The organism is Pseudomonas sp. FSL W5-0299, from assembly GCF_005930655.1.
Lineage (GTDB): Bacteria > Pseudomonadota > Gammaproteobacteria > Pseudomonadales > Pseudomonadaceae > Aquipseudomonas > Aquipseudomonas mandelii.
Map to the genome: position 1 here is coordinate 1 of NZ_RXHX01000014.1, position 56,428 is coordinate 56,428.

Annotated in this window: 54 protein-coding genes and 2 pseudogenes (1 of these 56 cut by a window edge); 25 read left to right on the top strand and 31 right to left on the bottom strand. The window is 60.3% G+C overall.

The genetic code is table 11. The features are described 5' to 3' along the window. Positions 1-100 precede the first annotated feature (100 nt). Positions 101-1,204, bottom strand: a complete 1,104-nt coding sequence (mnmH, locus tag FHL16_RS17960) for a tRNA 2-selenouridine(34) synthase MnmH (RefSeq protein WP_077748858.1) — start codon at positions 1,202-1,204, stop codon at positions 101-103. Further along, entirely contained in the window at positions 1,204-2,238 is a 1,035-nt protein-coding gene (selD, locus tag FHL16_RS17965) for a selenide, water dikinase SelD (protein WP_010458591.1), read from the bottom strand. The genes mnmH and selD overlap by 1 nt, the downstream gene beginning before the upstream one ends. Before the next feature lie 273 nt (positions 2,239-2,511). Here selD and FHL16_RS17970 point away from each other — a divergent pair, with 273 nt between their 5' ends. Both FHL16_RS17970 and FHL16_RS17975 read left to right on the top strand, forming a co-directional pair. After that, positions 2,512-3,468: a nucleoside-specific channel-forming protein Tsx gene (locus tag FHL16_RS17970; protein ID WP_077748859.1), complete on the top strand. Its 957-nt coding sequence runs from the start codon at positions 2,512-2,514 to the stop codon at positions 3,466-3,468. 24 nt (positions 3,469-3,492) lie between these two features. Beyond that, positions 3,493-4,515 (top strand): purine-nucleoside phosphorylase, encoded by a 1,023-nt coding sequence (locus tag FHL16_RS17975; protein WP_077748860.1) that lies wholly within the window; start codon positions 3,493-3,495, stop codon positions 4,513-4,515. Positions 4,516-4,635: 120 nt separating this feature from the next. Here the strand turns inward: FHL16_RS17975 and FHL16_RS17985 are convergent, their stop codons facing one another. The 3 genes from FHL16_RS17985 to FHL16_RS18000 all read right to left on the bottom strand — a co-directional run bounded on the left by FHL16_RS17985 (position 4,636) and on the right by FHL16_RS18000 (position 6,828). Next, on the bottom strand, positions 4,636-5,592 hold the full coding sequence (locus FHL16_RS17985) for a quinone oxidoreductase family protein (RefSeq protein ID WP_077748861.1): 957 nt from the start codon (positions 5,590-5,592) through the stop codon (positions 4,636-4,638). A 30-nt stretch (positions 5,593-5,622) separates the two neighbouring features. Beyond that, positions 5,623-5,796, bottom strand: a complete 174-nt coding sequence (locus FHL16_RS17990) for a DUF1427 family protein (protein WP_010458583.1) — start codon at positions 5,794-5,796, stop codon at positions 5,623-5,625. Between the two features lie 246 nt (positions 5,797-6,042). Further along, entirely contained in the window at positions 6,043-6,828 is a 786-nt protein-coding gene (locus FHL16_RS18000) for an AraC family transcriptional regulator (RefSeq protein WP_077748862.1), read from the bottom strand. A 145-nt stretch (positions 6,829-6,973) separates the two neighbouring features. Between FHL16_RS18000 and FHL16_RS18005 the strand changes: the two genes are divergently transcribed. Further along, on the top strand, positions 6,974-7,201 hold the full coding sequence (locus FHL16_RS18005) for a DUF6555 family protein (RefSeq protein ID WP_010458578.1): 228 nt from the start codon (positions 6,974-6,976) through the stop codon (positions 7,199-7,201). Positions 7,202-7,268: 67 nt separating this feature from the next. Here FHL16_RS18005 and FHL16_RS18010 read toward each other — a convergent pair whose 3' ends face one another. The 3 genes from FHL16_RS18010 to FHL16_RS18020 form a co-directional block, all read right to left on the bottom strand. Then, positions 7,269-7,436 (bottom strand): metallothionein, encoded by a 168-nt coding sequence (locus FHL16_RS18010; protein ID WP_010458576.1) that lies wholly within the window; start codon positions 7,434-7,436, stop codon positions 7,269-7,271. Positions 7,437-7,520: 84 nt separating this feature from the next. Beyond that, the gene (locus FHL16_RS18015) at positions 7,521-7,976 is read right to left on the bottom strand and encodes a DMT family transporter (RefSeq protein WP_010458574.1); all 456 of its coding nucleotides are present in this window, start codon (positions 7,974-7,976) and stop codon (positions 7,521-7,523) included. Beyond that, complete coding sequence (locus FHL16_RS18020; protein ID WP_077748863.1) at positions 7,976-8,461, bottom strand: DMT family transporter; 486 nt, start codon at positions 8,459-8,461, stop codon at positions 7,976-7,978. Before FHL16_RS18020 ends, FHL16_RS18015 begins: the two co-directional genes overlap by 1 nt. Positions 8,462-8,686: 225 nt before the next feature. On the opposite strand from FHL16_RS18020, the gene FHL16_RS18030 reads away from it, so the two are divergent. Continuing rightward, complete coding sequence (locus FHL16_RS18030) at positions 8,687-9,622, top strand: LysR family transcriptional regulator (RefSeq protein WP_077748864.1); 936 nt, start codon at positions 8,687-8,689, stop codon at positions 9,620-9,622. A 105-nt stretch (positions 9,623-9,727) separates the two neighbouring features. Here the strand turns inward: FHL16_RS18030 and FHL16_RS35035 are convergent, their stop codons facing one another. The 3 genes and pseudogenes from FHL16_RS35035 to FHL16_RS18045 all read right to left on the bottom strand — a co-directional run bounded on the left by FHL16_RS35035 (position 9,728) and on the right by FHL16_RS18045 (position 12,844). Next, the gene (locus tag FHL16_RS35035; RefSeq protein WP_371860812.1) at positions 9,728-10,549 is read right to left on the bottom strand and encodes a methyl-accepting chemotaxis protein; all 822 of its coding nucleotides are present in this window, start codon (positions 10,547-10,549) and stop codon (positions 9,728-9,730) included. A gap of 84 nt (positions 10,550-10,633) precedes the next feature. Further along, positions 10,634-11,410, bottom strand: a pseudogene (locus tag FHL16_RS35040) (cache domain-containing protein); the annotation flags it as partial. 117 nt (positions 11,411-11,527) lie between these two features. Continuing rightward, positions 11,528-12,844 carry a Na+/H+ antiporter family protein gene (locus tag FHL16_RS18045; RefSeq protein ID WP_162179694.1) on the bottom strand — a complete coding sequence of 439 codons (1,317 nt, stop codon included), beginning with the start codon at positions 12,842-12,844 and terminating at the stop codon, positions 11,528-11,530. A gap of 1,549 nt (positions 12,845-14,393) precedes the next feature. On the opposite strand from FHL16_RS18045, the pseudogene FHL16_RS35045 reads away from it, so the two are divergent. Further along, positions 14,394-14,540: pseudogene (locus FHL16_RS35045) on the top strand (HAMP domain-containing protein); the annotation flags it as partial. 102 nt (positions 14,541-14,642) lie between these two features. Beyond that, positions 14,643-15,398, top strand: a complete 756-nt coding sequence (locus FHL16_RS35050) for a methyl-accepting chemotaxis protein (protein ID WP_370654464.1) — start codon at positions 14,643-14,645, stop codon at positions 15,396-15,398. A 127-nt stretch (positions 15,399-15,525) separates the two neighbouring features. On the opposite strand, the gene FHL16_RS18055 is transcribed toward FHL16_RS35050, so the two are convergent. Genes FHL16_RS18055 through FHL16_RS18070 form a run of 4 tightly spaced genes read right to left on the bottom strand, consistent with a single transcriptional unit; the run spans position 15,526 to position 18,121 of the window. Beyond that, positions 15,526-16,839: a sensor histidine kinase gene (locus FHL16_RS18055; protein WP_010458560.1), complete on the bottom strand. Its 1,314-nt coding sequence runs from the start codon at positions 16,837-16,839 to the stop codon at positions 15,526-15,528. Then, complete coding sequence (locus FHL16_RS18060) at positions 16,836-17,504, bottom strand: response regulator transcription factor (protein ID WP_010458558.1); 669 nt, start codon at positions 17,502-17,504, stop codon at positions 16,836-16,838. Before FHL16_RS18060 ends, FHL16_RS18055 begins: the two co-directional genes overlap by 4 nt. 3 nt (positions 17,505-17,507) lie before the next feature. Beyond that, positions 17,508-17,813 carry a PepSY domain-containing protein gene (locus FHL16_RS18065; RefSeq protein ID WP_010458557.1) on the bottom strand — a complete coding sequence of 102 codons (306 nt, stop codon included), beginning with the start codon at positions 17,811-17,813 and terminating at the stop codon, positions 17,508-17,510. Continuing rightward, positions 17,813-18,121: a PepSY domain-containing protein gene (locus tag FHL16_RS18070; protein WP_010458554.1), complete on the bottom strand. Its 309-nt coding sequence runs from the start codon at positions 18,119-18,121 to the stop codon at positions 17,813-17,815. The genes FHL16_RS18065 and FHL16_RS18070 overlap by 1 nt, the downstream gene beginning before the upstream one ends. 209 nt (positions 18,122-18,330) lie before the next feature. Here FHL16_RS18070 and FHL16_RS18075 point away from each other — a divergent pair, with 209 nt between their 5' ends. The 5 genes from FHL16_RS18075 to codA all read left to right on the top strand — a co-directional run bounded on the left by FHL16_RS18075 (position 18,331) and on the right by codA (position 23,665). Next, positions 18,331-19,410, top strand: coding sequence for a hypothetical protein (locus FHL16_RS18075; protein WP_010458552.1), 1,080 nt, complete (start codon positions 18,331-18,333; stop codon positions 19,408-19,410). A gap of 84 nt (positions 19,411-19,494) precedes the next feature. Further along, positions 19,495-19,851 carry a 6-carboxytetrahydropterin synthase QueD gene (gene queD, locus FHL16_RS18080; RefSeq protein ID WP_008152165.1) on the top strand — a complete coding sequence of 119 codons (357 nt, stop codon included), beginning with the start codon at positions 19,495-19,497 and terminating at the stop codon, positions 19,849-19,851. Positions 19,852-20,067: 216 nt separating this feature from the next. Next, positions 20,068-20,901 carry an alpha/beta fold hydrolase gene (locus FHL16_RS18085; RefSeq protein WP_077748866.1) on the top strand — a complete coding sequence of 278 codons (834 nt, stop codon included), beginning with the start codon at positions 20,068-20,070 and terminating at the stop codon, positions 20,899-20,901. 234 nt (positions 20,902-21,135) lie between these two features. Next, positions 21,136-22,407, top strand: coding sequence for a cytosine permease (gene codB, locus FHL16_RS18090; protein ID WP_010458543.1), 1,272 nt, complete (start codon positions 21,136-21,138; stop codon positions 22,405-22,407). A gap of 13 nt (positions 22,408-22,420) precedes the next feature. Then, positions 22,421-23,665, top strand: coding sequence for a cytosine deaminase (gene codA / locus FHL16_RS18095; RefSeq protein WP_010458540.1), 1,245 nt, complete (start codon positions 22,421-22,423; stop codon positions 23,663-23,665). 110 nt (positions 23,666-23,775) lie between these two features. Here the strand turns inward: codA and FHL16_RS18100 are convergent, their stop codons facing one another. Next, complete coding sequence (locus tag FHL16_RS18100) at positions 23,776-24,768, bottom strand: diaminopimelate epimerase (protein ID WP_077748867.1); 993 nt, start codon at positions 24,766-24,768, stop codon at positions 23,776-23,778. 46 nt (positions 24,769-24,814) lie between these two features. Next, positions 24,815-25,594, bottom strand: a complete 780-nt coding sequence (locus FHL16_RS18105) for an AraC family transcriptional regulator (RefSeq protein WP_077748868.1) — start codon at positions 25,592-25,594, stop codon at positions 24,815-24,817. Positions 25,595-25,685: 91 nt separating this feature from the next. Here FHL16_RS18105 and FHL16_RS18110 point away from each other — a divergent pair, with 91 nt between their 5' ends. The 4 genes from FHL16_RS18110 (at position 25,686) to FHL16_RS18125 (ending at position 28,663) form a co-directional block, all read left to right on the top strand. Next, positions 25,686-25,964: a hypothetical protein gene (locus tag FHL16_RS18110; RefSeq protein ID WP_077748869.1), complete on the top strand. Its 279-nt coding sequence runs from the start codon at positions 25,686-25,688 to the stop codon at positions 25,962-25,964. A 112-nt stretch (positions 25,965-26,076) separates the two neighbouring features. Further along, on the top strand, positions 26,077-26,586 hold the full coding sequence (locus FHL16_RS18115; protein WP_158080548.1) for a carbohydrate-binding module family 20 domain-containing protein: 510 nt from the start codon (positions 26,077-26,079) through the stop codon (positions 26,584-26,586). Positions 26,587-26,619: 33 nt separating this feature from the next. Then, positions 26,620-27,276, top strand: a complete 657-nt coding sequence (locus FHL16_RS18120) for a carboxymuconolactone decarboxylase family protein (protein WP_077748871.1) — start codon at positions 26,620-26,622, stop codon at positions 27,274-27,276. Positions 27,277-27,511: 235 nt separating this feature from the next. Further along, positions 27,512-28,663 (top strand): MFS transporter, encoded by a 1,152-nt coding sequence (locus tag FHL16_RS18125; protein ID WP_010458527.1) that lies wholly within the window; start codon positions 27,512-27,514, stop codon positions 28,661-28,663. Between the two features lie 85 nt (positions 28,664-28,748). Here FHL16_RS18125 and FHL16_RS18130 read toward each other — a convergent pair whose 3' ends face one another. The 4 genes from FHL16_RS18130 to srmL form a co-directional block, all read right to left on the bottom strand. Continuing rightward, on the bottom strand, positions 28,749-31,172 hold the full coding sequence (locus FHL16_RS18130; RefSeq protein WP_077748925.1) for a TonB-dependent siderophore receptor: 2,424 nt from the start codon (positions 31,170-31,172) through the stop codon (positions 28,749-28,751). A gap of 108 nt (positions 31,173-31,280) precedes the next feature. Then, positions 31,281-32,255, bottom strand: a complete 975-nt coding sequence (locus FHL16_RS18135) for a FecR family protein (RefSeq protein ID WP_077748872.1) — start codon at positions 32,253-32,255, stop codon at positions 31,281-31,283. Between the two features lie 40 nt (positions 32,256-32,295). Further along, positions 32,296-32,796, bottom strand: a complete 501-nt coding sequence (locus FHL16_RS18140) for a sigma-70 family RNA polymerase sigma factor (protein ID WP_010458519.1) — start codon at positions 32,794-32,796, stop codon at positions 32,296-32,298. Positions 32,797-33,038: 242 nt separating this feature from the next. Further along, positions 33,039-34,187 (bottom strand): PheS-related mystery ligase SrmL, encoded by a 1,149-nt coding sequence (gene srmL, locus FHL16_RS18145; protein WP_077748873.1) that lies wholly within the window; start codon positions 34,185-34,187, stop codon positions 33,039-33,041. A gap of 455 nt (positions 34,188-34,642) precedes the next feature. Between srmL and FHL16_RS18150 the strand changes: the two genes are divergently transcribed. Continuing rightward, positions 34,643-35,566, top strand: coding sequence for a hypothetical protein (locus FHL16_RS18150; RefSeq protein ID WP_077748874.1), 924 nt, complete (start codon positions 34,643-34,645; stop codon positions 35,564-35,566). A gap of 192 nt (positions 35,567-35,758) precedes the next feature. Here the strand turns inward: FHL16_RS18150 and FHL16_RS18155 are convergent, their stop codons facing one another. Then, positions 35,759-36,121: a DUF6124 family protein gene (locus FHL16_RS18155; RefSeq protein WP_077748875.1), complete on the bottom strand. Its 363-nt coding sequence runs from the start codon at positions 36,119-36,121 to the stop codon at positions 35,759-35,761. 413 nt (positions 36,122-36,534) lie between these two features. After that, positions 36,535-37,095 (bottom strand): hypothetical protein, encoded by a 561-nt coding sequence (locus FHL16_RS18160; protein WP_077748876.1) that lies wholly within the window; start codon positions 37,093-37,095, stop codon positions 36,535-36,537. 179 nt (positions 37,096-37,274) lie between these two features. On the opposite strand from FHL16_RS18160, the gene FHL16_RS18165 reads away from it, so the two are divergent. Beyond that, the gene (locus FHL16_RS18165; protein ID WP_077748877.1) at positions 37,275-37,487 is read left to right on the top strand and encodes a hypothetical protein; all 213 of its coding nucleotides are present in this window, start codon (positions 37,275-37,277) and stop codon (positions 37,485-37,487) included. A gap of 73 nt (positions 37,488-37,560) precedes the next feature. On the opposite strand, the gene FHL16_RS18170 is transcribed toward FHL16_RS18165, so the two are convergent. Genes FHL16_RS18170 through FHL16_RS18180 form a run of 3 tightly spaced genes read right to left on the bottom strand, consistent with a single transcriptional unit; the run spans position 37,561 to position 41,004 of the window. After that, entirely contained in the window at positions 37,561-38,397 is an 837-nt protein-coding gene (locus FHL16_RS18170) for a helix-turn-helix transcriptional regulator (protein WP_010458507.1), read from the bottom strand. Positions 38,398-38,450: 53 nt separating this feature from the next. Next, positions 38,451-39,869, bottom strand: a complete 1,419-nt coding sequence (locus tag FHL16_RS18175) for an aminotransferase (RefSeq protein WP_077748878.1) — start codon at positions 39,867-39,869, stop codon at positions 38,451-38,453. A 31-nt stretch (positions 39,870-39,900) separates the two neighbouring features. Then, entirely contained in the window at positions 39,901-41,004 is a 1,104-nt protein-coding gene (locus FHL16_RS18180) for a polyamine ABC transporter substrate-binding protein (RefSeq protein WP_010458502.1), read from the bottom strand. 228 nt (positions 41,005-41,232) lie between these two features. Between FHL16_RS18180 and FHL16_RS18185 the strand changes: the two genes are divergently transcribed. After that, a complete protein-coding gene (locus tag FHL16_RS18185; protein ID WP_010458500.1) occupies positions 41,233-42,015 on the top strand; it encodes an enoyl-CoA hydratase in 783 nt (260 codons plus the stop codon). Continuing rightward, the gene (locus FHL16_RS18190) at positions 42,012-43,193 is read left to right on the top strand and encodes an acetyl-CoA C-acyltransferase family protein (protein ID WP_077748879.1); all 1,182 of its coding nucleotides are present in this window, start codon (positions 42,012-42,014) and stop codon (positions 43,191-43,193) included. Before FHL16_RS18185 ends, FHL16_RS18190 begins: the two co-directional genes overlap by 4 nt. Positions 43,194-43,389: 196 nt before the next feature. On the opposite strand, the gene FHL16_RS18195 is transcribed toward FHL16_RS18190, so the two are convergent. The 4 genes from FHL16_RS18195 to FHL16_RS18210 form a co-directional block, all read right to left on the bottom strand. Then, positions 43,390-44,058 carry a GntR family transcriptional regulator gene (locus FHL16_RS18195; protein ID WP_010458497.1) on the bottom strand — a complete coding sequence of 223 codons (669 nt, stop codon included), beginning with the start codon at positions 44,056-44,058 and terminating at the stop codon, positions 43,390-43,392. A 170-nt stretch (positions 44,059-44,228) separates the two neighbouring features. Continuing rightward, positions 44,229-45,521, bottom strand: a complete 1,293-nt coding sequence (locus FHL16_RS18200) for an aspartate aminotransferase family protein (RefSeq protein WP_077748880.1) — start codon at positions 45,519-45,521, stop codon at positions 44,229-44,231. Next, a complete protein-coding gene (locus FHL16_RS18205) occupies positions 45,511-46,509 on the bottom strand; it encodes a transketolase family protein (protein WP_010458493.1) in 999 nt (332 codons plus the stop codon). Before FHL16_RS18205 ends, FHL16_RS18200 begins: the two co-directional genes overlap by 11 nt. Further along, positions 46,506-47,393, bottom strand: coding sequence for a transketolase (locus FHL16_RS18210; RefSeq protein WP_010458491.1), 888 nt, complete (start codon positions 47,391-47,393; stop codon positions 46,506-46,508). Before FHL16_RS18210 ends, FHL16_RS18205 begins: the two co-directional genes overlap by 4 nt. Before the next feature lie 184 nt (positions 47,394-47,577). Here FHL16_RS18210 and FHL16_RS18215 point away from each other — a divergent pair, with 184 nt between their 5' ends. The 6 genes from FHL16_RS18215 to FHL16_RS18240 all read left to right on the top strand — a co-directional run bounded on the left by FHL16_RS18215 (position 47,578) and on the right by FHL16_RS18240 (position 54,224). Continuing rightward, the gene (locus FHL16_RS18215) at positions 47,578-48,975 is read left to right on the top strand and encodes an aminotransferase (protein ID WP_186353614.1); all 1,398 of its coding nucleotides are present in this window, start codon (positions 47,578-47,580) and stop codon (positions 48,973-48,975) included. Continuing rightward, positions 48,972-50,078 carry an ABC transporter ATP-binding protein gene (locus FHL16_RS18220; protein ID WP_077748881.1) on the top strand — a complete coding sequence of 369 codons (1,107 nt, stop codon included), beginning with the start codon at positions 48,972-48,974 and terminating at the stop codon, positions 50,076-50,078. The genes FHL16_RS18215 and FHL16_RS18220 overlap by 4 nt, the downstream gene beginning before the upstream one ends. A gap of 170 nt (positions 50,079-50,248) precedes the next feature. Next, positions 50,249-51,289 carry an ABC transporter substrate-binding protein gene (locus tag FHL16_RS18225; protein ID WP_010458487.1) on the top strand — a complete coding sequence of 347 codons (1,041 nt, stop codon included), beginning with the start codon at positions 50,249-50,251 and terminating at the stop codon, positions 51,287-51,289. Positions 51,290-51,361: 72 nt separating this feature from the next. After that, positions 51,362-52,627 carry an ABC transporter permease gene (locus FHL16_RS18230; RefSeq protein ID WP_077748927.1) on the top strand — a complete coding sequence of 422 codons (1,266 nt, stop codon included), beginning with the start codon at positions 51,362-51,364 and terminating at the stop codon, positions 52,625-52,627. Positions 52,628-52,637: 10 nt separating this feature from the next. Beyond that, on the top strand, positions 52,638-53,459 hold the full coding sequence (locus FHL16_RS18235) for an ABC transporter permease (RefSeq protein WP_010458485.1): 822 nt from the start codon (positions 52,638-52,640) through the stop codon (positions 53,457-53,459). 3 nt (positions 53,460-53,462) lie between these two features. Then, positions 53,463-54,224 carry an SDR family NAD(P)-dependent oxidoreductase gene (locus tag FHL16_RS18240; protein ID WP_077748882.1) on the top strand — a complete coding sequence of 254 codons (762 nt, stop codon included), beginning with the start codon at positions 53,463-53,465 and terminating at the stop codon, positions 54,222-54,224. Between the two features lie 49 nt (positions 54,225-54,273). On the opposite strand, the gene FHL16_RS18245 is transcribed toward FHL16_RS18240, so the two are convergent. Beyond that, on the bottom strand, positions 54,274-56,428 hold the 3' end of the coding sequence (locus tag FHL16_RS18245; protein ID WP_077748883.1) for a hemagglutinin repeat-containing protein. The gene runs 2,357 nt beyond the window's last position; only the last 2,155 of its 4,512 coding nucleotides appear in the window; the start codon falls outside the window, past its right edge; the stop codon is at positions 54,274-54,276.

The following is a 56,428-nucleotide window of genomic DNA, read 5'->3' on the forward strand; positions in this document are numbered from 1 at the left end:
AACCCATCACTGTCGGTTGATCTCCCTCATTGGATCTCCGGCGCGACACAGATCCAGTGTAGGAGCGAGCCTGCTCGCGATGGGGCCGGCAAAAACAACCTCACCCTCGCTGATTGATGCGCTCTAGCAAGTATTCGAGAACCGCTTCCCGCTCCCCGGCAAACTCAATCCGCGCGCCCTTCTTCTCCCGCTGAAAGGCATACATCGGATCGTAATACTCACGCAGCAACCCTTCGATCCAGCCCCGGTGCAAATCCACCGCCCCGCTGTTCGCCTGCTCCGCCAACGCGTCTTCCATCAAGATCAACATCCGCCGGTGCCGTTCACCGCCCAGGCGCTTCTGCACATTGTTCAAGCTTTCCAGCAGACGCTCGGAAAACAGCGCAAAGCCTTCATCGCCATGCACGCTGATGAACTCGGCACACAAGTCCACGACGTAATCGCGCAAGATCCGTTCGACCCGCCCTTCCTGGCTGTCCTCCAGCCAGACCATCGGGTACTGCTGCATGCCCTGAAACAGCGGCAAGGGCAACGCGCAGCTGCCAATCGCCCGGCTTTCGTCTTCCAGCACAAACTGCTCGATGCCGTGAGCGCGCTTCTTCAGCACGTCTACCGCCAGGCGGTTTTCAAAGTCGATATTGGACGGTTGGACGGTGGCGCGTTTGCCGAAGCTGGAACCGCGATGATTGGCGTGGCCTTCGAGGTCCAGGCCGTTGCGTAGCTGCGTGAGCACCTCGGTCTTGCCGGTGCCGGTCATGCCGCCCAGCAATACGAAATCGCACTGGGCAACGGCCTGATCGACCGTGTCCAGCAAGAAGCTGCGCATGGCCTTGTAGCCGCCACCGACGCGCGGATAGTCGATGCCGGCCTCGTCCTTGAGCCACTGCTGGACGATCTGCGAACGCAAGCCGCCGCGAAAACAATACAAATAGCCCTCGGGGTGCGCCCGGGCAAAATCGGCCCAGGCCTGGATGCGTTCGGCCTTGATCTCGCCGGACACCAATTGATGCCCCAGGGTGATCGCCGCTTGCTGGCCGTGTTGCTTGTAGCAGGTGCCGATCCGCTGCCGCTCGTGGTCGTTCATCAGCGGCAGATTGACCACCCCGGGGAACGCGCCCTTGTGGAATTCGATCGGCGCGCGGGCATCCAGCATCGGCCGGTCGTTGAGAAAGATGTCGCGGTAGTCGGTGAAGTCGATTGACATCAAAACACCTCGACCGCGTGGGTCTGTCGCTCGACCAGCTCACCGATTGGCTCAAGGGCCAGGCCCAATTCGCTGGCCACTTTGAGGAATTGCTCGTTGCCTTCGGGCGTGACCGCCACCAGCAGGCCGCCGCTGGTCTGCGGATCGCACAGCACCCGCTTATGCAATTCCTGCACGCGCCCGACCTTGCTCGCGTAACTGTCGAAATTACGCAGGGTGCCGCCCGGCACGCAGCCCTGGTCGAGGTAATACTCGACACCCGGCAGACGCGGCACACGGTTGTATTCGATGCGTGCGGTGACGTTGCTGCCGTCGGCCATTTCCACCAGATGCCCCAACAAGCCGAAACCGGTGACGTCGGTCATCGCCGTCACGCCGTCGAGCTTGCCGAAACGGCTGCCGGGTTTGTTCAGGGTGCACATCCAGTCGCGAGCCAGGCCAATGTCGGCCGTGCGCAGCTTGCCCTTCTTCTCGGCGGTGGTGAGGATGCCGATGCCCAGCGGTTTGGTGAGGTAAAGCAGGCAACCGGCGGTGGCGGTGTCGTTGCGCTTCATGTGGCGCTTTTCAACCAGCCCGGTCACCGCCAAGCCGAAGATCGGCTCCGGGGCGTCGATGGAATGCCCACCGGCCAACGGAATGCCCGCCTCGTCACACACCGAACGTCCACCGCGAATCACTTCCCGGGCAATCTCCGGCGCCAATACATTCACCGGCCAGCCAAGGATCGCAATCGCCATCAGCGGATCACCGCCCATGGCGTAGATATCGCTGATGGCGTTGGTGGCGGCAATGCGGCCGAAATCGAACGGGTCGTCGACGATCGGCATAAAGAAGTCGGTGGTCGAGACCACGCCGCGTTCTTCGTCGATCGCGTACACCGCCGCGTCATCGCGCGAGGCATTGCCGACCCAAAGCCTGGGATCCAGGTTCTGCGCGCCACTGCCGGCCAGAATCACCTCAAGCACTTGCGGCGAAATTTTGCAGCCACAGCCGGCGCCGTGGCTGTATTGGGTCAGACGAATCGGCTCGCTCATGGGAATACCTCGTGAAGACAATGGGGGCGAGTCTACCACTGGCGGTCAATCCAAGGCGCAACACCACCGGCCTTGTAGCAGCTACAGAAGTGTCAGTTCGCGTAACTGACCAACCCGACAATAAAAAGCCTTATTTCGTCGATTTTTCATGGAATTGAAATAATTGGCATCTGTTATGCAAACGTTTGCGAGTCGCTGATATAGACGTTTTCGCGACATAACCGCGCAAGCCCGAAGAATCGGGCTTTTGATCCGCACGAAAAGGGACTTTTAATGCACCGCACGTCCAGCCGCGTGACTTGCTCGCGCACTCTTGCTGTTTCCTTGCTGCTGGCCAGCGTTACAGGACTACTCAGCAGCACCGTTTTGGCGCAATCCGCGCCCGCCGAAGAATCCGCCCAGGGCGAAACCCTGAGTCCCGAAGCCAGCCCGCCGAAAAAAGGCGTTTACCTGTCGGACTGGTTCAACCAGGACCTGACCGTCATCGGCAGCAAAGACATCAGTTTCGGCCCGCAACCGGCCGACGATATTTACCTGGAGTACGAGTACTTCGGGCGCAAAGGGCCGTTCGAGTTGTACGGCTACATCGACATCCCGAAGATCTTCGACATCGGCAACAGTCATGACAAAGGCGTGTGGGACCACGGTTCGCCGGTGTTCATGGAGCACGAACCGCGCATTTCCATCGACCACCTTGCCGGCCGCAGCCTGGCCATCGGGCCGTTCAAAGAATGGTACGTGGCGTTCGACTGGATCTACGACCACGGCAGCAACAGCGCCAACCGCGCCAATACGCTTTACAGCGGCCTGGGCACCGACATCGACACCCACTCGCGAGTCAACTTGTCGGCGAACTTCTACGGGCGTTATCAGTGGGAAAACTACGGCGCCAGCAACGAGTATTCGTGGGACGGCTACCGTGCCCAGCTAAAATACATCGTGCCGATCAGCAGCTTCAGCAACGGCGCGTCACTGACGTACATCGGCTTCACCAACTTCGATTTCGGCTCCGACCTGCACAAGGACAACCCGGCCCGCACCGCCAACGCCACCGTCGCCACCAACGTCTTGCTGTACTCGTTCACACACTTGCGCTTCACCCTGGTCGGCCGTTACTTCCACAACGGCGGTAACTGGGAGGATGGCAGCGAGTTGAATTTCGGCGACGGCGACTTCCGCGCTCGCTCCAATGGCTGGGCTTACTACGCCGGCATCGGTTATCAGTTCTGAGGCTTGATTGAACCTGGAGGTTTTATGAATGCAATGACGCGTATGTCCCTGGCCTGTGCCGCCCTGCTCTCTTCCACTGCCTGGGCAAGCGAAGCACCGATCCAGCCGAAAGTGATGCTGATCACCATGTTCGCCCCCGAGGCGCAAAACTGGATCGATCGTCTGGAGCTCAAGCAGGAAGTTCGAGTGCCGGGCCTGTCCGCCGAGTACCCGACCATTCGCTGCAACACGCAGCAGGTGTGCCTGATGGTCACCGGCATGGGCCAGACCAACGCCGCAGCTTCGACACTGGCCCTGGCCCTGTCGCCGAAATTCGACCTGCGTAAAAGCTACTTCCTGATCGCCGGCATTGCCGGCATCAGCCCGAAACACGGGACCATTGGCACCACCGCGTGGGCCCATTACCTGGTGGAGTTCGGCACCCAGTGGGAACTGGATTCGCGAGACGCGCCAAAAGACTGGCCGACCGGATACATCGGCATCAACACCCAAGGCCCGAACCAAAAACCGCCGCTGGACTACAAGACCGAAGTGTTCGAGCTCAATCCGAAGTTGCAGGCCAAGGCCTTCGCCCTGACGCACAACGTCAAGTTGAGCGAGAGCAAGGAATCGGCGGCATGGCGCCTGAAATACCCGTCGGCCCCAGCCAATCAGCCACCGACGGTGACAAAGTGCGACACGCTGGCCGGCAACACCTGGTTTTCCGGGACGCGCTTGAGTGAACGTGCCGAGGTCTGGACCAAGCTGTTGACCGACGACAAAGGCGAGTACTGCACGACGCAACAGGAAGATAACTCCACCTACGAAGCGCTGCTGCGGGCGAGTCGCGAGGGCCTGGTGGACGTGCAACGCCTGGCGGTGGTGCGCGCGGGCTCCGACTTTGATCGACCGGCCCCGGGCCAGAGCGAGGTGGACAACCTGCTCAAGTATGCGGATCAGGGCGGGTTTGTGCCGGCACTGGAGAACCTGTACCGGACGGGGAATCCGTTGGTGCTGGAGATCTTGAACAATTGGTCGGCGTGGGAGAATGGTGTTCCCGAGGCTTGATCTGACAATGCAAAACCCTGTGGGAGCGAGCCTGCTCGCGATGACGGTGTATCAGGCAACACAAATGTCGACTGACACTCCGTCATCGCGAGCAGGCTCACTCCCACATTTTGATCGGCGTTACGGCAACAAAATCACCTTGTCCCCAGCACCTTGGTTCACTTCTTCATACCGCTCCAGCCCTTCGGCCAGCGGCGATTCAAACAACCCTTCCGGCAACGGCAACAACCCCTGATCAAAGAACTTGCCGAACTGATCGAGCATCGCCGCACACGCCTGCACGCCATACAACAACGAATTGATCCCCACCACCGAACCGCCCTTGCGATACAACGCCAGCGCCGGCAGTTGCACCATGCCGTCTACCGGCGCCGCGATGATCGCGATGCGGCCGAACGCCGCGAGCGCCGGGACCGAGGCCGGTAGCCAGAAGCCGGTGGTGTCGAAAATCACGTCGGCGCCGCCGGTATACACGGCCTGCACCTGCGCGCCCAGCTCCTCCGGTTTATCCAGTTGCAGCGTCTGGTACCCCTGCGCCTGCAGATCCTTGACCTGCTCGGGTCGCCGCGCCGCCGCCAGGACTTGAGCACCACGCACCTTGGCCAACGCCAGAGCGGCACTGCCGACCGCTCCGCCGCCGATCACCAACAGCCGCGTTGCAGCAGTCACCAGACTGCGTTCCAGCGCATCCCACGCCGTGGTGTAGGGCACGCCGAGGCTGGCGGCCTGGGCGAAGCTCAGATGGGTGGGTTTGAGCGCCACGCCATTGGCCGGCAGTTTGACGAATTGCGCATGGGAGCCATCGGCAAAAAAACCCAGTTCACGACCGGTGCCCCAGACTTCCTGACCGATCAGTGCCCGCGGCCCTTCAACCACCACACCGGCGAAATCCCGACCGGGAATCCGTGGCAAGGTGGTGTAGGGAAACCGTCCCAACACATTCTTCACATCGCTGGGGTTGAGGCCGGCCGCCTTGATCTGCACCAGCACTTCATCGGCGCCGGGAACGGGGGTCGGGACATCGACATAACGCAAGGCCGAGAGGTCGCCGGTCTGGTCGAATTGCAGTGCTTTCATGGGAGTGTCCATCGCATAAAGAAAGGGGTTTCAGGAGACCCAGCCCGCCACCAGTTGCCGGCCCATGGGCCACAACTTTTCGCCGGCGAGCATGCCCAGCAGGCCCACCAGGGCAATGGCCGGTGGGGCGGGCGAACGAAAGTCCAGTGCGCCGTAGAGCAGGCCGACGCCCAGACCAATGACCAGCGAGATGAGGTAGCTCATGGCAGACTCCGTGGGCAAACAAGGTATGCCTGAAGTCTAAAGAGCGGTGGCGGCGGGCATCGGCCAAGTGCTTCTGAATATCGGCCAAAGCGCGGCGGGTGCACTGCCAATTGTGTAGCGGCGGAGCCCTGTAGGCGTGAGCCTGTTCGCGATAGCGGAGTGTCAGTCGACATCTGTGCTACCTGATACACCGCTATCGCGAGCAGGCTCACGCCTACAAGGTTTTCCCTCAGCTACAGGGGTGCGTCATGGCTGGACGGGGTGTTGGCTCGCCGCAAACTGCGAAGGCGCGACACCCAGTTCCCGGCGGAACATGTCGCTGAAGCTGCTCGGCGAATAGCCCAGTTCGCGGGCAATCGTGCTGACCGGCACGCCTTGAATCAACTCCGCCGCCGCGGTCGCCAATTGCACCTGCCGCCGCCATTCGGCGAAGCCCATGCCCAGGCCTTCCTTGAACAGCCGTGCCAGGGTGCGCACGCTGGCACCGGCATTTTCCGCGTGCTGCTCGAAGGGAATGGCCAGCGAGGGCGCGGCCATGACCGCCTGACACAGGTTCATCAGGCGTCGGTCGGAATCATCCGGCAACGGGATTTTCAACAGCGAACGCCTGGCTCGTCTAAGCTCCAGCAACGCCAGGCCGACCAGCGCCTCGTAGTACTCGGGCGCGCCATCATCGCCCTGCTCCACCAGCCCGACGATCAGCTCACGCAGCAGCCCGCCGACTTCGATCACCTGAACACTGTCATCCAACGTGACCGCCAATGAGGGCCGAAGGTAGATGTTGCGCATCTGCAGGTCCGAGACCACGCGGATGCCATGCGGCACGCCCGGCGGCAGCCATACCGCCCGTTGCGGCGGCACCACCAACGCCTCTTGGGGCGTTTCCACCCACATGACCCCGCTCATGGCGTACAGCAATTGGCCCCATTCATGCTCGTGGGGCTCGATGTACAAGCCACGCGAGTAAGTGCGTGCCAGCGGTTGCACGGGCACATCGGTGTCACTCAGGTCTGGCGGGGCGGCAAGGGCCATGGGCAATGATCATTGGGGTTTTCAGGTCTTGCATGGTAACGGACCACTCACCTTGTCGCCACCGGCGGCAGCCGTCTGACAATCCGAATGAATTTTCCTTAACCCCAACGATCCTTGTATTACCACAGGGAGGAATACGGGCTTTATGAACAACGCAAAACTTTTCGTCATTGAATACACCCTTCATGGCGCGCCAAAGTCTTTCATTATCCGCCTGGACAAAATGGACAACGCGGAGGCTTGGCACTGGGCCAGTTGTGACGCAGGGGTTGGACGAATACCCCGCTTTGGCCGAGAGAAGGTGCAAAAAACCAGCAAGCCGCTGGCGGAGAAATTCGGCATCGAAAATGTGACGTGGCGCCCGGCGGGCTGAGCATTACAGGGGGTAGTCATCCGACATTGAAAGTGGAGCCCGAGAGGCTCCACTTCATGTTGATGAGCTATTTGGCGTGTGCGCACTTGCAACCCTTGCTCGCACACTCCTCGCCATGTTCGTGGTGCTTGGCGCACGCTTCACAGCAGTAGTGTTTGCCGTGACGCGCTATCGGGTGCTCGCCCAGTTTGCAGGAGCATTTGGGGCAGTCGCAGGTACTTTCACTGTCGATCATGAGTCTGACTCCTTGGGTGTGGTCGTCGCGTGCGGCAAATGCGCACTTCACTCATCAGTGTAGGAGCTACAAAATGGCGCGCAGTTACTCGCTTCGGGTGCTGCTGCGATACATGAACAGCAACGCCAGCGCCAGGCACACCATCGCCAGCAACCGACTGCTCGACAACTCGATCGCCGGGTTACCCAGCCAGCCGAAGTTATCGATCAACATCCCCATGCCCAACTGCCCGACGATCACCGCCACGGTTGCCACCGCCGTGCCGACCCGCGGCACCGCGCCGACCATGACCATCATGTAGACGACGCCGAACAAGGCACCGCTGAGTTGCCATTTCGGCACGTCCAGCAGGCTCACGGCATGGGCCGGTTCAAAAAACAGGATCAGCAACCCGGTGACCACCGCGCCCACTGCGAAGGTCAGCAGACTACTGCGCAACACGCCGACGGTTTCCCCCAGACGCCCGTTGATCGCCGCCTGGATACTCAACACTGCGCCGGCGGCCACCACCACGGCCAACAAAATAATCAGATTCATCATCAACCCCGAGCAATCAGAACAAGTGCCGCGACAATCAGCAGCAACGCTAGCCAACGCTCACCGTTGACCTTTTTGCGGGTGGCGCCGAACCATCCGAAGTGGTCGATCAACACGCTTTTGCCGACCTGCCCGGAGAGGATCGCGATCATCGTCATCGCGATCCCGATGTGCGGCGTGGCCAGGGTCAGCACCACCACGTAGATCGGCCCGAGGAAGCCGCCGATCAACTGCCAGCGCGGCAAGGTGTTCAACGCCGGACCTTGTTGCTTGCCGCTGAATAACAACAGCAGAAACAGAATCGCCGAGCCGACGCCGAAGATGCTCAACGTCGCCCATAAATGCCCGACCTGAACCCCGAGCGGTCCGAGCAGACCGGCCTCTACGGAAAGGCCCATGCCGGCGAGGATCACCAGAGGCAGCAGCAACAGCCGCAGCCCTGGTTTGGCCGCTGGCACTGAAGCGATGTCGATTGAAGAAGATGGCATAAGGAAAACCTGCTCGTCAGATGAATACGGCCCCGGTAGGAGCGAAGCTTGCTCGCGAAGGCGTCATATCAGTCGACATTTCCGGCGTCTGACACGCCGCCTTCGCGAGCAACCTTCGCTCCTGCCAAGGGGCTGTTGTGGCAGGCATTATCGGCTGGCGATCCTTTGCGATAAATGGGAGCATCCCGACAACACTTTTGCGCAACTCGCACAGCAGGATCGACCATGCATGGCCTCAACGAGCTCGGATTCAAGGCACTTCGGCTGTTTGTCGCGGTGCTCGACCATGGCAGCTTCTCCGAAGTCGCCCGCCGCGAGGGCCTGGCACCCTCGTCGATTTCCCGGCAGATCCAGTTGATGGAACAAGCCTTGAACCAGCAATTGCTCTACCGCCACACGCGCGCCGTCACGCCCACCGAAGCCGGCCGCATGCTCGGTCATCACGCGCGGCTGGTGCTGGTGCAACTGGAGGAAGCCGAACAGGCCTTGCAGGAGCAGCAAAGCGAACCCAGCGGGCTGGTGCGGATCAATGCGCCGGTGGTCTTCGGGCAACGGCATCTGACGCCGTGGCTGGGGCTGTTGTGCGAGCGCTATCCGAAACTGCAACTGGATATCCAGCAAACCGACAGCTACGTCGACCCGTTGCAGGAAGGCGCCGATTTGCTGTTTCGCATTGGCCCGCTGCACGATTCGAGCATGCAGGCGCGGATTCTGGCGCCCCATCGCTTTCAAGTTGCCGCCAGCCCGGCCTACCTCAAACGCCATGGCACGCCGCACCATCCCGAAGAATTGGCGGCGCATCAGTGCCTGGCCTACAAGGGCGTGGCCGGGCAGCAACGCTGGTTTTTCCGCAAGGACGCGCAGGACTGGACGCCCTACTCCGTCAAAGGCCCGATCACCGGCAACCACGCCGACACGCTCACGCAAGCCGCCGAACAAGGCCTGGGGTTGGTGATGTTTCCGTCGTGGCTGATCGGCGAGGCGGTGCGCAACGGCACGCTGGTGCCGGTGCTGGGGGAATATCAGGTGTCCAACAGCCTCGAACCGCAGCAGATTGCGGTGCTGTGGCCAGGTAGCCGACGGTTGTCGGTGAAGGTGCGCACGGTGATTGATTTCTTCGTGGAGTGCTTCGGAACGGTGCCCTACTGGGACAGACCCTGACACCAAACAAACCCTGTGGGAGCGAGCCGGCTCGCGATGGGGCCGGCACATCCAACATTAATATTGGCTGACAGACCGCTATCGCGAGCAGGCTCGCGTCGCTTGTCAGATCCGGAACTGGCCGACCAGTTTGCCCAAGCGCTGGCCGAGGTCGGCGAGGCTGCGTGAGGTCTGGGCACCGAGTTGGGTTTCGTCGGCGACGCTGTCCACCGCCACGGCGATCTGATGCACGCTGCGGTTGATCTCTTCGGCCACGGCGGTCTGCTCTTCAGCCGCGCTGGCGATTTGCGCGTTCATCGAATTGATAGTGCCGATCAGCTGGGCCATGGTGTCCAGCGATGCGCCGGCTTCATTGGCCTGGGCCGAGGTGCCATCGCCCGCTTCGCTGGAACGACGCATCGCTTCCACCGCCGATTGGGTTCCGGCCTGCAAGCGGTCGATCATGCCCTGGATTTCCTGGGTGCTGATCTGCGTGCGGCTGGCCAGCGCCCGCACTTCGTCGGCCACCACCGCAAAACCACGACCGGCTTCACCGGCACGCGCGGCTTCAATGGCAGCGTTCAGTGCCAGCAAGTTGGTCTGTTCGGCAATCGAACGAATCACCCCCAGCACGCTGACAATCGACGAAACGTCTTTTTGCAGGCTGTCGAGGGACACGCCACTGCTGCGGATGTCGTTCACCAACGCATGAATCTTGACGATGCTGCCGGCCACCACACGCTTGGCGGCCTGGCCTTCTTCGTCGGTTTGTTGGGCCGCTACCGCCGCGTTTTGTGCGCTTTTCGCCACTTCCTGAGCCGCCGCCGACATTTCGTTGATCGCCGTGGCGACCTGATCGGTCTCGTGGCGCTGACGCTCCATAGCCTGATCCGAGCGCTGGGCCTGGTCGGAGACCTGATTCACCAGGCCGGTCAGTTGCGACGTCATTTCGGTGATCTGACGCACCAGGCCGTGGATCTTGTCGACAAAGCGATTGAACGAGCCGGCCAGTTCGCCGAGTTCGTCCTGGCTGGTGATGGTCAGACGACGGGTCAGGTCGCCCTCGCCCGCCGCGATGTCATCGAGGTTGGCTTTCATCAGGTTCAGCGGACGCAGAATGGTATTGGCCAGCAGCATCCCGGCTGCCGCGATCACCAGCAGCATCACCACGGCGATACCGACGATGGTCAGCACCACGCCTTCCATCCGCTCCTGCACCTTGGCCTGGACCAGCGCGACTTGCGCCTCGATACCATCAAGGTTCACCGACGTACCGACCGCCATGTCCCACTTCGGCAGGTATTCGGTGTAGCCCAGTTTCGGCACCAGCACTTGAGTGTTGCCGGGCAGTGGCGAGCTGTATTGCAGGTAGTGGGTGCCGTCTTTGGCGACTTTGACCAGGTCGCGGTTGACGTAGACGCCGTTCGGGTCGCGGTTGTCCTTGAAGCTCTGGCCCACGCCTTCCGGGCTGTTGGCCTTGAACAGGCGCACGGTGTTGGAGTCGTAGCCGAAGAAGTAGCCGTCCTTGCCGTAGGTGATGCTCGACAACAGCTTGATCACCTGCGCCCGCGCCGCGTCATCGCCAGGGGTGGCCGCGTCGTAAAGCGGTTTGATCGTGGTCATGGCCACGGCCACGTAACTTTGCAGGGTGGCCTTGGCATCGCTGAGCAGTCGCTGGCGGGTTTCCTCGACTTCCTTGCTGGCCTGCTCCTGCAGAATGAACAGCGTGGTCAGGCTGATGACTAGCGCAAAGAGCAACACCGGGAGGACAGCAAGGGACAGGACTTTAGCCTTCAGGCTCATGCGCATGACGGTTCACTCTTTTGATTTTGTTGGCGTGGTTAAGGCTTTAACGGCACGCCAACGAAAAACTGTAGGAGCCAGCGGCATCGGATCGCCGAACCGCTGGCTCCTACGGAAGTGAAATCAGAGGACCATCGCGGCCACCCAGCCGAACGCCAGCAGCGGCAGGTTGTAATGCAGGAAGGTCGGGACCACGGTGTCCCAGATGTGGTGATGCTGGCCATCAATGTTCAGACCGGAGGTCGGGCCCAGCGTCGAGTCCGAGGCCGGCGAACCGGCGTCACCCAACGCGCCGGCCGTGCCGACGATGCACACGATCGCGATCGGGCTGAAACCCAGCTGCACGCACAACGGCACGAAAATCGCCGCCAGGATCGGCACGGTGGAAAACGACGAGCCGATGCCCATGGTCACCAGCAGGCCGACCAGCAACATCAACAGCGCGCCGACGCCTTTGCTGTGCCCGATCCACGACGCCGACGTTTGCACCAGCGTCTGCACCTGACCGGTGGCTTTCATCACTTCGGCGAAACCCGAGGCGGCGATCATGATGAAACCGATCATCGCCATCATTTTCATGCCTTCGGTGAACAGGTCGTCAGTGTCGCGCCACTTCACAATGCCCGACACCGAAAAGATCAGGAAACCCGCCAGCGCACCAATGATCATCGAGTCCAGCAACAGCTGAATGATGAACGCCGCCGCGATGGCCACACCGGCGACGATCAGGCTCAGCGGGTTGTACTCCACCGCGACTTGCTCGACTTTCTCTATCTTTTCCAGGTCGTAGACGCGCTTCTTGCGATAGCTGATAAACGCCACCGCGAGGCCGACAACCATGCCCAACGCCGGAATGCCCATGGCATGGGTGACGTTGATGCCGCTGATATCGACGCCGCTGCGCGCAACGTTGGCCAGCAGGATTTCATTCAGAAAGATGTTGCCGAAGCCCACCGGCAGGAACATGTACGGCGTGATCAGGCCGAAGGTCATGACGCAGGCGATCAAGCGGCGATCCAGTTGCAACTTGGTCAGCACATATAGAAGCGGCGGCACCAGCAGCGGAATAAAGGCGATATGTATCGGCAGAATGTTCTGCGAAGCGATGGCCACCACCCACAGCAAGCCGATCAGCAGCCACTTGACCTGGCCGCCACCGCTGGCGTGTTGGCGATCCACCATCAGCAGGGCCTTGTCCGCCAGGGCATGGGCCAGGCCGGACTTGGCAATCGCCACAGCGAACGCACCGAGCAAGGCGTAGGACAACGCCACCGTCGCCCCGCCGCCGAGGCCACTATTAAAGGCTTTCAGGGTGGCATCGATGCCCAGGCCACCGGTCAGCCCCCCCACCAGGGCGCCGACAATCAGCGCGATCACTACGTGCACGCGGGACAGGCTAAGGACCAGCATGACGCCGACCGCGGCAATTACAGCATTAATCATCGTTACCTCAGGGCAAGCGAAATGAGCTCAGCCGGCAGTCTGCGAAGCGCCGCCAGCAGATCAAGGAATGGGTTTTATTAGAGGGCGCGCACTGTGCCGCAGAGTCGGCCCGGTGTCAAAGCGCATGGGCCGACCTGTATGTAACGGGCCACGAAATACCTGTGGCGAGGGAGCTTGCTCCCGTTCGACTGCGCAGCAGGCGTAAAACCTGCCGATGCGTAGTGGCTGACGGAATGCCAGGGGTCGCTTCGCAACCCAACGGGAGCAAGCTCCCTCGCCACAGGTAAGCGTTCTCGCCACAAAATCAGCGGCGAGCCTTATTCGGATGCCGGCATAAAGAAAGGTGAATCGTGGCCGTTACAGTGCAAAGTCTCAGATAAATATCGAATAAGGACGTCTCTCCATGTCGCTCAGACAACTTTCCATCCAATGGAAAATCACCCTGCTGGCCGGGCTTTGCCTGGCCGGCATCGTGACCCTGCTGGTGGGTCTTTCGCTGTATCGCATGGAGCACAGCTCCGAGATGGTGAAAGCCTCGAGCATGGAGATGCTCACCGAAGCCGCTCAGGCCCGGATCGAATCCCAGGGGGAAAACCAGGCGCTGGTGATTCGTCAGCAGTTCATGGACGCCTATCAATACGGCCACGGCTTTTCGCGCCAGGTGCTGTTCCTGCGCGACCAGGCGGAAAAGCGTTTTCTGGACGCCTTCGACCTGCGTGAAGACCTGACCCGCCAGGTCAAGTCGGCGCTGCAAGCCAACCCGGATTTGCTCGGCCTGTCCCTGGTGTTCGAAGCCAACGCGCTGGACGGCAAGGACGATCTGTTCTCTGGCCAGGCTGAACTGGGCAGCAACGACAAGGGCCGTTTTGCCCTGTATTGGTCGCAACCTGTGCCTGGCAAAGTGACCTCCATGGCGCTGCCGGAAAGCGACATGGCCGACACCAAGGCCGGTCCCAGCGGCGAGCCGGCCAACGCCTGGTTCACCTGCCCGCGCACAACGCTCAAGCCGTGCGTGATCGAACCGTATTTCTATGTGATCGACGGCCAGCAGGTGCTGATGACCAGCATCGTGTTCCCGCTGATGATCAACGGCAAAGTCATCGCTTCGCTGTCGGTGGACATCAACCTCAACAGCTTGCAGGCCATGAGTCAGGGCGCGAGCAAAAAGCTCTACGACGGCCAGACCCGCGTTAGCATCATCAGCCCGGTCGGCTTACTCGCCGGTTACAGCGCGGACGCCAGCAAACTCAGCCAGCGCCTGGACACCGTGGACACGTCCGACGGCACCGAGCTGATTCGCATGCTCGCGGCCAGCAGCACCACCGAAAGCCTGCACAGCAACCAGCAACTGAAAGTGCTGTCGCCGTTCCAGCCGATTCCCGGCGGGAAATCCTGGGGCGTGTTGCTCGACGTGCCGGAAAAAGTCCTGGTCGGCCCCGCCGAAACCCTGAAAAACCAACTCGATGACAGCAACCGCAGCGGCACCCTGATTGAGCTCGGCCTCGGTGTACTGGCCGCGCTGATTGGCTTGCTGCTGGTGTGGCTGATGGCGCGCAGCGTGACCAGACCGATCCTCGGCGTGGCGCACATGCTCGAAGACATCGCCAGCGGCGAAGGCGACCTGACCCGACGCCTGGCTTACGACAAGCAGGACGAACTGGGCCAGTTGGCTGGCTGGTTCAACCGCTTCCTCGACAAGCTGCAACCGATCATCGCCGAAGTGAAACGCTCGGTGCAGGACGCCCGCAGCACCGCGGATCAATCCTCCGCCATCGCCACGCAGACCAGCGCCGGCATGGAGCAGCAATACCGTCAGGTCGATCAGGTCGCCACCGCCTCCCACGAAATGAGCGCCACCGCCCAGGACGTCGCCCGCAGTGCCGCGCAAGCCGCCCAGGCCGCGAAGGATGCCGACCAAGCGACTCGCCGGGGCCTGACCGTCATCGACCAGACCACCACCAGCATCGGCAACCTCGCCGCCGACATGAGCGCGGCCATGGTGCAAGTGGAAGGCCTGGCGGCCAACAGCGAGAAAATCGGTTCGGTGCTGGAAGTGATTCGCGCCATTGCCGAACAGACCAATCTGCTGGCCCTCAACGCCGCGATCGAAGCGGCCCGCGCCGGTGAGGCCGGACGAGGTTTTGCGGTGGTCGCCGATGAAGTGCGCAACCTGGCGCGACGCACCCAGGAGTCGGTTGAAGAAACCCGCGTCGTGATCGAGCAATTGCAGTGCGGCACGCAGGACGTGGTTGGCTCGATGAACAACAGCCATCGCCAGGCGCAAGGCAGCGTCGAGCAGGTGGGCCAAGCGGTGACAGCGCTGCGCCAGATCGGCGAGGCGGTGACGGTGATCAGCGACATGAACCTGCAGATTGCGTCTGCGGCCGAAGAGCAGAGCGCGGTGGCCGAGGAGATCAACAGCAACGTGGCGACGATTCGCGATGTGACGGAGTCGCTGTCGGGACAGGCGAATGAATCGGCGCGGGTGAGTCAGTCACTCAATAGCCTGGCAAATCAGCAGCAGAGTCTGATGGATCAGTTTCGCGTTTAACGCCGTTATCGCGTCCACTGAAGATCAAAATATGGGAGCGAGCCTGCTCGCGATAGCGGTTTGTCAGCCAACAGAGATGTCGACTGACAAACCGCTATCGCGAGCAGGCTCGCTCCTACAGGGATACTCAGCGTTTGGGGAGTATGATCAGCACTTTCAGGCCGCCCCACTCGCTTTCCTCCAACCGCATCACCGCGCCCCACGTGTCGACGATGTCGCGCACAATCCCAAGCCCCAACCCATGCCCATCCGTCTGTTCATCCAGCCGTGTCCCCCGGTTCAGCACCTGATCGCGCTGCGCCTCGGGAATCCCCGGCCCATCATCTTCCACGCTTAATTCAAACCCTTGCGCCGTCTCGACCACGCTCAACCGAACCTCGGCATCCGCCCATTTGCAGGCGTTATCCAAGAGATTGCCTAGCAGTTCGAGCAAATCCTCGCGATCCCACGGCAGCTGCAAACCGGTTGGTGCGCGGTAGCTCAGGTTCAGGTGTTCGCCGTGAATCATGTTCAACGTCGCCAACAACCCCGGCAGTTCCCCATCGCAATCAAACAGCGCACCCGGCAGCGCATCGCCGGACAAGCGGGCGCGATTGAGTTCGCGACTGAGCCGCTGCTGGACCTGTTCCAGTTGAGCCTTGAGGAGTTTGCGCAGTTCGGGATAAGCGTCGAGCTTCTCGCTGGAAGCTACGCTCAGCAACACCGCCAACGGCGTTTTCAACGCATGCCCAAGGTTGCCCAGGGCATTGCGTGAACGTTTAAGGCTGTCTTCGGTGTGGGCCAGCAAATGGTTGATCTGCGCCACCAGCGGCTCCAGTTCCACCGGCACCTGGTCATCAAGTTGCGAGCGCTGGCCCTGCTGCAACTGGGCGATTTGCTCTCGGGCCTTTTCCAGTGGGCGCAAGGCGCGGCGCACGGTGATCCGTTGCAGCAGCAAAATCAGCAGCAACCCCGCCAGCCCGAGGCCCAGACCGACTTGTTGCATGCGCCGAAAACTCTCGCGCACGGGCGTGTAGTCCTGCGCCACACTGATCGAAATCGATTGCCCGAGCCGACGATAGTCCGAACGCAGCACCAGCAATTGCTGACCTTCCGGCCCCAGTTGCAGGTTGCTGTGCAGGCCGGGATGGTCGAGTGGCGGCAGTTCCTGATCCCACAACGAGCGGGAACGCCAATGCTTGTCGGCGAAATCGATACGGAAGTAGTGCCCGGAAAACGGCCGTTGATAGGCCGGCGACAGGTGCCGCTCATCCAGTTGCAACCCCGCCGGCCCGCGCACCAGCGCCACCAGCAGGTTTTCACTGTCGTTGCGCAAACCGTCTTCGAGGTAGCGCTGCAGCCCCTTTTCGAACAACCACAGGCTGGTTTGCGCCAGCACCAGGCCGACGACCACCATCACGCTGATCAGCCCCAGACTCAAGCGGCGCTGAATCGACCTCACTGGGCTTGTCCGCCGAACAGGTAACCCTGGCCGCGACGGGTTTCGATCACACTTTTCCCAAGCTTGCGCCGCAGGTGGTTGACGTGGACTTCGAGCACGTTGGAATCGCGCTCGGTTTCACCGTCGTAGAGGTGTTCGGCGAGGTGGCTTTTGGAAAGGATCTGCTCGGGGTGCAGCATGAAATAGCGCAGCAGGCGAAACTCGGAGGCCGTCAGCTGGATATCGGCACCGTCACGCGTGACGCACTGACGACCTTCATCCAGGTGCAGCCCCGCCGATTTGAGCGTCGGCTGGTTGGCCTGACCGTGGGAGCGCCGCAATAACGCCTGGACCCGCAGGTGCAGCTCTTCGGGGTGGAACGGTTTGGTCAGGTAATCGTCGGCACCGGCCTTGAGGCCTTCGATGCGCTCGGCCCAGGAACCGCGTGCCGTGAGGATCAGCACCGGCGTGACCAGACCACCGGCCCGCCATTGCGCCAGCACCTCAAGCCCCGGCAAACCCGGCAGGCCCAGGTCGAGGATGATCAGGTCATACGGCTCGCTGCTGCCCTGATACACCGCGTCTCGGCCATCGGCCAGCCAGTCCACGGCATACCCCTGCCGGTTGAGGCCGGCCATCAATTCGTCGGCCAGCGGCACGTGGTCTTCCACCAGAAGCAAACGCATCGATCAATCTTCCTTGTCTTTCAGTAACTGGCCAGTGGTGGCGTCGAGGTCCAGTTCACGAACCACCCCTTCGGTGGTCAGCAACTCGACTTCGTAAATGTAGACGTCGTGTTTTTCTTCAAGCTCGGCTTCCAGCAGTTTGGAGCCGGGGTAGCGGTCCAACGCCTGTTTTAACAATTGCTCAAGCGGCAGGATCACGCCTTGCTGGCGCAAGCGCAGGGCTTCGTCCTGATCGAGGTCGCGGGCCATGACGACCGAGCAGAACGCCAGCAGCACCAACGCCATGCGTGAAAATGAACACACCTTCATTACGTATCCTGATGATCCTTGAGAACCTGGCCGCTGACAGCGTCTAATTCCAGATCCCACTCAATGCCCTGTGGGTCGCGCAGCTCAACCTGGTAGATGTACTTGCCGTACTCTTCTTCCAGCTCGGTTTCGGTGATTTTGGCACCGGGATGTTTGGCCAGAGCGGTGGCGTTGAGCTTCTCGAAAGACACAATGGTACCAGCGTCGCGCAATCGCAGGGCTTCATCGGGGCCTAAATCACGGGCGTGGGCGAGGCTGGCGGTCAGGGTAAGGATGGACGCGGTGAACAGGGCAGTCAGGGTTTTCATGGGTGTCTCCGTATTTTTTATGTGTTGCCTACGAGGAGCACCTTAGCGGGCTGAACTTAACTGAAACTGAATTGCCATCATTGGAGCAACCCATAAATCCTGGGCGAACACCGACCCTGTGGGCGCGAGCAGGCTCACGCCCACAGTGTGGATTGGTGGCGTTGCCTGAGCTGTTTATAATCCCCCGCTTGCCCGACATCGAGACCGGTATGACCGCCATCCACATCAAGTTCCCTTCCCTGACCCTCAAGGCCGGCCCGCGGGCCTTGGCACGCATCCGTGAAAACGGTTTGAGCGCCGCCGATGTCGGCACGTTGCCGGGGGCCGCCGGGGGGCCGAAAGCGTTGGGGATTCAAGGTCTGGACCTGGCGTTGTTTGGCGAATGGCTGCCGGCCGCACCGCGCGAGCGTGCGTTGATCGGAGCGTCGGTGGGCTCCTGGCGCTTCGCCAGCGCCTGTCTGCCGGACGCCGCCGAAGGCATCCGGCGCCTCGGTCACCTCTACACCGAGCAGAACTTCGACAAGGGCGTGACCATGGCGCAGATCAGCCAGAGCTCCCGGCGCATGCTCGATGAACTGCTCGACGGTCGCGATGCGTCGATTCTGGACAACGCCCACTACCGCCTGAACATCATGGTGGTCAAAAGCCACGGCTTGCTCGCGGACGATCATCGCGGCCGTCTCGGGCTGGGCCTGTCGTCGGTGATCGCCGACAACCTGCGGGGGCGCGCACGGCTGTCGCGGCATTTCGAACGGCTGATCATCCACGACCCGCGCCTGGCGCCGCCGGTCCATGCACTCAACGATTTCCCGTCACGCTTCGTCGCGCTGAATGCCGGTAACCTGCGTCAGGCGCTGCTTGCGTCGGGCTCGATCCCGATGGTGATGGAAGGCGTGCGTGACCTGCCGGGCGCAGGCGCGGGGACGTTTCGCGATGGCGGCCTGCTCGACTATCACCTCGACCTGCCCTACAGCGGCAACGACATCGTGCTCTATCCGCATTTCACCGACCGGGTCATTCCCGGCTGGTTCGACAAGACCCTGCCGTGGCGCCGAGCCTGCCCGGCGCGGTTGCAGGATGTCCTGCTGCTGGCGCCATCGAAGGACTACCTGGCGCGCCTGCCCTACGGCAAACTGCCGGACCGCAACGACTTCAAGCGCTTCATGGGCGATGCCCCGAGCCGGCAGAAATACTGGCGTGCGACGATGGACGAAAGCCGTCGCCTGGGTGACGAGTTTCTCGAACTGGCCGCCAATGGTCGCCTCGGCGAGCGCTTGCTGACCCTTTAGTCAGTGTTTTGCCTGGCGCTCTGGTAAACTCGCCGCCTGCCCACATCGCCGCGGCGATCGCCACCTGACAGAGCTGAAATCACTGTGGAAATCTTCAAAGAGTTTACGTTCGAATCCGCCCACCGCCTGCCTCACGTACCGGAAGGCCACAAATGCGGCCGTTTGCACGGTCACTCGTTCAAAGTGGCGATCCACTTGAGCGGCGACCTCGATCCGCACACCGGCTGGATCCGCGACTTCTCGGAAATCAAGGCGATTTTCAAGCCGTTGTACGAGCGCCTCGACCACAACTACCTGAACGATATTCCCGGCCTGGAAAACCCGACCAGCGAAGTGCTGGCCAAGTTCATCTGGAAGGAACTCAAGCCCCTGCTGCCGGAACTCAGCGCGATCCGTATCCACGAGACGTGCACCAGCGGCTGCATCTATCACGGCGAGTAACCCGCTCTAAAAGACAACACAATTCCCCTGTGGGAGCGAGCCTGCTCGCGATAGCGCCCTGTCAGTCACATTGATGCCATGTGTGCCGACGCTATCGCGAGCAGGCTCGCTCCCACAAGGAGCAATGCGTTTCGTCAGTGATACAAAAAACAGCCTTCATTGGCTGTTTTTTTATGCCTATGCTTTTTGGCTCGAACATGCCAAGAGGACATCCCCATGAGGACTGACTGGCCGCTGGCTCAGACCTATCGCTTCAACGGGCATTCCGTTCGCTACGCCGTACGCGGCGACGGCCCGCCACTGGTGTTTGTGCACGGCACGCCCTTTTCGTCTTACGTGTGGCACCGCATCGCTCCACATTTCATCACCACCCACCGGGTGCATTACTTCGACCTGCTGGGTTATGGGCAATCCGAGAAAATCACCGGCGACGTATCGCTGGGGGTGCAGAACGACCTGTTGGCGAGCTTGCTCGATCACTGGGGCCTGGCGCGGCCGGACGTGGTCGCCCACGACTTTGGCGGTGCCACCGCGCTGCGCGCGCACCTGCTCAACGGCAAGGATTACCGCAGCCTGACATTGATTGATCCGGTGGCGTTGACGCCCTGGGGTTCGCCGTTCGTGCAGCATGTACGCCAGCATGAAGCGGCGTTCAGCGGACTGCCCGATTACATTCAACAGGCGATTGTGCCGGCATATATTCGCGGGGCGATCAAGCGCGACATCCCCGATGAAGAGCTCGACCCGTATGTACAACCGTGGCTGGGCGATCCCGGGCAAGCGGCGTTCTATCGGCAGATTGCGCAGATGGACGAGCGTTACACCCGCGAGGCGGAGGTGTTGTACCCAACGGTGCGTTGCCCGGTGCAGATTCTGTGGGGCGAGGAGGATCAGTGGATTCCCATCGAGCGTGGACGGGCACTGCATCAGATGATCGCCGGGTCGCAATTTCATCCGGTTCCCAATGCCGGGCACCTGGTTCAGGAGGATGCGCCCGAGGCCATCGTCGCGGCTTTACTGCGGTTCCTGCCCTTAATCCAGCCCTCCTGAAGAAACCGAATCCCTGCTCGCGAATGCGGTGTATCAGTCGACATCTACATTGCCTGACACACCGCATTCGCGAGCAGGCTCGCTCCCACATGGGCTCTATATTCCTTCAGGTGCACCGCATTTGTGCCCCTCCCGCGCCAAACTCTCCGCCTCGACTATAAGTAACTGCATATCCAGCCATTGGCACGACCACTGCAACCCCTCCCGCGTCACCCATTCAGCAAGGAACGCCACATGACGCAAAAAGATCCGGGCAACGATTACCCTCTCAGCGAAGTACCGATGCATGCCCGCAAAGGCCTCGCCTCCACCGCCATGGTGCTGCTGGGATTCACCTTCTTCACCGCCACCATGTTCGCCGGCGGCAAGCTCGGCGTGGCGTTCAGTTTTGGCGAGATGATGGCGGTGATTATCGTCGGCAATCTGCTGCTGGGCATCTACGCCGCAAGCCTGGGTTACATCGCCTTCAAGAGCGGCCTGAATTCGGTGCTGATGGGGCGTTTTTGCTTCGGTGAAGTGGGCAGCAAGCTCAGCGACTTGATCCTCGGCTTCACCCAGATCGGCTGGTACGCCTGGGGCACGGCCACGGCCGCCGTGGTGCTGGGCAAGTATTTCGAACTGAGCGAGGGCACCGTTCTGGGCCTGATGGTGCTGTTCGGCCTGGCATTTTGCGCCACGGCGTATGTCGGTTATCGCGGGCTGGAAATCCTTTCGTACATCGCGGTGCCCGCCATGATGTTGCTGCTGATGCTGTCGATGTGGGTCGCCACGGTGAAGGTCGGCGGGCTCGATGGACTGCTCGCGGTGGTTCCGACGGGAACGCTTGACTGGTCGACCGCGATCACCCTGGTCTTCGGCACGTTCGTCAGCGGCGCCACCCAAGCGACCAACTGGACGCGCTTCTCCCGTTCCGCCCGGGTCGCGGTGCTGGCGAGCCTGATCGGCTTTTTTATCGGCAACGGCCTGATGGTGTTGATCGGGGCCTACGGGGCCATCGTCTACCAGCAACCGGACGTGGTCGAAGTGCTGCTGTTGCAAGGTTTCGCCATGGCCGCGATGGCCATGTTGCTGCTCAACATCTGGAGCACCCAGGACAACACCATCTACAACTTCGCCGTCGCCGGCTGCAACCTGTTGCGCACCGGCCGCCGCAAAACCGTGACCCTGGCCGGCGCGGTGATCGGCACCTTGCTCGCGCTGCTGGGCATGTACGACATGCTGGTGCCGTATCTGATTCTGCTGGGCACGGTGATTCCGCCGATAGGCGGCGTGATCATGGCGGATTTCTTCTACCGCTATCGTGGTCAATATCCTCGTCTGGCCGATGCTCGATTACCGGCGTTCAACTGGCCCGGTTTGACCGCCTATGCCGTCGGCACCGTCGCCGCATTCAGCTCGCCCTGGATCGCGCCACTGGTAGGGATTGCCGCTGCCGCGCTAACGTATGTGCTATTGACCAGCGTACTGGGTGCCCGTGCCGCTGAAGCTCCCTTACAAGATCTATAAAAGGATTCGCCTGATGCACATCATCAACGCCCGCCTGCGCAACCAAGAAGGCCTGCATGAGTTGCACCTGGAAAACGGCCTGATCCGCACCATCGCCCGTCAGACCGAAGCCCCCACCCTGGGGCCCGACGACCTCGACGCCGGCGGCAACCTGGTGGTGCCGCCCTTTGTCGAGCCGCACATTCACCTCGACGCCACCCTCACCGCTGGCGAGCCACGCTGGAACATGAGTGGCACGCTGTTCGAGGGCATCGAGTGCTGGGGCGAACGCAAGGTCACCATCACCGAGGAAGACACCAAGGCCCGCGCCAAGAAAACCATCCAGACCCTCGCCGCCCACGGCATCCAGCATGTGCGCACTCACGTCGATGTCACCGACCCGCAACTGACCGCGCTCAAGGCAATGCTCGAAGTGCGCGAGGAAAGCCGGCACCTGATTGACCTGCAAATCGTCGCGTTCCCGCAGGAAGGCATCGAGTCCTACCGCAACGGCCGGGAGCTGATGGAAGAAGCGATCCGTATGGGCGCCGATGTGGTGGGGGGCATTCCGCATTTCGAATACACCCGCGATCAGGGCGTCAGCTCAGTGAAGTTTCTGATGGACCTCGCCGAGCGCACCGGCTGCCTGGTGGACGTGCATTGCGACGAAACCGACGACCCGCATTCACGGTTTCTGGAAGTGCTGGCCGAAGAAGCCCGCAGCCGTGGCATGGGTTCGCGGGTGACCGCCAGCCATACCACGGCCATGGGCTCTTACGACAACGCGTACTGCGCCAAACTCTTCCGTCTGCTCGGGCATTCGGGGATCAGTTTCGTCTCCTGCCCCACCGAAAGCATTCACCTGCAAGGGCGCTTCGACACCTTCCCGAAACGCCGTGGCGTGACCCGGGTCAATGAGTTGCTGGAAGCGGGGATGAACGTGTGCTTCGGCCAGGATTCGATCGTTGACCCGTGGTATCCGCTGGGCAACGGCAACATTCTGCGGGTGCTGGAAGCGGGGCTGCATATCTGCCACATGCTGGGGTATCGCAACCTGCAAAGTGCGCTGGACCTGGTCACCGACAACAGCGCCAAGGCCATGAACCTTGGGGACCGTTATGGGCTGGAGGCCGGACGGCCGGCGAATTTGCTGATTCTGTCGGCGGACAGTGACTACGAGGTGATTCGCAGCCAGGGGTTGCCGTTGTATTCGGTGCGCGATGGCAAGGTGTTGATGAAGCGGACGATGCCGGTGGTGGAATGGGCGGGTCAGCTCTGAAATTTCGCTGACTGGGCGGGCCTCTTCGCGAGCAGGCTCGCTCCCACAGGGTTTCGTGATCGGCTCACGCCCCTGTGGGAGTGAGCCTGCTCGCGATGGCTATCTAATAATCAACCCATCAACCGCGCTGTGCCAAACAGCTTGACCCGACTCAATTTCCCCTCCGACTCTTCCAACAAAACCGGCGCCGTGCCGCCCGGCATGACGACTTTCACTTCACCCGCCGTCACCCAACCCACCCGCCACGCCGCACACGCCACCGCACTGGCGCTGGTGCCTGACGACGCCGTCGGCCCTTCCCCGCGCTCAAACACCCGCGCCACCACTCGCCCCTCTGACTCAAGCATCGCCCATTGTAAATTCACCCCCGCCGGACACGGATGCCCAGCCCCGGTCGGCGCGGCATAGGCGATACGCATCAAGCCTTGAGCCAAGGGCGATTCTCGCATCTGCTCATTGCTGGGCAACGCGTCGGCATTCGTCAGCAGCGTCACGCAATGGGGATTGCCGATGCGCACAAACTGGCTGCGGTTCCAGGCAGGATCAAGCGCCAACAACGGCTGCACATGGCTGACTTCGCGCTCGTTCAGCGTCACGCGTTCAGCCTCGCGCGCACCCACCGCTTGCGGCCCGAACGAAGGCTTGCCCAAATCCAGCCAGAACCCTTGAACACCGTCGACCTCAGCGGCGTCCACAGTGGTTTCCACCGGCGAAACCGCATCGCGTTTGTCGTGATGAACCCGCAGCAGGCACGCCTGCTCCTCGGGCATCAATCCTTGCTCGCTGAGCGCCTGGGAAAAAATCGTCAGCCCATTGCCACTGCGCTCGGCCAGGGTGCCGTCGGTATTGACGATCAACAGATCAAAGGGCGGCGAGGATTGAAACGGCCCCACCAGCAGCCCGTCGCAGCGATGGTCTTTGCTGCCCGATGGCTGTGAACCGGGCGCCCAACTGCAGAATGCCTCGATAGCGGCCGATGCCCAGTGCTCGCGGATCTGCGCGGCGTCGCGAGCCTGGTCCGGCAAATCGATACCGCGACCGCGCACCTCGTCGGGCGTCAGCACCGCGTAGATATTGCCTCGAGCATCGTAGAACGGCGTCATGGATCGGTCCTGAAAGTCAGCTTGAAAAGAGCCCGTACTGTAGGCGTCAACGGCCTGCGATGAAATACCGGCCCGGCGTCACGCCAAACGTTCGCCGGAACATCGCAATGAACGCGCTGACATTGTCGTAGCCCAGTTCCAGGGCGATGGTGGTCACCGGTACGTCGGCGGCGAGTAACTCCAGCGCTCGCAGCAAGCGTGCGCGCTGGCGCCATTGGCTGAAGCTGAAGCCTGTTTCATCGACGAAGCGCCGGGCCAGCGTCCTGGCAGACAAACCGGCCCATTGCGCCCACTCGGTGAGCGAACGGTTGTCGGCGAGGTCGTCGGCCAGCGCCTGACTGATCCGCCGCAGACGCGGGTCGAGTGGCAGCGGCAGACCGAAGTGCTCGGCGGGCAGCGCGGCGACCTCATCCACAATCAATTGAGCGATCCGCGCCTGTCGCTGATCCAGCGGTCCCTCGCTCCAGGTCGCCGCCCGGTCGACGGCCTCACGAAGCAAACCTGAAGTTGCGATGATGCAGGGTTGTCCGGGCAATACGACACAGGCCGGCGCGACCACGTAGACACTCCAGCCGTGGAAGGGGCCGTGGGAGCGCAAGCCATGCACACAGTCGGGTGGAATCCACACCGCATGGGTCGCCGGCACCACCCAGTGATGATCGGCCGCCTCCACCGTCAACAGCCCGCGCCGCGCGCCCAACAGTTGCCCGCGCGCATGCCGGTGGAGAGCGCTGGTGCGCTCAATGGGACTGTCCAGGACCGACGCAATCACCAGCGGCCCTGCGTTGGATTGCGCCTGTTCAACAGATATCAGCGGTTCAGCCATTGGCAGTTTCACGTTATCGAATGACCCGGATAGCGCAGTTTAGCCATGAGCAACGGATTAGTCTGGGCACTCATTCACCGGAGTCTCAACCATGCGCGCCGAAGACCTGCTTCCCGACGATCTGAACCAAGGCCAATTCAATGGAACTGTCGTGCGCAAAGGCACGGTCGGGGCCTTTCTGATCAATGCCCGGATGCTGATCGATCCCCAGACACCGGAGGATCAACGCACGGCCGCCACGCAAGACATTCTCCAGGCGTTGCCGGCGCTACGTGCCCTGGGCCTGTTCGAACTGATGCAGGTGCGCGACCCACTGGTTCGGGCGTTGTGTGAGCAAGAGCCGGGCGTTCCTCCAGTCACTCAGTTATAAATCCCTCGACACTTATTGCGAACAAGTCTGCCAGATCTGTCAGTTATGACAGCAGACAAGCCTTCGCCCCCGGGCCAGAGTGAAGCTCCTGATGCACGTTCGGAGGAAGGTCATGAAACGGGCTTCCCTAGTGTCCCTGCTCATTGCCCTGGTACTCGGCGGAGTAACTGCAGGCGTCAAATTGGTCTACGACGTCGTACCCAACCCCATGGCCGAAAACAATCGCAATGAACCGCTGTTCCTCAGAGGCCGGAGCGAATGCCGCCATGATTGTGGCGCCTGCGATAAGGGCGACACCTTCCTCGATGGGAACGCCGATCTAAAGACCGACAACCCGCGCGTGTTCGAAACCTTCAACGCCGAATTCATCACGCTGCGCGACGATTATGCCGTGGGCTTATCGCTGGAACTGGGGGCCTGGGATCCTCGTCATGCCGTGGCATTGGCCCACAGGCCTGCGCAGAACCAATGGAACGGTTCGATTGATGTGCCGGCGGATCAAGACATCCTGTGGAAATGCATCGAGCGCAATAACGACGCGTCGCACGCCGTGCGTTGGCAGCCAGGACCAAACGTCAGCTTCACCAGCGGCACCGAGAGCGAGACAAGAGGCACCTTCTAGATTGGCGTTGCAGGTCTGAAAAGAGGGCACGACATGAGCAGCCGATACCCGATCTCTCCCATGGAAACGCTATACAGCGAGGGCCGGAAATCCTTCATCGACCTGGTTCCTGACGGCGCAACTCGCCTGGAAGCACTGTTCAGAACGGTTCCGGCCCTGGGCGAACTGGCGGTGGGTGTTGTTTACGGTTATTTGCATGACCGTTCTGACTTGGATCCTCGTCTGCGTGAAGCGGTGTCGTTTGCTGCGATTGTCGCGGCGGGCATGGTCGGGCCACCGTTGAGTGTGCATTTCAAGACGGGGCTGGCCTCGGGGCTCGCACCGGCAGAACTGACGGGAATATTGCTGCAGGCTTCAGCCTTCGCCGGTTTTCCGAGAGCGGTGGCTGCGGCCGATCAGCTCAATCGACTGTTTGACGAAGCCGCAATTGTTTCGCCGCCTCCCCCCACACCGCGCGAGGTAGCGCTGGCGTTTTGTGAGCAAGTACGCAATGGCAAATCAGCCGTCCCCCTGAGTGCTGCGATCAAACGCCTGTTACGCCGCTCGCTACGCCTTTCGATCCAGGCGACAACGGCCAGCACCGTCATTGTTGAATGTTTCGACGACGAGCCCTCCCTTCCTGCCGCGCTCTTGCACATTCAAGTGCAAGGAACGCAGATCGTCTCGGTGACACGTTTTATTGCTCGTTGATCGACAACCGTTCGTGACCACAGCCAGTGCGTCGGAAAATACCGCTGCAAACCTTCAGCATCCACACGTTGTCGCCTGCACAGGCAATTAACTCGCGGCCTGCGCTCGCGACAGAGGGTCAGGCTATGCAAGGATGTCGCCCTGCCTGACCGCAAACCGCTGTGGACGCTGACCGAACCCTATGGGTCAGTCACTGTCCCTTTGGGAGTGCGACGTTTTTTTGCCAAGGATCGATATGACCAGCCTCAATACCCAAGCCTCATTTGTTCCCGGACGCCTGGAGCAGATGTCCACCCGCATCGCCTTTTTCATTGCCGGTCTTGGCATCGCCGCCTGGGCGCCGCTGGTGCCGTATGCCAAGGCACGGGCCGGGCTCGACGAAGGGACGCTCGGGTTGTTGCTGTTGTGCCTGGGGGTGGGCTCGATTCTGGCGATGCCGATAGCTGGCCTGCTCGCCACGCGTTTCGGCTGCCGTCGTGTGGCAACCGGGGGGACGTTGTTGATTTGCGCGGCGTTGCCGTTGCTGGCCACCGTGTCGTCAATACCGGCATTGATCGCCACGCTGTTCATGTTCGGCGCGGGCCTGGGCACGGTGGACTCGACGGTGAACCTGCAAGCGGTGATCGTCGAGCGGGCCAGCGGCAAGAACATGATGTCGGGGTTTCACGGGATGTTCAGCCTCGGCGGGATTGTCGGCGCGGCGGGTGTCAGCGCCCTGCTCGGCTTGGGTCTGTCGCCGTTGGGGGCGATGGCGGTGGTGATCGTGGTTCTGGTGCTGGCCTTGCTCAAAGCCGCGCCGCACCTGTTGCCTTACGGCAGCGAAAGCTCGGGACCGGCGTTTGCCGTGCCCCATGGCATCGTGCTGTTTATTGGCGGCATGTGTTTCATCGTGTTCCTGGCCGAAGGCGCGGCGCTCGACTGGAGCGCGGTGTTCCTGGCGCAGGAACGCGGGATTGACACGGCGTATGCGGGGCTCGGTTACGCCGCGTTTGCGCTGACCATGACCGCCGGACGGCTGACCGGGGACCGGATTGTCCGACGCCTGGGCGCGACGCGGGTGATGGTGTTCGGCGGCCTGATGGCGGCGGTGGGTTTGGCATTGGCGACGTTTGCGCCGGCCTGGGAGGCGGCACTGGTCGGGTATGCGTTATTGGGTGCGGGCTGCTCGAACATCGTGCCGGTGCTGTACACCGCGGTCGGGAAACAGACGGTCATGCCTGAGCACATTGCAGTGCCGGCCATTACCACATTGGGCTATGCGGGAATTCTCGCGGGCCCGGCAGTGATCGGCTTTATCGCCCATGGCAGCAGCTTGAGTTTTGCCTTCGGGTTGATGGCGGTGTTGCTGGTGGCGGTAGCCATTGGCGGGAAAGTGTTGAAGGTTTGAAAGCTTCGCGGGCAAGCCTCGCTCCTACAGGTTCGGTGATCCCTGTAGGAGCGAGGCTTGCCCGCGAATGAAGGCGACTCGGCTATCAGAACCCGACGCTGGCCTGCACAAAGAACGTGCGTGGTGCACCGACGTACATCCCCGAGTTGTTGTCGCTGGAGCGGGTGAAGTACTGCTTGTCGAAGATGTTTTTTACCCCGGCCCCGAGCTTCAGGTTCGACAGCTGCGAACCAAAGTCATACCCACCGCGCACGTTCCAGGTTACGTAGCCCGGAATGTCGCCGTACTGACCATCAGCAGAGCCTTCAGTGATGTAGTTGTTGGTGAAGCTGCCATCGGCGTTCACCGCAACACCTGGTGAGCGCTGCTTGGACTGGGCAAACGCGTCGAGGTTGTAGGTCCAGCGGTTGATGTCGTAACGCAGGCCGGCGGTCGCCACCTGGCGCGAATAGAACGGCAGGTCACGGCCCTTGAAGCCTGGAATTTCACCTTCATACACGGCGCGGGTGTAAGTGAACCCGGCGTTGGCGGTCAGGCCGTCGAGCCGTGGGTCCAGTGCCGCCATGTTGTAATGCACCGACGCCTCGATGCCCTGGTGCGTGGTCGCGCCGAGGTTGGTCCAGCCCGCGTCATTACTGATGTATTGCAACTCTTTATCGAAGTCGATGTAGAACGCCGTCAACTCGCCGCCCCACACCTCATTGTTGTAGCGCGTGCCGACTTCATAAGTCTTGGCCTTTTCCGGCTCCAGGCCATTGGCGGGTTCATCCCCCGTGCCACCCTGACCCAGCTGGAAATACTGCAGGCTGCCGAACGAGGTTTCGTAGTTGGCGAACAGCTTCCACTCCTCCGACAGGTGATACATCACGCTCAGGGCAGGCAGCGGCTCGTTGCTTTCGATGCTGCGGTTCTTCTCCGGTACACGTCTGCCGGCGGTGTCGAGCTCGGCGCGGTCGTGCCAGTCGGTGCTGATGTGTTCGAAGCGGATGCCGGGCGTAATCGTCCAGTTACCGACGTCGATTTTGTTGTCGACGTACACCGAGTTGGCTTCAGTGCCGCCGGTACGATCCTGGTACACATGGCCGTCCGAACCAGGACGAATCACTGGCTCGTTGTTGACCAGCGCCAGGCGGCTCGCCTGCTCGTGCATGCCCTCCTTGAGGTAGCGATAACCGACACTGACTTCCTGGGTGGTCGGGCCGACGTCAAACACACGGGACACCCGCGGTTCTATACCGAAGGTGTAATACGTGCGCGGGAACGAGCCCAGGGTTTGCTGATTGCGAGCCGCAATATTGCTGCCACGGAAGCTGTCGGTGTAGTACGTCAGCACTTCGGCCTGAGTGCGATCATCGAGCTGCCGCGTCCACTTGAACGAGACATCCTTGCGGCGCCCGCTGAAGTTGTCGTTATTGCGGTCGGACTGAAACGGATTGGCGTCGTACTGTGCCTGGGTCAGGCCGCCGGGCATGTCGGCGCTGGCGTCGTAGTAGTGAAAGTTGAGGCTGAAATCGTCGACATCGGTGGGCGCCCAGTGCGTCTTGAGCATCACGTCGTCGATGTCATTGCCGTTGTTGCGCTCGCGGTAACCGTTGCCGTTCACGCCGGAATACAACAGCGCCATGCCGATGCCATTGTCGGCGGTGCCGCCGAGGAATGCGGTGTCGATGTGCTTCCAGCCGCCGTGCTGGGACGTTTCCAGGGTGGTGCCGATTTCGCCGGTGGCTTTTTCCGGGATCGCGCGCGTCACGAAGTTGATCACGCCACCGACGTTCTGCGGTCCATACCGCACGGAACCGGCGCCGCGCACCACGTCGATGCTGTCGAGGTTGCCGGAGGAAATCGGCGCCATGGACAGTTGCGGCTGGCCGTAGGGCGCGAAGGCTGCCGGTATGCCGTCGATCAGCACGGTGGAGCGTGGCGACAGGCGCGAGGTCAGGCCGCGCACGCCGACGTTCAGGGAAATGTCGCTGCCGCCGGTGCCGTTGGCGTCCTGCACTTGCACGCCGGGCACGCGCTTCAATACGTCGCCGACGTTCATGGCGCCCTGCTCGACCATCGCTTCGCGGCGGATCACGGTACGTGCGCCGGGATGGTTCTGCACCACCGCAGCGTCGGCATCGCCGAGCCAGTCGCCGACCACTTTGATGTCGGTCATGCCCAGCTCGATCGGGCCGGCCGTTGCGGAAGTCGGCGCCGGCATCAGGGTCACCGAGCCTTGATCGATCTGGTATTGCAGGCCGCTGCCTTGCAGCAATTGGCGCAAGGCCTGTTCCGGCGAGAGGTCGCCGTCGACGGCGGGGGCCTGTTTGCCGGCCACCAGCTCAGGACTGAAGAAAACCTGCAACGACGTTTGCTGACCCAGCTCACTCAAGGCCTGGCCCAACGGTTGCGCGGGAATATGAATGCCGTCGGCGGCAAATGCGTGGGGAAGCGCGGCACTGACGGCCAGGGCGAGCGCGAGCCGCAGCCAAGGTGACTTATTGTTTTTAGCGGTGGTTTTCTTCACGTCGAACATTGTCCTGTAGATCGCAAGAGTGTGCGGCTGTTAATGCAAACCAGTTGCAGTTGGACAAGAAGACGAAGAACTCAAAAAAAACCTGAATCGGTTTGGAAATTAATTGGAAATTATTTCCTGACTGCCGTCATCGAGGGTCCGCACGGCCACCGGCAGAATGTTCGGCAAGGCCTTGAGCAGCGCGTCGGTGTTGTCGGCTTTGAACACGCTGGTCAGGCGCAGATTGCCCACTTTGTCGTTGCCGACCGTCAGCGGCTTCTCGCGGTAGCGCGAGACTTCTGCGGCGACATCGGCAAGGCTGGCGTTGTTGAACACCAGTTTGCCGCTGCGCCACGCGGTCAGTTCCGTCGGATTGACCGCATAAGCGGCGGCAACCACGCCTTTGGCATCGACACGAGTGCCGAGGCCGGCGGTGAGGCTGATCACATCAGGTCCCTGCCCCTGAACCTTGACCGTGCCCTGCTCCACCGCGACCCGGGTTTCGGTCAGGTCGCGGCGCACATCGAAACGCGTGCCGGTGACCGTCACCTTGCCGCTACCCGCCTCGACCACGAACGGCCGGCGGCTGTCATGCTCGACGCTGAACAGGGCTTCGCCTTCCATCAGCTCGATGCCACGCCGGTCTTTTTCATAGCGCACCTGCACGCGGCTGCGACTGTTCAGGTCGATCACCGAACCGTCGGGCAACGCCACATGACGACGCTCGCCCAAGGCCGTGGAATAGTCGGCCGTGTAGGTCGTCGGGTGATTCAACCCACTGAAAAACCCCAAGCCGAGCGCCACGGCCAGCACACTGGCCGCCACCGCATAACGCACCAGCGGCTGACGCTTGCGACGTGCCGGCGGCGTTTCGCAGAGGGCTTGCAGACGCTTGGCAGGCAGCAGATCGGCGGCCGTCCACAAGCCTTGCAGCACCTGAAATTCGTCGCGATGTTGGGGATGTTCAGCCAGCCAGGCTTCGAAACGCCGATACGCTTCTACGTCCACGGCCGGTTCCTGCAAACGCACAAACCAGCGCACCGCATCGTCGCGCACCGTTGTTTGCCCGCACGCACAATCACGAGTATCCATCATGGAAGTTCCTGTTTGGCTGGGGATGAGAAAGCGCGGCCGATCATGGGTGCAGTCCGTCGAGGCGGTCGCGCAGATGCCGCAAGGTGCGGATCATATACTTTTCCACCATGTTCTTGGACAGACCCAGGCGTTCGGCGATTTCCGCCTGGGTCAGGCCTTCGATCTTCTGCCAGACAAAGACTTTTCGGCAGTTGACCGGCAGCTCGCAGAGCGCCCGTTCGATGGAATCAGCCAACTGGATCGCCTGCATGAAATGCTCCGGGTCGCCCGACGACGACCCACTGTGATCAACCGCCTCCGACTCCATGGCGCCCCGCCGGTCCTCACGCCGATAACCATCCACCGCGATATTGCGCGCGGTCTGGTGCAAATAGGCCCGAGGTTGTTCCACCGCCGACGAATCGGACTCAAGCACCCGCACGAAGGTGTCGTGCGCCAGGTCCTCGGCCTGCTGACGATTTCTCAGGCGACGGGTCCAGGTGCCAACCAACTCTTCGTAATGCTCGAAAAAGCCGTGTCTGCGGGGCAACTTGGGGGTCATTGCGGTGTGCTGTGGAGACGGGGCGTGAATAGTAATGCTTCCTATTAATGGGAAGCAATGGATTCCACATCGCCAGGTTTGCCGTTAGTCACCCAGGAATGATGTCGCCTGAAAGACCACTATGGCGAGCAGGCTCCCACCGTTGACCGAGTGGTCCGGGCGGACGCGGTTTAATGTGGGAGTGAGCCTGCTCGCGAAGAACGATGACGCGACGCATCAATGAATACGCGGGTAGGTTAGTTTTAGGCTTTTGGCAGATCCATTCGATAACCAGCCCCCGGCGCTCCTTCATGCATCGCCGCCTGAATGTCCGCATACAAAGCGTTCGCCTCCGCAGTAGTGATCGATCGCGAACAATCACGCAGCACCACGCGCAAAAGCACATTTTCCTGGCCCGGCAGCAGCCCGAGTCGTTCAATCGCCTGCGCGGGTAAATCCGAGAATGCCCAACGCCCCTTGATCTGCATCTCCTCGATCCAATCAGAACAGTCACCCGCCGCCTGCAACATTCTCTCGGTCAACACCTCCTCGCTCAGCCCGGGCGTAACCGCCAACGAAATGTCACGAGCAATCGATGGCAAACGTGATACCGGGGCCCATGGATTCAGATCATGCATCTGCGCCTGCACTCGTACGTTCTGATCTCGCAGCAAGCGAATATCCGGGATACCTTTGCGCAACATCGTCAGCCGATCCAGCCCCATCCCAAGCGCCAACCCTCCATGACGCTGCGGATCAATCTTCAAGCGCTCCAACAAAGACCTCGCTATACGGCCGCACTCCAGTACTTCAACCGGAGCACCGTCATTCACCACATTCACTTCGATTCCACCCTCCGTGTAGTGATGCGGACTGTCGCTGTAGACCCAGGATTTTTCAGGAACAGCAGACTTGAGGATGTCGCCGACCAGACGCAACAGCTGTTCATGCGTCGACAGCTCCGGATCACCCAATACCCAGACATCCATCTGATGTGGCTCCGCGCAATGCCAACGATCCCGGCTATCACGACGGAAAGTTATACCCGGCGCGGCCAGCAAGATCGTTTGCCCCGGTTGCCGCACTTGAGCCGCTCGATGAAGCGCGGCCGGAATCTGGCTGGTGGTTTGTGTTCTCAACAGCGAGTATTCATCGACCCAACGGGTGTGCTCACTCCCTAGCGTGACCTCTGCCGGGTCATAGCCGAGTAATCCGTAATTTTCCTCGGCGGAGACAATTCGCGGCCCCGTTTGCAGTTGAGCCTGAGGCCAACCTTTTTCGGCAAGTCCTTGGAGTATTTCAGTTAGCAGGAGCCGGACGGAATGGTCGGGATTGTTTGATTCGGTTAGATCAACCATTAACAGGGCTTGATGAACAGATGTATCCGTCAGATATTTCTTTGATGCATGCACTATACAACCCTCTCTACAATTGAATATCGAGCTAAAAAACCAAGCCCACAAATAAACCTAACGACACAAGATCATTGACCACAACCAAAAAAAGCAATATTTCAGATTATCAGAACAAGACTACAGACCAAACTTACATAAATAACCGATTTGAACATCCCAAGTATCTTCATAGCCAAAACAATTCTAAAAAACCTCAAACAAACTATTTATCACATCAAGAAACTCTGTATTAATTTATGCACTCCCGAGAAATTCAGGGAGCAAAAACCAAAAAATGAAAAAGGATGATCAAATGAAAAACAAAAAAAAACGTCAAAGAGAAACTTAACCGGATCACTTCTGGCCCGGAAAATTTCGGATGGGCGCCGCTGGCTTGGGCTCACACTGAAGACTAAATAAGTCTAATGCACGGCAAGCTTTCTTGCCGTGCATTAGAGAATCAGGAGGGTTTTATGTCACCATCGAATATGATATCGACACTCTTTGACCGTGAAAAACCATCAATCATCGCGGACTCAGAAGACTTCCTCAGAGAATGTGCGCTCCTAGGATTCAGCACGGCCAATATTACTGAGCTACAGAAACTACCAAAAAACAGTATTGTGTTTTCTTTTAGTAATGACGCTGCAAAAAAAACGTTCGAACTGGCAAAAAACACAGAAAGCAAAAAAAGCGTTTTCTGCGCGACTCAAGTGTTCGAGCCCACCACAGCAATTGCACTCTATAGCTTGAATCTTTTGCTAAGCAGCAATTTTGAACGTGCATTGCACACACAGCGCTCCGTGTTAAACATGCTTAATTCGAACGAGAAGTTTTTCCTGTCTGGTAACGACGCCGATGCGCAAGTCTCAATTTCTCCACACGCTCAGCCTTACGCACTGCTCGCTGAAGACGTGTCAGGTGATTTCGTTCAGTCCGTAGCTGAGTTTTTTGAAGTTCACTACGCACACATGGACCCACAAGAGCTTTGCCCGTTTTCTTTTTCGGGCACATTAAAAATTGCGGGAATATTGACCGTACTTAGAAAGCCCAACCCGAAACTACCAGAGGGTTTGAAGACTCCACTTAAATGGCTGAGCGATCAAATATCGAAAGATGGGGCGCTCTTATCAATTGAAGACAACACCATCACGTCACTTCAAGTAAACAATGAGGAGCACGTTAAACTTCTGGATCTTGCAGCGGGTTCTCGCGGACTTAAACTGACGGAGTTCGCCATCGGAGTCAACGAGGCCATTGCTTCAAACATTGACTACAGAATCAACTCACAAATGAATGAAGGCATCAGCGGGATTCACTTAGCTATCGGTGATGGTTCTTCTGGTTATCACATCGACTTCCTTAGTCCAGCAGTGAGCGTATATCCCGAGAATTAGTGGTTTATTAGTGCGGAAGTTACAGATACCTGCTTTATATCTCCTATCGCGAAAAATGCCTACGATGCGTCGCTTCATACGTCGTCTTCCCGGGCAGGCTCACTCCCACAGTTGACCGAGTTGTCCGGGCGGACGCGGTTTAATGTGGGAGTGAGCCTGCTCGCGAAGAACGATGACGCGGTATTACGCTGCTTACTGGGGCACGTCGACGTTATCCATCATCCGGTTCACCGCCAGTTCCGCTTGCATGATGATCTGCTGGATCCCCAGCGCCGTATGCCGATGCGGTCCTTCCAGGTACGCCGCGAAATCAGCAGTCATGACGCTGGCCGAGGCCAGTGATTCGCAGGTGTGGGCCAGCAGGTCTTCGTCTTTGATGTCCGGCGCGATCATGAACATGGTGCTCGGTTTTCGAATGACCGGGATTTTGAGGGCGGCGGGGTTGAGGTAATGGTCGAGGGCGCGTTCGGCGGCTTCGTGGAGTTTTTTGGAATCGAGTGATTCGTAGGGGGATGCCGGATCAGTGTCTGGCGGGTTTGGAGTAACTTTGCACATATGCCTTTCTTCCTTAATGGGCAGCCACACCTCGCTACTAATACAAGGGGTGGCGGCTGTACGCAGGTTAGTAGACCGGGGAAAGAAGGCAAAGCCGGCGCGCCCGAGGGCGCCCTGCGCACAGCCACCATCAGGGACAGGCATTGGAACACCTGTCTGACAGACGCTTGTGCAGCCTTCAAACCTTCGGGCTACTAAACCCGATCACTGGGTATCAGTGACGGGGACCAAGTTACCGAGGGGGTCCAAAGCGCACAAGCCGGCGGATTCTGGCGTAGTCGTAGGCAATGGCGCAAGGCGCTGTAGCTTTCAGGAAGTAACCTTAAACGCCTTTAAACATGTACGCCAAACAGGCAGCAGGCTCACTCCCACAGTTGACCGAGTTGTCCGGACGAACGCTGTTGCCGGTGATGTCACCAGAAGCAGTAAACCAGCGTCACGGCAGCGGCAATACCAAACGCTCCCAGCGCCTTTGCCGGCAAGTATCCGGTCAATCGTTGCAAGGACGCGTCCGACAGCTCTTCGTGGTCATCGCGGTGGGGCATGATCGCCCGGTAGGTGTATCGAAAGCCGATCAACAAAAACAGCAAGATCACGCCCAAGGCCAACCCGCGAGTGATAGCCGGCTTGATCAAAGGCGCAGGGGTGTCTTCCAGGCAGGCGGCACTGTCAACTTCCACCACGGTGATTCGCCCGAAATCCGTGGAGGGTCGCTGTTCGCCTTTAAGGATCGACGCCTGTTGTTCCAGATCCAGCGCCTGATATTTCCAGAGCGTTGATGACCCTTCCCGGCAGTAGGTGAACGCTGCAGGGTTGGAGGCGGCAATAATACACGCGTCATTGATGCCGATTTTTTTCAGGGTCTCGATAGCCGGTCGTGTGAAGTCCAGGTCGAGGACAGGAATAATCCCGGTGGCAGACACCGCAGTCGAAACCAACAAGCTCCCGGTAGCGCAGAGGGCTGAAATTTTCAAGGTTGGGTGCCCCTTGTTTTGCACTGTTTTTGTTATTTGAGCGCGGCTGCAACCTGCCTTCCGACGTCTAAAATTCTAGTTGAACCTCTATGACTTGCTACCAATCGACCCTCAAATCTGGCCGAAAAAATCTGCTTCCCGGCCATACAAACGGCTGCGACGACTTTCAGAGTGCATGGATGACGATTGAGAAGTTCAACGAAGACCTGCGCCAGGCGCGCCTCGAACTGACCGTCGCAACGGCGGCCGTCATGGAGCTGGTCCGCTCGGGCAAAGCGTTCGGGGATGAATGGGACGCTGCGGTCGCGCGCGAGCGCAAAGCCTTTCAGAAAATGCATTGGGTGCTGGATAGCCCCTTGGCTCCCCAGGTAGATAAAAAGTCAGATCCGTAGTGGTTCGAAGACCCGGCTAATTGCTCATCCCGTCTTCTATGGTGATGCCTTGTGGGAGCGGCTGGCGGTTGGATCAGTGCTTGCGCAGCCACTCGATAAACAGCGCAAACAATTCCGACTGTGAACCGATGTTCAACTTCAGATAAAGGTTCTTGCGGTGCATGCGCACCGTCTCCGGCGAGATGCTCATCTGGCTGGCCGTGGATTTCACCGAGTGCCCCCGCAGCACCATGTGCGCCACTTCCCGCTCGCGCTCGGTCAGCAAGTCGCAGCCGAACTGCTCGAAGGCAGACTGCACACGTTGTTTGAGATCGTCACGCACGCCCTCATTGACGGCGCTGAGCTGCAAGCCCCGGCGGCTGAACTCGCTGATGAATTCGCGCACCAGCGGCTCAACCGCCCGCAGCAGGTTCAGCTGTTCAAGCCGCAGACTTTCCCCGCCGAAGCCTTGAAACAGGCTCACCGACACCTGGGTGTCATGGCCGGTATCGACAATGTAAAAACTGTCTTCCGAACTCCCGGCCTTCAAGTAGTAAGTCTTGTAGTACTCACTGTCGAAGAAGTTGTCCGGGGCAATGTCCTCCAGGTGATAAAACCCTTGCGCCAGCCCCTGCTCCACCGCCAGGCAAAACGGATCGAGCAGGTAGCCCCCGGAAAAATAGCGGTCGATGATCGACTCCCGGTATTTTTCCGGGATGCCCCGCTGATACAACAATTGTGGCGGGCGGTCCTTGTGTTCCAGGCTGATCATCACCGATTCGATTGCCACCAGATGCCCGAAGGCCGACGCCAAAAAGCTCAGCGCGTCGGGCTCATCGATATGGGCGAAGGCCTGGCGCATTTCGCCGTGCCATTTATGCAAGGCGCCGAAGGGCAAGGCGATCAATGTGTCATCGTTTGGTTTGCTCATGCCCCGCAGTCTAGCGGGTGAACCGGCACCTGATAACCGCGGATTCGACGAACTCATTGGCCGAAATACAGGCCGTTCTGCTCAAGTTCGCCCGCCACTTCAAGAATGCACACCCGCAGGGTCTCGACGATTTCATCCACTTGAGCGCACGACAGGATCAGCGGCGGCGACATGACATTGAGGTGCATGATCGGCCGCACCAGCAGCCCCCGGGCCTGCGCCCTGGAGTGAATCATCTCGCCGATGTTGATCTCGTCGGCGAACAACGCCTTGGTGCGTTTATCGGCCACGAACTCCACGCAGGCCATGAACTTCTGGCAGCGCACATCGCCCACCAGCGGCAAGTCGCTGAGTGTGGCCAGACGCTGTTCCAGATACGCGCCGACCACGTCGACATGCTCCAGCAGGTTTTCCCGCTCAATGATCTCGATGTTTTTCAGTGCCGCCGTGCAGCAGACCGGGTGGCCGCTGTAGGTGAAGCCGTGGGTGAAGCAACGGCCCTTGCCGGGCTCGGCAATCACTTTCCAGATACGGTCGGAAAAAATGCACGCGCCCAACGGCAAGTAAGCCGACGTCAGCCCCTTGGCCGTGGTGATGATGTCCGGCTGAACATCGAACACCTCATACGAGGCGAAGAACTTGCCCAGGCGCCCGAACGACGTCACCACCTCGTCGGCGACAAACAGAATGTCGTAGCGCTGGCAGACTTCCCACATGCGTTTCAGGTAACCCTTGGGCGGAATGATCACGCCGCCGGAGCCCATGATCGGCTCGGCAAAAAAGCCCGCGACCTTGTCTGCGCCGATGGACAGGATCTTGTCTTCGAACTCCTTGATCAGAAACTCGAGAAACTGCGGCTCGTCCATGCCATCCGGCGCCCGGTAAGGATTTGGGTTGGAGACGTGGTGAATCTTGTCGTTGGCGTAATCGAATTCCGGCACACGGTCGGCGGCCTTGTTGCCGATCGACATGGTCAGTGTGGTCGAGCCGTGATACGCGTTGAAACGGGCGATGACTTGCTTCTTTTCCGGCTTGCCACGGCAGTTCTGATAGTACTGAATCAACCGGTAAGCGGTGTCCACGGCGGTGGAGCCGCCGGTGGTCAGGAACACGTGATCGAGGTCACCGGGGGCAAGGCTGGCGAGTTTCTCGCACAACTGGATGGCGACGTTATTCGACATGTCGGAAAACGGGTTCGAGTACGCCAGTTGCCGGACCTGGTCGGCAATCGCCAGCGCCATTTCCTCTCGGCCCAACCCGATGTTCGTGCACCACATGCCGCCCACCGCATCGAGAAAGCGGTTGCCCTGGGTGTCGTAAATATAAGCGCCGTCACCGGCCACAATGTTCAGCGCACCCTGTTCGGCGTGTTCGTCGAACATGTGATAGCCGTGCATGTAGTGGGCTTTATCAGCTTTGAGCAAATGGGCGTTATCAACGCTCGACAGCATTTTCTGAGTTGGAGTAGCCATACACAAACCTCAAACCAAAGGGGGTAAACGATCAAATCCCGCTCTTCACCGTGCTCCAGACCCGGGTCATGGCACGCATCTCTTTTGCATCCTGGGTTTTTTGCGGAAACAGCCGCTGGCGGGTTTCGTCATCGGGATAAATCGCCGGGTTATTGCGCACGTCGGCGTGCACTAACGGTGTGGCCGCCGCGTTGCTGTTGGCGTAGTGAATGAAGTCCGTCACGTCGGCCATGACTTGTGGCTGCATCAAGTAATCGAGGAACGTGTGGGCGTTGGCCACGTGGGGCGCATCGGCGGGGATGTACAGGTTGTCGAACCAGATCAGCGAACCTTCCTTGGGAATGAAATAGGCCAGCTTGATCTTCAGTTTGGCTTCTTCGGCGCGAGCCATGGCGGTCGCGTAATCGCCGGACCAGGTCATGGCCATGCACACATCGCCATTGGGCAGGCTGGTCAGGTAGTTGACCGAGTCGAACTTGCGGATGTACGGCCTGACCGACAGCAGCAAATCCTGGGCGGCCTTGAGGTCCTCCGGCGCGGCGCTTCGCGGGTCGCGCCCCAGGTACTTCAGCGCCAGTGGAATGACTTCAGTGGGCGCATCGACCAGGGTCACGCCGCAATCGGCAAAGCGCGAGACGATTTTAGGGTCGAAGATCATCGCCAACGAGCCAATCGGCGCGTCCGGCATGCGCTCCTTGATTTTGTCGACGTTGTACGTGATGCCATTGCTGCCCCAGGTATAGGGCGCCGAGTACAGCGTGCCGGCATCGAACCCCTGCAAGTCCTGCAAGACTTTCGGGTCCAGGTTGGCCCAGCCTGGCAGCAACTTTTTATCGAGCGGCTGGAACACTTTGGCTTTGATCAGCGGTGGTGCGAGGGAAGCGTTCAACACCACCAGGTCATAGCCGGAGTGACCGGTGAGCAACTTGGCCTGAACCGTTTCATAGGCATCAAAGGTGTCGTAGATCACCCGGATGCCGGTGGCTTTCTGAAAGTCGGCAATGGTTTTTTCGCCAATGTAATCCGCCCAGTTATACAGCCGCAGCGTGTGGCTATCGTCCACTTCGGCGCCGTGGACGGCTGCCGACAGCGGCACAATCAACGCACCAAGCATCACCAAGAAGGCCTTGCGCATAGCAAATTCACCTTATCAAGCGAGTTCCGATCTGGATGAGCGGATGAATCCACTATTGGTCGATTCAACCAACCGCGCCATACCCCGAATGGGTGTGTGGGCCGGTTTGTGGCGCTCGCGACGGCCGACATGGCAAAAAGCGGCAGTTTCGTTGACTGGTTTTGTCATAGATCCGGCGCCGGTCCCGCGCTTAGAGTGCCGTTCATAGCGATCACCCAGGGCACGTACATGAACGACCTGATCAAACAAGAACGAAACGAAGGTGTACTGACGCTCACCTTTGACCGCCCCGACAAGCTCAACGCGCTGAATAACCGCATGTACACGCAGCTGGCCGATCTGTTGCTGGCCGCTGATGAAGACGCTGAAATCGGCGTGATCATTGTCACCGGTGGCGACACCTGCTTTACCAGTGGCAACGACCTGGCGGATTTTCTCCAGCATCCGCCGACCGATCTGGATAGCCCGGCGTTTCGCCTGATGCGCGTGGTGATCCACCTGCAAAAACCGTTGATCGCGGCGGTCTGCGGAGCGGCCATCGGCATCGGCACCACCCTGCTGCTGCATTGCGATCAGGTGCTGGTCACGCGCAATGCCCGGTTGCGCATGCCGTTCGTGAACCTGGGCCTGTGCCCGGAGTTCGGCGCCAGCCTGCTGCTGCCGCGCCTGCTCGGTCATGCCCGGGCGGCGCGCTTGCTGCTGTGGGGCGACAGCCTGGACGGTGCCGCCGCCGTCGCGTGCGGATTGGCCAACGAACTGTTCGACGACGGGCCACAGTGCCTGGCGGCCGCCGAGCGCATGGCTCGTCGCCTGCTGGCGCTCCCCCAGGAATCCCTGCGTCAGACCCGGCAACTGCTCAAGCAGACGTCCATGCCGGAACTGCAAGCCACCATTCGCCAGGAGAACTTGCTGTTCATCAAGCGCCTGACCACCCCTGAAGCGCAGGCAGCGTTGAACGCACTGGTTAATCGCAGCACTGAAAAGAACCCATCTACAGGAAAGCCTTCATGAACACCCCAGACGTATTTGTTGTCAGCGCCGCACGCACCGCCATCGGCTCCTTTGGTGGCTCGCTCAAAGATGTCCCGCTGGCCGATCTGGCGACCACGGCCGTCAAGGCCGCCCTGGAGCGCTCCGGCGTGGACCCGGCGCAAATCGGCCATCTGGTGATGGGCAACGTGATCCCGACCGAGACCCGCGACGCGTACATTTCCCGGGTCGCCGCGATGAACGCCGGTATCCCCAAGGAAACCCCCGCCTACAACGTCAACCGCCTCTGCGGTTCCGGCCTGCAAGCCATCATCAGCGCGGCCCAGACCTTGCTGCTGGGCGACGCCGAGATTGCCATCGGCGCCGGTGCCGAGTCCATGAGCCGCGGCCCGTACCTGATGCCGTCCGCCCGTTGGGGCGCGCGCATGGGCAACGTCCAGGCCATCGACTACATGCTGGGCATCCTGCATGACCCGTTCCATGGCATCCATATGGGCATCACCGCCGAAAACATTGCCGAGCGCAACGGCATCACCCGCGACATGCAAGACGCTCTAGCCCTGGAAGATCAAAAACGCGCGGCGTTCGCCATCGCCAATGGCTACTTCAGTGAGCAGATCGCAGCGGTCGAAATCCGTGGCCGCAAGGAAACGACGCTGTTCAGCATCGACGAACACCCGCGTTCCACTTCCCTGGAACAACTCGCGCAGATGAAGCCGGCGTTCAAGAAGGACGGTTCAGTCACGGCCGGCAATGCCTCGGGCCTGAACGACGGCGCTGCGGCACTGGTCATGGCCACCGGCAGCGCGGTGCAGGTCAACAACCTGCGCCCGCTCGCTCGCCTGGTCAGCTATGCCCACGCCGGTGTTGAGCCAGAACTGATGGGCCTGGGCCCGATTCCCGCTACACGCCTGGCACTCAAACGCGCAGGCCTGACCGTGGCTGACCTGGACGTGATCGAAGCCAACATCGCCTTCGCCGCCCAGGCCTGTGCGGTCAGCCAGGAACTGGACCTAGACCCGGCCAAGGTCAACCCGAATGGCTCGGGTATTTCCCTCGGTCACCCAGTGGGCGCGACCGGCGCAATGATTGCCACCAAAGCCATTCACGAACTGCAGCGCATCAACGGGCGATATGCGTTGGTGACCATGTGCATTGGTGGTGGTCAGGGTATTGCGGCGATTTTTGAGCGAGTTTGAGTGTTAGCGCGATGTCCGGTGCAACGCCGGGCATCGCTGCTGCTTGATGATTTCCTTCGGCAACTGGTCGCAATCCATCAATCCCGCCCCTTCCCCACGCCCTGGATTAACTCCCAGAACACGTCGCCGTGCCGTGCGGCCAACATTCCCCAGGTCCGTATCGAGGAACTGGTGGGTTATCTACTTCAATCTCGGATTACTTGCCTTCGCTTTCGGTAATGAAGCCGATGATGCTGACACCACCGCGCATAATGTCTTCAGCAATGGCCTTGCGCGCCTTGGCCGGCTTTTTCTCGCGCAGGGCTTCGATCAGTACCAGATGCTCGTCGGCACCGATGTAGGTGTTATGCCCCTTGGTGTAAAACAGATTGAGGATCGGCCCCATGGAAACCCACAACCCTTCGATCTGGGCAGTCAGCATGTCCATTGCCGCCAACCGGTAGACCGTGAAGTGGAACTCACGGTTGAAATGCATTGCTTGCGGACCGTCGTTGGCTTGGTCGGCTTGTTGAAAACTGGCATGCAGTTCTTCCAGCCGAGTCAGGTCCTGCGGCGTAACGTTGCGCGTGGCGAGCTCAGCGGCCAGGCCTTCCAGTGCGATGCGGATCGTGCGCACCTCCAAATACCGGCTCATGGTCAGCTCCGGAACCATGGCAAAACGGCCCGAACGCAACTCGAGACCGCGCTCGCTGACCAGCCTCAGGCAGGCTTCGCGGACTGGGGTGACGCTGGTGCCAAGCTTGTCGGCCAGGTCTTGCATGACCAGCCGCTCGCCGGGCCGGAAGTTGCCGGCGATCAGTCCTTCGCGAATGGCGTAATAGGCGCGGGCGGACAGGTTGCCTTGTTCCAGCGGTTGAATCTGCACGGTCGAACTCCTGGATAATGCTTTTTATTGCGCAGCCTGTCGGGGTTGCGCCAAAAATCTGAAATACATTGTCTTATATCCTATAAGTAACACTCAACCTCGCTCTACAGCGGTTTGGGAATCATATGCAGAAAGAGCGGCACTGCGCGTGCCGCTCTCCGTTGCTCGGCCTAGCGAATCAGCGCCTTGAGGGTGTTTTCGATGACGTCGAGGCTTTCATCGAGAATCTTTGTGGTATGCGAGGTCGACAGGTACAGGCGCTTGAGGGGTAATGGCTGAAAAATCATCCGCTGCTCGATCAAACGCTTGCGAAACGCCAGGTCCAGCGCGTCATCGTTGCGCAACAAATCACGGTACTGGCTGTACGGCCCCTCGAAAAAGTACATCAGCCAGACCGACCCATATCCGGCACTTTGAGCGGGAATGCCCAGCCGCTGGATAATGCCGTCGAGCTGCCCGCGCAAATAGTCGCCCATGGCGAACAGGCGTTCGTAGACGCCTTCGCGAGAAAGCTCCTCGATGGTCGCCAGCACCGCCGCCAGCGTCGATGGCGTTCCATTGAACGTTCCGCCCATGAACACGCCCCGGTCGCCCGACTGCCCTACGCGCTCCAACAGATCCCGACGGCCGACGACCAAGCCCACGGGATAACCTGATGAAGCCGCCTTGCCGAAGGTTGCCAGATCCGGTGTCACGCCGACGATCGACTGATAGCCGCCCAGCGCATGACGAAAGCCGGTGATGACCTCATCGAAAATCAGAATCACGCCGTGCTCGACGGTCAATTGCCGAAGCGCCCGCAGAAATGCCGTCGATGCCGTCACCGAGCCCATGTTGTGGGCAATCGGTTCGACGATGATCGCCGCGACCTCCCCCGGATTGGACTTGAGGTAACGCTCCACCGCCTCGGCATCGTTATACGGAAGGATGATCGTGTACTGCGCGGCATCCAGCAGAATACCGTCAGACATCGGGTCGAAACTGTCCATGCGCTCACGGGATGTCTGGCCGTTCATCGCCACATAGTCGTGCCAGCCGTGATATCCGCCCTGGAATTTTATGATCCGTTTGGCGCCGGTGACGGCCCGCGCCAGGCGCAAGGCGTGATAAGTCGCTTCGGAGCCGCTGTTGCAAAACGCGACCTGCTCGGCGCAGGGAATGCACTCGACCAGCGCTTGCGCCGTCTCGACTTCCAGATCGGTAATGCCGGCGCCGATCAGGTCAAGGCGTTCGCTGACGTGTGCAACCTTTTGACGAATCGCCTGATTGCCGTGCCCGAGCACATGCGCGCCGAAACCACAGTGGAAATCGGTATGACGGTCGCCGTTGGCGTCGTACAGATACGGACCTTCTGCACGAACAAACGCATAAGGCTGACCGAGTTTGCGGCTCGGGCTCAGATGGCCGCCCGGCAACACCTGCCGAGCCCGTTCATGCAAGGACTGATTGGCGTCAAGCAACATGATCGACTCCTGGGGCAAGTGCCTCCCGGGCAACGGCTTCAATACCCACGGCATCCAGCCGGTAATGGCGATAGAGATGGGTCGGCGGGGCAATGAGGCTGTATTCATCTTCGATCCCGTGACGCCGCAAACGCGTCCCTTGACCCGTGTCGGCCAGCACTTCCGCCACAGCACCGCCCAGCCCTCCCAGCACGTTGTGTTCTTCGACGGTCATCAACAACCCGCTTTCGCCCGCCGCATGCAGCACCGCATCACGATCCAGCGGTTTGATGGTGTGCATATCGATCACCCCGACCGATAAACCACTGGCGCGCAAGGCCTGCGCGGCTTCCAGCGTCGGGTGAAGCATGCTGCCGGTGGCGATCAGGGTCAGGTCACTACCCCGCTCATGAACGATGGCTTTGCCAAACTCGAACACCACGTCATCGGGGTAAACGTTAGGTTCCTGGCCCCGACCAATACGGAAGTAAATCGGTTGCGAATGGTTGATCGAGGCACGTATCGCCGCCGCCAACTGTGGGCCATCGGCGGGTGCGACGACCGTCAGATCAGCGATGCTGCGGGTGATTGCCAGGTCTTCGGTGGCGTGATGCGAGGTGCCATAGAAACCGAGGCTGATTCCCGAATGGTGTCCGATCAGCCGCACCGGAAGTGCGCTGTAGGCCACATCCATGCGAATCTGCTCGCAGCAGAGCAAGGCCAGGAATGAAGCGAATGTCGCCACAAACGGCATGCTCCCGGTGGTGGCAATGCCCGCCGCCGCGGTGACCATGTTTTGCTCGGAGATACCGAACTGGATAAACAGTTCGGGGTGGCGCTGAGCGAAGCGACTCAAGCCGTTGGAGTACTGGAGGTCAGCGGTGCCGACGGCGATCTTGTGACCGGCGTCAACCAGGTCGATCAACGCATCAGACAAATAGTTCAGGCCGGGGGCGCGAGCGTTGATCTGCCGGTACTGCCAGGTATCGGCGCTGACGGGCGAGCTCATTGCACACCTCCTTTGGATTTGATTTCTTCGATAGCGAGCAATTCGTCTTCCTCGGCCAACCAGCCAAGATGCCAGCCGGGCTCGGTTTCCATGTACTCGACGCCTTTGCCCTTGACGGTCAAGGCGATCACGCAGACAGGCTTTTCGCGTTGCGTATCGGCTTTCAGCTGGCGCAACAGACGAGCCACGGCGGCGACGTCATGCCCGTCGACCTCATGCACGTCCCAGCCGAAAGCGCGCCATTTGTCGCCCAGCGGTTCAATTCCGATGATGTCGTCGACCTTGCCGTCGAGCTGGTAACCGTTTCGGTCGATGATCGCGATCAGGTTCGATGTTTTGTAATGCGCAGCCGCCATTGCCGCTTCCCAGACCTGGCCTTCATGCATTTCGCCGTCGCCAAGCAGCACATACACATCGAACGGATTGTTCTGCAGCCGTCCACCCAACGCCATGCCCAGTCCGCCGGACAATGCATGACCAATGGAACCGGAACTGAAATCGACCCCCGCGACCTTGCGCATATCCGGGTGATCACCTAACGGATTACCCAGGCGCGTATAGCCGTCGAGCAGCGCCTTGTCGAAAAAGCCCCAGTCCGCCAGTAACGGATACAGCCCAACTGCGGCATGTCCCTTGCCCATCAAGAAGCGATCACGACCTGGCCACTTGGGCTCGCCGTGGCGCAAGCGCATGGCGTCGTAATACAGCGCCGAGAAAATTTCAGCACAGGAAAACACCGAGGTGTAGTGCCCCACCTTGGCGATGGAAATCAGGCGCACGGTTTCCAGGCGTACAAACAGCGCGCGCTCTTTGAGGTGGGCGATGTGCCCGGGACTCAGGTCCTCGACCGGAACGGGAATGGGGGGTGGAGCGGCTATCGACATGGCTGCATTTCCTGAATGGTTGTTAGAAAGGCGACCGCTCTCACGGCCTCCTTCTTACAACTTATAAGATATATATTGCAACAACAAGCCGTTGGCGTTATTTTTTCCAACAGGCAGAAATGCCCCGGCCAGACTAGGCCGAATTTTGCGATCTTATAAGTTATATTGATTTCAGCTCTCGGAGATGCCACTCGTGCCGCACGAAAACACCCCCGCAGCCAGCGTTCTGGCCCAGGCAGATCAACGCTTTCACCTGCACTCGCAGACCAACCTGCGGCGCCATCAACAACAAGGCCCGATGGTCATCGAACGCGGAGATGGCATCCACGTCATCGACGAACACGGACAGCGATACATTGAAGGAATGTCCGGTCTCTGGTGTGCCAGTCTGGGGTTTTCCAATCGTCGACTGGCCGACGCCGCACAACGCCAGTTCGACGTGCTGCCCTACTACCACACCTTCAATCATCGGGTTCCAGCGGTGACGGCACGCTTAGCCGAACGCATCGCCACCCTCGCGCCACTACCGGATGCGAGAGTGTTTTTTGCCTGTTCGGGCTCGGAAGCGAACGACTCGATGATCAAAATGTCCTGGGCCTGGCACCGGGCGCGGGGCAATACGCACAAGCGGAAAATCATCGCCCACCAGAAAGGTTTTCATGGCTCCACGGTGATGGGGGCGACGCTGTCCGGGTTGCCAAACATGCACGCTGCATTCGGCTTGCCGCTGGACCAGGTGATTCATGTCGAGTGCCCCCATTACTACCGTAATGGCTTGCCCGGTGAGTCTGAGGCCGCCTTCTGCGAACGCTTGGTCGCCGACTTGCAGCGACGCATCGAGGCTGAAGGAGCAGACACCATCGCTGCCTTCATCAGCGAACCTGTCATGGGAGCCGGCGGCGTGATCGTCCCGCCATCCGGCTATTTTTCCGCGGTACAGGCACTGCTGGCCCGTTACGACATTCTGATGCTGGCCGACGAAATCATTTGTGGCTTTGGTCGTACCGGTCAGTGGTTCGGCCATCAGACGATGGGCTTTGCACCCGACATGATGGCTTGCGCCAAAAGCCTTTCGGCGGGCTATCAGCCAATTTCCTGCACCGTGGTCAGCGGCCCGGTCTACCGAGTGCTTGAAGAACAGAGCCAGCAACTGAACGGCTTCGGACATGGCTTCACCTACTCCGGGCACCCGGTGGCCGCCGCCGTCGCCCTTGAGACGCTATCCATCTACCAGGAGCTGGACATCCCTGCCCGCACCCGCCAGTTGGGTGAGGTTCTGCACGGCGAACTGGCGCCACTGTTCGACCACCCTCTGGTTGGCGAAATCCGCGGCATCGGGCTGGTTGCGGGTCTGGAACTGGTGGCTGACAAGTCATCGCGACGCTCGTTTTCGGCGCAGGTGGCGATCGGCGCGCAGGTCGAACTGGCGGCACGCAAGCACGGCCTGATCGTGCGCAACATGGGCGATTCAATCGCCCTGGCGCCACCTTTCATTATTGAACCGACACAGCTGCGCGAACTGGTCAGCCGCCTGACGGACGCGCTGAACGACGTCAATCACGCCACGGGACACTGCTCATGAATAGCCTCGCCCATTCCCTCGACTCATCCGGTGCGTTGATCGACCTCAACCATGTGCAAAAGAGTTATGACGGCAAGACGCTGATCATCAAGGACCTGAATCTCTCCATCGCGCAAGGAGAATTCCTGACGCTGCTCGGTGCGTCCGGATCGGGCAAGACCACCACGCTGATGATGCTTGCCGGCTTCGAAACCCCGACCCGCGGCGAAATCCGCATGATGGGCAAACCGATCCAGAACGTCCCGGCACACCGACGCGGCATGGGCATGGTATTCCAGAACTACGCGCTGTTTCCGCACATGACCGTGGCCGAGAACCTGGCTTATCCATTGAAAATGCGCGGACTCAATCGCATCGAGGTGCAGAGCAAGGTCAAGCGTGCGATCGAGATGGTCCAGTTGCATGACATGCAGCAACGGCGCCCCACGGAGTTGTCCGGCGGCCAGCAGCAACGCGTCGCCCTTGCCCGCGCCATGGTATTCGAGCCACAGGTCATCCTGATGGACGAACCGCTCGGCGCTCTCGACAAGAACCTGCGCGAGCACATGCAGTACGAAATCAAACAGTTGCATCGAAGACTCGGCGTCACGGTGGTGTACGTGACCCACGATCAGGGCGAAGCCTTGACCATGTCCGACCGGGTAGCCGTGTTTCATCAAGGTGATATTGCCCAGATCGGCGATCCGGTTTCGCTGTACGAGCATCCTGAAAACGCTTACGTGGCCACGTTTATCGGTGAAAACAATGTATTGCGCGGGAGTCTCGTTGCACGCCATGGGCATGAGGTCGAGGTCGCACTTGACGCTGGTTTCGAGGCCCGTGGCATGGGCGTGACGGTGCCAATCGGCGCCTCGAAAAAAGTCGAGCTGCTGATCCGTCCGGAGAACATCCGACTGTCCCCGATCAATCAGAACAGCTATCAGGCAACTCTGGCCGACCGTGTCTACCTGGGCGATCACCTGCGCATTCACTTGAAACTGGACAACGACGACACGCTGATTGTGAAAACCGCCAACGATGAGGCCATCAAGGGCTTGAACAACGGTCAGCGCATCGGTTTTAGCTGGCGCCCCGAAGACGCGCGGGTTTTCGCGCAGGGTTGAGCACCGCTCCGCGCCTGACCCAAAACCCTTGTCACCACCGAAACACACCACACCCACAACAATAAGAAGGTCATCACTATGCACAGTTTCGATCACTCGACCTGAGCCGCTTTCCTGCCGGTACACCCGCTAATCCCTATTTGCTTTTCCTTCAGCAGGAGAGTTGCACCATGCACTCACATTCAACACGCTTGGCCCTTGTACTCACGCTAGCACTGACCGGCCCCCTCGCCCAGGCCCGCGACCTGACGGTGGTCGGTTTCGGTGGCGCCACGCAGGAGGCTTTCGACAAGGCCTGGTTCAAACCGTTTGCCGCGCAAAGCGCCAAACCGGTGGTTCAAGACAGCTACGGCGGCGGCCTGGCGAAACAGAAAGCGATGGTCGAGTCAGGTAATCCCACGTGGGACCTGGTGCAGATGGACCAGAACGAAATGGAATTGGCCTGCGAACAGGGCCTGCTCGAAGACCTGGATCACAAACAATTGAAGAATGCGCCCGAGGTTAATCCCGAGGCCTTTTCGGAGTGCGGTGTGGGGGCGTTTGTTTGGTCCGAAGTGATGACCTACGACCCGAAAAAATTTGGCGCCGACGGCCCGAAAAGCTGGGCTGATTTCTGGAACGTCCAGAAATGGCCAGGCAAACGCGGCTTGCGCAAACAGGCACGCATGACCCTGGAAATTGCCTTGATGGCCGACGGTGTCGCACCGGCCGACGTCTATAAATTGCTGGCGACCCCGGCGGGACAGAACCGTGCATTTGCCAAACTGGACCAAATCAAACCCTACATCCAATGGTGGGAAACCGGCGCTCAGCCGCTGGAATGGCTGGCCGCCGGTAACATCGCCGTGAGTGCCGCCTACAACGGCCGGATCGCCATCGCCAATCAACAGGGAAACCATTTTCCACTGATCTGGCAGCAACAGCTGTACAGCATGGACTACTGGACCATCATCAAGAACACCCCGAACAAAACCGCCAGTTATCAACTCCTCGACTACATTCTCGGTGCCAAGGCCCAAAGCGATTTCGCCCACGCGATTCCTTACGGCATTGTCAACAGCAAGGCCATAGCGGCCATGGATGAGAAGACGGCCAGCGCGTTGCCCAACGCCCCGGCCAACATGAAAGATGCCCTGCTGCTCGATACACCGTTCTGGGTCAACTACGAGGAAGACCTGATGAACCGGTTTACCCGCTGGGTCGCACAGTAAACAGGCCTCAAGACCGCGCCGCCGATGACGGAGGCGCGGTTCGAGTATGGTTTTATCAAGGTGGGTTTCACTATGTCCGTTTCCTCAATAGATGCACCGGCTTGCGTCGACACGCTGGCCGTCGCCCATTATCAATCCAGTCGCCGCAAGCGCTGGGTTTCGATGCTGCTGCTCTTGCCGCTGCTGGCTTACACCTGTGTTTTCTTCGCTCTGCCGATCGGCATGATGTTCTACCGGGCCGTCAGCAATCCCGAACTGCTACAAGCGTTCCCCACGGCCATCAGGACGATGGTCGACGAGCCGGCGAAGGATTCAACGGCGCTGCCAACTGACCGGGTGTTCGATGCGCTCGAGCAAGACTTTATCAACGCCCCGAGCAATGCAGTCATTGGTGAGGCGGCACGACGCCTCAACTACGAGAACAGTGGTTATCGCTTCCTGGTCATGAACACCGCACGGACCTACAGAACGCCGCTGGCGAACCCGGAAAGCCAGAGCGCCCGAGAGCGTTTGGCCGCCATCGATGAACGCTGGATTTCACCACTGGTGTGGGAGGACTTTCGCCGCGCGTCCCCGGCCTATACGCCGTATTACCTGCTGGCCGCCCTGGACTTGAAGCAAACGGATCAAGGTGTCGCGCCGGTCGAAGAAAGCCAGCGGGTGTACCTGGACTTGACCTTCAAGACCCTGAAAATCGCCCTGATAGTCTCGCTGTTGTGTCTGTTGCTGGGCTTTCCGTTTGCCGCGTTGATGGTCAAGGCTTCACCGGCCCTGCAAGTCTTGCTGTTTCTGGCGGTCATGCTGCCGTTCTGGACCTCGTTGCTGGCACGAACCACGGCCTGGATCGTGGTACTGCAGGACAAAGGCATCGTCAACACGTTACTGCTGCGCTTCGGCCTGATCGATCACCCGCTGCCGATGATTTTCAACCTGTCGGGTGTGTACATCGTGATGGTGCACATCCTGCTGCCGTTCAGCGTGCTGCCGCTGTACAACGTGATGAAAAATATCCCGCCCCATTTCATGCGCGCCTCAGCCTCACTCGGCGCTCATCCCATACGCGGGTTCATGCAGGTCTACTTGCCCCTGACCTTGACGGGGATCGGTTCCGGCACCCTGCTCACGTTCATCGTCGCGGCGGGTTACTACGTGACGCCGACCCTGGTGGGCAGTGCCCGCGAACAGATGCTTGGCTATTTCATTGCGTTCTATACCAACACCACCGTCAATTGGGGCATGGCCTCGGCACTCGGGCTGGTGCTGATTTCCTGTGTCATGGTCATTTACCTGCTGGCCGCGCGCCTGGTGGGTATTCGCCAGATTGCCGGCCTGCGCTGAAGGAGCTCCCATGAACCATTTCATACAGGCTTACCTCGCCCGCAAGGCTCATGTGTTGTTCGGTCTATTGATGAGCATTTTCATGATCGCACCACTGTTGGCGGTGGTACCGATTTCATTCAGCAGTGGCACGTTCCTCTCCTACCCGCTCCCGGGACTCTCCCTGCAATGGTATGAACGGGTATTCACCAGCGGTCCCTGGATGCAAGCGCTGAGCAACAGCCTGTGGGTCGGCATCGCCTCGACACTGCTGGCGACATTGCTCGGAACGCTGGCCGCGCTGGCCTTTGCACGCCGCAACCTGCCAGCCGCCAGCGGAATGCTCGGCCTGCTGATTTCACCGATGATTTTCCCACCTGTGATCTCCGGGCTGGGCATGTATTTTCTCTTCGGCAAACTGGGCCTGACAGGTACTTTGTTCGGTCTGATTCTGGCCCACACCGTCCTGGCCACGCCTTTCGTCCTGATCAGTGTTGCCGCCAGCCTGCAGGGTTTCGACATGACCTTGCTCAAGGCCGCCGCCATGTCCGGCGCCTCACCTGTGCGGGCCTTCGCGGGTATTGCTTTGCCAATCATCGCACCTGGTGTGATATCGGGCGCACTCTTCGCCTTCATGACATCGTTCGATGAAATCGTCGTGGTGCTGTTCATCGGCGGCCCCAGCCAACGGACCTTGCCCCGGCAAATGTTCGATGGCATACGCGACACCATCGACCCCTCGATTCTCGCCATGTCGACATTGTTGCTACTGGTGGGCATTGTCGGGCTGATGACCACTACCTGGCTGACCTTGCGAGCACAACGCAACGCCCGCCAACTCAAGGAGCAATAACCTATGAGCATGTACATCGTGACCGGCGGCACCCAGGGCATCGGTGCCGTCACCGTAGAGCAGTTAATCGGCCAGGGCATGTCAGTGGTGTTCACTGGACGTGACGTCGATGCGGGAGAGCAGCTGTCCCAGCGCCTGCCGGGCAGCACGTTCGTGGCGGGCGACGTGCGGCAAGAGGCCGACTGTCAACGCGTCGTCTACCGCGCACTGGAACTGGGTAACGGCTCCTTGCAAGGTCTGGTCAACAACGCCGGCATGGCCGGGCGCAAGGCGCTCACACAGACCTCACAACTGGAATGGGACACGATGTTCGAGGTCAACACCCGCTCGGCATTTTTCTTCATCAAGCACGCCTTGCCCGGCTTGCAGGCGGGTCATGGAGCGGTGGTGAATGTGTCGTCGATCGCCGGCAAGACCGGCGAAGAGGGACTGGCCACTTACTGCGCCAGCAAGGCGGCCTTGATTGGCATGACGCAGGCGCTGGCCCTGGAATATGGCGCAAGCGTACGGTTCAACGCGGTGTGCCCCGGTCAGATCGCCACGCGCATGATGGACGCGATCATGAAGGACGCACCTCGTCTGGCTGCCCTGACCGCAAGGATTCCCATAGGCCGCCTGGCCGCGCCCGAAGAAGTGGCCCAGGCGATTTGCTGGTTGCTGTCGCCAGCGTCCAGCTACGTCAACGGTACGGTGTTGACGGTGGACGGTGGTGAAACGGCAGGGCTGAGAACCCCTCCGAGTCACGCACCGCAAGTTTCCCGCTAACAATCAAATGGGGAAGCGAGCGTGCTCGCTCCCACAGGGAAGGCGGAGCCTAGATGTTTTTCTCGTCGATCCCAGCTTGTAACGATTGGCTGTCGTAATGACCGCCCAGGGTGACCGGACCGAGTTTGATGCTGTGCTCACCCGGGGTTGTAACGACCGGTTTACCGGCTTCACCCGCTGCCTTTTCAGGCAAATCCAGACCGGCGTTAACCCCGTAATCACGGTTGCTCACGGTGGCAGTGGTGACTTTGGAACCACCGAGACCCACGCGGCCGTCAGTCGATGCAATCCGTGCACCGCTCAGTTGCGTGGCGCCGCCCACCTTCAGATTCACACCCTGGCTGCCACTGATACCGGAAGCCTGGCCGACGCTGTCCTTATGCGCGTAACCGCCATCAAGTTTCAGTGTCGGCTTGTAGTCAGTCCCGCCCGGTTTGGTGTTCTCGGCCACTTTGTCCTTGTCGGCTGGTGCAGCCTTCTTGCCTGTCAGGCCGAGGTCAACATCAACCTTGGCGCTAGTCTGGCTGTCCTGGCGACTTTCCACGCTCAGGTCACCGCCGACCTTGCCGCTGACGGTCGTCGCATCAATCCGCGCACCCGCCAGACGAGTATCACCCACGCTGTTCAACACCACGTTGTCAGCCTTGATCTGGCTGTTCTGCTGGGTCGTGCCTTGCAGGTAATCCACGCCGACCTTGGCCCCGGCATTGAAGCCGTGATCACTTGTGGCGACGTGCTTTTCATCCGCGACGACCGGTGTGCTGTTGCTCAGGTTGCCACCGGCATTCAGTGCCACATTCCAGTTTGTGCGGTTCTGTGTGGACTCGGCCGACGCCTGGAGGATGCCGCCGCTCTGCGCATCGAGGCTGACGCTCGGGGCACTGACCTGGGTGCCTTGCAGGTGGATCGCGTCACCACCGAGGGCGATGTTGCCCTGGCTGTTGAGCTGTCCACCGGTCAAAGTCCGGGTCGTTTCGTTGACCCGACCGATGTTGAAATTGCCGCTCACGTTGCCGCCCTGGTCAGCACTTATCTCCGTGCTGGTTTTGCTGCCGCCCACCTTGAGGCCGCCGCCGAGGTTGCTGCCGGTCGCGGTGTGGGTGTCGGTTGCCGCTTGCAGATCGAGTTGGCCGCCAGCTTTCAAGTCAATGCCGCCCCGCGTGTCGACCTTCGTCCCTTGCAGGATCTGATCGCCACCGCTGCTCAACAGCACCGGACCTTTACCCTGAATACTCGACACCTGCGCCTGGCTGTCTCGGGTTTGTTTGCCGGTGTGATCGAGCTGGAAACCCGCACCCAGATCGACATTGGTGCCGTTGGTGCCCGGCGCAGTGCCGACGTTCAACGAGCCGTTGCCGCGTAGGCTGGAGGTGTCGTTGCTCTGGCGGTCAGTGGCCTGATTCAGCGCCAGGTCACCGCCGGTCTTGATCGAGACACCGCCCTGCCCGCCATCGAAATGGCTGCCTTCGAACTGGCCATCGCCACGCAGGTTGATGGTCACCCCTTTGCTGCCGGCATAGCTGCCGACTACAGCGGTGGACGTGTCCTTGCGCGTCTGGCTGCTGCCGCCCGCACCGCTGCCGGCGACGTTCACGTCCTCACCGGTCTTGGTGTAGACCCGCACGTCAGCCTTGGCGTCCAGCGCCTGATCGGTGCTGCGGCGGGTGTTATTCGCGGCGGTCGCCACCAAGGTCTCTGCGTTGATGTTGACCTTGCCCGTGCTCGCTTGGTACTGAGTGCCCTGGTCCTGCAACGTCCCGACCACGTTCATCTCCACGGTGCCGCCCTTGAACTGGCTGACCACGGCGGTGCTGGTTTGCTCGGTATGGCTGGCGTTCTGATGACCGATCGCAACGTCGATGCCGACGTTGGGTTGACCGAGGTTGGCCAGCGCATCCTTGTCCGGCACCTTGCCGGCCAGCACATCCTTGACCGCTCCGGCGATCGGCCGGGCGATGTCCTTGTACTCGACGTTGGCGCCGATGTCCGCTGACCAGTTGCTGTCTTTGTGGGTGCTGCTGTCGGTGTTGTGCGCAGCGCGATTGTCCACCTCGACGGCAGCGACATTCAGGCCTTTGCCGGCATCCAGACGCGCGCCTTCGGTGGTCAGTTTGCCGGTGTTGATGTTCAGGTTGCCGCTGCTCTGCACGCCGCTGGTTTGCGCGGTGGTTGTGCCAGTGGTGTCTTGCGAGGAGGTGTGCGCG

Bases quoted from the DNA above. Each gene is read 5' to 3' on its own strand.
- mnmH (WP_077748858.1), bottom strand. From the start codon at position 1,204: ATGTCAATCGACTTCACCGACTACCGCGACATCTTTCTCAACGACCGG.
- selD (WP_010458591.1), bottom strand. From the start codon at position 2,238: ATGAGCGAGCCGATTCGTCTGACCCAATACAGCCACGGCGCCGGCTGT.
- FHL16_RS17970 (WP_077748859.1), top strand. From the start codon at position 2,512: ATGCACCGCACGTCCAGCCGCGTGACTTGCTCGCGCACTCTTGCTGTT.
- FHL16_RS17975 (WP_077748860.1), top strand. From the start codon at position 3,493: ATGAATGCAATGACGCGTATGTCCCTGGCCTGTGCCGCCCTGCTCTCT.
- FHL16_RS17985 (WP_077748861.1), bottom strand. From the start codon at position 5,592: ATGAAAGCACTGCAATTCGACCAGACCGGCGACCTCTCGGCCTTGCGT.
- FHL16_RS17990 (WP_010458583.1), bottom strand. From the start codon at position 5,796: ATGAGCTACCTCATCTCGCTGGTCATTGGTCTGGGCGTCGGCCTGCTC.
- FHL16_RS18000 (WP_077748862.1), bottom strand. From the start codon at position 6,828: ATGGCCCTTGCCGCCCCGCCAGACCTGAGTGACACCGATGTGCCCGTG.
- FHL16_RS18005 (WP_010458578.1), top strand. From the start codon at position 6,974: ATGAACAACGCAAAACTTTTCGTCATTGAATACACCCTTCATGGCGCG.
- FHL16_RS18010 (WP_010458576.1), bottom strand. From the start codon at position 7,436: ATGATCGACAGTGAAAGTACCTGCGACTGCCCCAAATGCTCCTGCAAA.
- FHL16_RS18015 (WP_010458574.1), bottom strand. From the start codon at position 7,976: ATGATGAATCTGATTATTTTGTTGGCCGTGGTGGTGGCCGCCGGCGCA.
- FHL16_RS18020 (WP_077748863.1), bottom strand. From the start codon at position 8,461: ATGCCATCTTCTTCAATCGACATCGCTTCAGTGCCAGCGGCCAAACCA.
- FHL16_RS18030 (WP_077748864.1), top strand. From the start codon at position 8,687: ATGCATGGCCTCAACGAGCTCGGATTCAAGGCACTTCGGCTGTTTGTC.
- FHL16_RS35035 (WP_371860812.1), bottom strand. From the start codon at position 10,549: ATGACGTCGCAACTGACCGGCCTGGTGAATCAGGTCTCCGACCAGGCC.
- FHL16_RS35050 (WP_370654464.1), top strand. From the start codon at position 14,643: ATGGAGCAGCAATACCGTCAGGTCGATCAGGTCGCCACCGCCTCCCAC.
- FHL16_RS18060 (WP_010458558.1), bottom strand. From the start codon at position 17,504: ATGCGTTTGCTTCTGGTGGAAGACCACGTGCCGCTGGCCGACGAATTG.
- FHL16_RS18065 (WP_010458557.1), bottom strand. From the start codon at position 17,813: ATGAAGGTGTGTTCATTTTCACGCATGGCGTTGGTGCTGCTGGCGTTC.
- FHL16_RS18070 (WP_010458554.1), bottom strand. From the start codon at position 18,121: ATGAAAACCCTGACTGCCCTGTTCACCGCGTCCATCCTTACCCTGACC.
- FHL16_RS18075 (WP_010458552.1), top strand. From the start codon at position 18,331: ATGACCGCCATCCACATCAAGTTCCCTTCCCTGACCCTCAAGGCCGGC.
- FHL16_RS18085 (WP_077748866.1), top strand. From the start codon at position 20,068: ATGAGGACTGACTGGCCGCTGGCTCAGACCTATCGCTTCAACGGGCAT.
- codB (WP_010458543.1), top strand. From the start codon at position 21,136: ATGACGCAAAAAGATCCGGGCAACGATTACCCTCTCAGCGAAGTACCG.
- codA (WP_010458540.1), top strand. From the start codon at position 22,421: ATGCACATCATCAACGCCCGCCTGCGCAACCAAGAAGGCCTGCATGAG.
- FHL16_RS18100 (WP_077748867.1), bottom strand. From the start codon at position 24,768: ATGACGCCGTTCTACGATGCTCGAGGCAATATCTACGCGGTGCTGACG.
- FHL16_RS18105 (WP_077748868.1), bottom strand. From the start codon at position 25,594: ATGGCTGAACCGCTGATATCTGTTGAACAGGCGCAATCCAACGCAGGG.
- FHL16_RS18110 (WP_077748869.1), top strand. From the start codon at position 25,686: ATGCGCGCCGAAGACCTGCTTCCCGACGATCTGAACCAAGGCCAATTC.
- FHL16_RS18115 (WP_158080548.1), top strand. From the start codon at position 26,077: ATGAAACGGGCTTCCCTAGTGTCCCTGCTCATTGCCCTGGTACTCGGC.
- FHL16_RS18120 (WP_077748871.1), top strand. From the start codon at position 26,620: ATGAGCAGCCGATACCCGATCTCTCCCATGGAAACGCTATACAGCGAG.
- FHL16_RS18125 (WP_010458527.1), top strand. From the start codon at position 27,512: ATGACCAGCCTCAATACCCAAGCCTCATTTGTTCCCGGACGCCTGGAG.
- FHL16_RS18135 (WP_077748872.1), bottom strand. From the start codon at position 32,255: ATGATGGATACTCGTGATTGTGCGTGCGGGCAAACAACGGTGCGCGAC.
- FHL16_RS18140 (WP_010458519.1), bottom strand. From the start codon at position 32,796: ATGACCCCCAAGTTGCCCCGCAGACACGGCTTTTTCGAGCATTACGAA.
- FHL16_RS18150 (WP_077748874.1), top strand. From the start codon at position 34,643: ATGTCACCATCGAATATGATATCGACACTCTTTGACCGTGAAAAACCA.
- FHL16_RS18155 (WP_077748875.1), bottom strand. From the start codon at position 36,121: ATGTGCAAAGTTACTCCAAACCCGCCAGACACTGATCCGGCATCCCCC.
- FHL16_RS18165 (WP_077748877.1), top strand. From the start codon at position 37,275: ATGACGATTGAGAAGTTCAACGAAGACCTGCGCCAGGCGCGCCTCGAA.
- FHL16_RS18170 (WP_010458507.1), bottom strand. From the start codon at position 38,397: ATGAGCAAACCAAACGATGACACATTGATCGCCTTGCCCTTCGGCGCC.
- FHL16_RS18175 (WP_077748878.1), bottom strand. From the start codon at position 39,869: ATGGCTACTCCAACTCAGAAAATGCTGTCGAGCGTTGATAACGCCCAT.
- FHL16_RS18180 (WP_010458502.1), bottom strand. From the start codon at position 41,004: ATGCGCAAGGCCTTCTTGGTGATGCTTGGTGCGTTGATTGTGCCGCTG.
- FHL16_RS18185 (WP_010458500.1), top strand. From the start codon at position 41,233: ATGAACGACCTGATCAAACAAGAACGAAACGAAGGTGTACTGACGCTC.
- FHL16_RS18190 (WP_077748879.1), top strand. From the start codon at position 42,012: ATGAACACCCCAGACGTATTTGTTGTCAGCGCCGCACGCACCGCCATC.
- FHL16_RS18200 (WP_077748880.1), bottom strand. From the start codon at position 45,521: ATGTTGCTTGACGCCAATCAGTCCTTGCATGAACGGGCTCGGCAGGTG.
- FHL16_RS18205 (WP_010458493.1), bottom strand. From the start codon at position 46,509: ATGAGCTCGCCCGTCAGCGCCGATACCTGGCAGTACCGGCAGATCAAC.
- FHL16_RS18210 (WP_010458491.1), bottom strand. From the start codon at position 47,393: ATGTCGATAGCCGCTCCACCCCCCATTCCCGTTCCGGTCGAGGACCTG.
- FHL16_RS18215 (WP_186353614.1), top strand. From the start codon at position 47,578: ATGCCACTCGTGCCGCACGAAAACACCCCCGCAGCCAGCGTTCTGGCC.
- FHL16_RS18220 (WP_077748881.1), top strand. From the start codon at position 48,972: ATGAATAGCCTCGCCCATTCCCTCGACTCATCCGGTGCGTTGATCGAC.
- FHL16_RS18225 (WP_010458487.1), top strand. From the start codon at position 50,249: ATGCACTCACATTCAACACGCTTGGCCCTTGTACTCACGCTAGCACTG.
- FHL16_RS18230 (WP_077748927.1), top strand. From the start codon at position 51,362: ATGTCCGTTTCCTCAATAGATGCACCGGCTTGCGTCGACACGCTGGCC.
- FHL16_RS18235 (WP_010458485.1), top strand. From the start codon at position 52,638: ATGAACCATTTCATACAGGCTTACCTCGCCCGCAAGGCTCATGTGTTG.
- FHL16_RS18240 (WP_077748882.1), top strand. From the start codon at position 53,463: ATGAGCATGTACATCGTGACCGGCGGCACCCAGGGCATCGGTGCCGTC.